Genomic DNA, 56,605 nt, shown 5'->3' with positions numbered 1-56,605 from the left:
GTACGAGAAGGTGCAGCCGTTCCTGCAGAATACCAGCCCGGCGCCGGCTATTGAGCGCCTGCAGACTCCAGAAGATCGTGCCAAGCTGGATGGCCTGTACGAGTGCATTCTGTGTGCCTGCTGCTCTACCAGCTGCCCGAGCTTCTGGTGGAACCCGGACAAGTTCCTGGGCCCGGCGGCCCTGTTGCAGAGCTACCGCTTCCTGGCGGACAGCCGCGATACGGCTACCGAAGAGCGACTGAGCAAGCTGGATGACCCCTTCAGCCTGTTCCGTTGCCACGGCATCATGAACTGTGTCAGCGTGTGTCCGAAAGGGCTCAACCCGACCCGGGCCATTGGCCATATCCGTTCCATGTTGCTGGAACGGGGCATCTGACCCGAACGAAGAAGGCGGCCATATGGCCGCCTTTTTTGTATCTGTTACCGTAGAAAGTGTCGTTGAATGGTGTCTATTCGACGTTTTGCCAGTGCCGTAATGGATAGAAAAAGTGTTAAGTTGTTTTATCAAATCGGCGTCTAACAAAACCGAAATAAAAGGGCTACACTAGACGGCGATTCGAGGTAATCCCTCGTCGAGACGTGACAGAACACTCACCCTCACCCCACCCGGTGACGATGAGTGGTTTTGTTTCATCTCATGGGTGGGGCAGGGCTTAAAAGGCGCTGTCCCGGACAATACAAAGCGTACGGGAACAGGGTCGCCCCCCTGTGGTCGCAGTGACACCACCTACCACAGAGTGTGACACCTCCCGCTGAAGGAACGAGCTGACATGCAAGACAGTTCCATGCAGCGCCAATGGCAGTCCTCCCATATCGGAGGAGCCAACGCCGCCTATGTCGACGAACTGTACGAATCCTATCTGACTGACCCCAATTCTGTGCCGGAAGACTGGCGCGTCTACTTCGAAAAACTCCCCAGTGTTGATGCCGCCGTCGAATCTGACGTTCCCCATGCGGCTGTTCGTGAATATTTCCTGTTGCAGGCCAAGAATCGTTCCCGGGTGCAAAAGTTCGGTGCCAGTGCTGTCAGCACCGAGCACGAGCGACGCCAGGTGCGAGTGCTGCACCTGATTGCGGCGTACCGCAACCGGGGTCATCAGGTGGCGAAGCTGGATCCACTGGGGATCATGGAGCGCGAAGCAGTACCGGATTTGGAGTTGTCTCACCACGGGTTAAGCCCCGCGGACCTGGATACCGTATTCCAGACCGGTAATCTGTTTATCGGCAAGCCCGAAGCCACTCTCCGTGAGATCGTTGACTGTTTGCAGGGCACCTATTGTTCCAGTGTGGGTGCCGAATACATGCATATCGTCAACACCGCGGAAAAACGCTGGCTCCAGCAGCGCATGGAAGGCGTGCGCAGCCATCCGGAGTACGGTGAAGACGTCAAAAAACATATTCTCGAGCGTCTGTCCGCCGCGGAAGGTCTGGAGAAATATCTGGGCAGCAAGTACCCGGGTACCAAGCGTTTCGGTCTGGAGGGGGGCGAATCCCTGATTCCGCTGATGGACGAGATCATTCAGCGGGTGGGCAGCTACGGGGCCAAGGAACTGGTCATCGGCATGGCCCACCGGGGTCGTCTGAATGTGCTGGTCAACACCCTGGGCAAGAGTCCCAAGGATCTGTTCGAGGAATTCGATGGCAAGAGCTTTATCGAAACCGGCTCCGGTGATGTGAAGTATCACCAGGGCTTTTCCTCCAATGTGCAGACCTCCGGCGGTGAAGTCCACCTGGCCATGGCGTTCAACCCATCGCATCTGGAAATCGTCTCCCCGGTTGTGGAGGGCTCGGTGCGGGCCCGCCAGGATCGCCGGGAAGACCATGAAGGCGAACAGGTCGTACCGATCCTGCTGCACGGCGATGCCGCCTTCGCCGGTCAGGGCGTGGTAATGGAAACCTTCCAGATGTCCCAGACCCGGGGCTTCTATACCGGTGGTACCCTGCACGTGATCATCAACAACCAGGTCGGCTTTACGACCAGCCGTCGTGATGATGCGCGCTCCACCGAGTACTGCACCGACGTGGCAAAAATGGTGCAGGCCCCCATTTTCCACGTCAATGCAGATGATCCGGAAGCGGTGTACTTCGTCACTCAGCTGGCGGTGGACTACCGCATGCAGTTCAAGAAGGATGTGGTGATTGACCTGATCTGCTATCGCCGCCTGGGTCATAACGAGGCGGATGAGCCATCTTCCACCCAGCCGCTGATGTACAAGAAGATCAAGTCCCACCCGACTACGCGAACGCTTTATGCGGAGCGTCTGGTCAGTGAGGGCGTGGTCAGTGAGCAGGCAGCACAGAAAACTGCTGACGATTACCGCAACATGCTGGATGCGGGCGACCACGTGGTGAAATCCCTGGTGCGTGAACCCAACAAGTCCCTGTTCGTGGACTGGTCACCCTACATCGGCCATCAGGTGGAAGATGACTGGGATACCAGCTATCCGCTGAAAAAGTTGCAGGATCTTGCCACTCGCCTGGAAACGCCGCCTGAAGGTCTTGTCGTTCAGCGTCAGGTGAAAAAGATTCTCGAAGATCGCCGCAAGATGACCGCCGGTGCCTTGCCGTTGAACTGGGGGTACGGTGAAACCCTGGCCTACGCCACCCTGATCGATCAAGGCTTCCATGTGCGTCTCACCGGGCAGGATTCCGGCCGCGGCACTTTCTCTCACCGTCATTCGGTGCTGCACAACCAGAAAGACGGTGAGCAGTATGTGCCGCTGCAGCATCTCTATGAGGGTCAGCCACGTTTCGATATTTATGATTCGTTGCTGTCCGAAGAGGCGGTGCTTGGCTACGAGTACGGTTACGCCACTACCACGCCCAAGACGCTGGTGATCTGGGAAGCGCAGTTCGGCGACTTTGCCAACGGCGCCCAGGTGGTGATCGATCAGTTCATTTCCTCCGGGGAGGCCAAGTGGGGTCGCCTGTGTGGGCTGACCATGCTGTTGCCCCATGGCTATGAAGGGCAGGGCCCGGAGCACTCCTCCGCCCGGCTGGAACGCTTCCTGCAATTGTGCGCCGAGCACAACATGCAGATCTGCGTTCCCAGCACCCCGGCCCAGATTTATCACCTGTTGCGCCGCCAGGCGGTTCGCCCGCTGCGCAAGCCATTGGTGATCATGAGTCCCAAGAGTTTGCTGCGGCATAAAAAAGCGATTTCCACCCTGGAAGATCTGGCTGACGGTATTTTCCGTACCGTGCTGGATGACCCGGCAGAGCTGGATCGCGACAAGGTGAAACGGGTAGTGATGTGCTCCGGCAAGGTGTACTACGACCTGCTCGAGAAGCGCGACAGCGATGAGTTGATCGACACCGCGCTGATTCGCGTCGAGCAGCTCTATCCGTTCCCGGAGCAGCGCTTGCAGGAAGTGCTGGAGGGTTACCCCAATCTGGAGAACCTGGTGTGGTGTCAGGAGGAGCCCATGAACCAGGGCGCCTGGTATTGCTCGCAGCACCATATGTACCGGGTGGCCCGCGAGGTCGGAGACCTGCGGGTGCATTACGCTGGCCGTGATATGGCTGCCGCGCCGGCAGCTGGCTCCATGGCCCTTCATGTGGAACAACAGCAGCGTCTGGTCCAGGACGCCTTCGAGATCAAGTAAATAAGGATTAGGCATGGCGACTGATATCAAAGCTCCGCAGTTTCCCGAATCAGTAGCGGACGGCACCGTAGCCACCTGGCACAAACAGGAAGGCGAAGCGGTCAAGCGTGATGAGCTGCTGGTGGACATCGAAACCGACAAGGTGGTGCTGGAAGTAGTGGCACCGGCTGACGGTGTAGTCAGCAAGATTCTCGCAGCTGAAGGCGATACCGTTGAGAGCCAGCAAGTGCTGGGTCATTTCGAAGAGGGCGCCAGCGGTTCGGCGTCATCTGGTGGTGACAAGGCCGATTCGGCTCCGGCGGAGCAGAAAGAAGAGGCTTCGACAGCAGAAAAGGCGCCCGCCAATGAGGCAGCCAGCGACGACGACAGCGCGTCGGACCAGGCCGGCCCGGCGGCGCGCAAGCTGATGACCGAACATGGCGTTGCCGCTGCCCAAGTGACCGGCACCGGCAAAGGCGGCCGCATCACCAAGGCGGACGTGGAAAAAACCATCAGCGACAAGGAAGAGAAGCGGGCCAGTCAACCGGCACCGCAGCAGCCGGCTACCCTGGATGTACCGGCAACGCCGGGTGAACGCGAAGAGCGTCGGGTTCCCATGACCCGTCTGCGCAAGCGTATCGCCGAGCGACTGGTGTCTGCCCAGCAGAACTCCGCCATGTTGACCACCTTCAACGAGGTCAACATGAAACCGATCATGGATATGCGCAAGCATTACCAGCCGGAATTTGAAAAGGCCCACAACGTGCGCCTGGGCTTCATGGGCTTCTTCACCCGTGCCTGTGTGGAAGCGTTGAAACGGTTCCCGGCAGTGAATGCGTCCATCGATGGCGAGGACATTGTCTACCACGGTTACTACGACGTGGGTGTGGCGGTGTCCACCGAGCGAGGTCTGGTGGTTCCGGTGATTCGTGATGCAGACCAGCGCGGTCTGGCGGAAGTGGAATCCCAGATCATCGAGTACGGCCAGAAAGCTCAGAAGGGCAAGCTCTCCATCGAGGAAATGACCGGTGGCACCTTCACCATTTCCAATGGCGGGGTATTTGGGTCACTGATTTCCACACCGATCCTCAACCCGCCGCAGACGGCCATCCTTGGCATGCACAAAATCCAGGAGCGCCCCATGGCGGTGGACGGCAAGGTGGAAATCCTGCCGATGATGTACCTGGCGCTGTCCTACGACCACCGTTTGATCGATGGCAAGGAAGCGGTGCAGTTCCTGGTGGCAGTGAAGAACTTTATCGAAGATCCGGCGCGTTTGCTGCTGGATATCTGAATGTATGCCTGCACGCATCACGTTGGCACGCAACCACGCTAAGGGCGTGCCAGCGTGTTGCGTGAAGCGTGCCAGCGATTGAAGGAATAGATCATGGCTGACAAGTACGACGTCATTGTCATCGGTGGTGGCCCCGGCGGTTATGTGGCTGCCATCCGTTGTGCGCAACTGGGTTTCAACACGGCCTGTATCGAGAAACGTATCAACAAGCAGGACGAGCCCGCACTGGGTGGTACCTGTCTGAATGTGGGCTGCATCCCCTCCAAGGCCCTGCTGGATTCTTCCTGGAAGTATCACGAAGCGCAGAGCTCCCTGGCGGACCATGGCATCAAGCTGGGCGACGTGAGCCTGGACCTGGATACCATGCACAAGCGCAAGGACACCATCGTCCGTAACCTGACCGGTGGCATCGCCCAGCTCTTCAAGGCCAATAAGGTCACGTGGCTGCAAGGCAGTGGGCAGTTGAAGAGTGGCAAACAGGTGGAATTTTCTCCCCTGGACGGTGATGCGCAGACCCTGCAGGCTGAGCACATCATTCTGGCCGCTGGCTCCGTGCCGGTAGAGATTCCACCGACCCCGGTTGATCAGAAGATTATCGTCGACTCTACCGGCGCCCTGGATCTTCCCGAAGTGCCCAAGCGTCTCGGTGTGATTGGTGCCGGTGTGATCGGGCTGGAACTGGGTAGTGTCTGGGCCCGTCTCGGCAGCGAAGTGGTGGTGCTGGAAGCAGTGGACACCTTCCTGCCGACGGTGGATCAGCAGATCGCCAAGGACGCCAAGAAGCAGTTCAGCAAACAAGGCATGGATATCCGCCTTGGCGCCCGGGTTACCGGCTCCGAGATGAAGAAGAACCAGGTCGTGGTGAACTTCACCGACAAGGACGGTGATCAGCAGGAGACCTTCGACCGACTGATCGTGGCCGTGGGCCGTCGCCCCTATACCGAAGGCCTGCTCAGTCAGGATGCCGGTGTCAGCCTGGATGAGCGTAATTTCGTTTACGTGGACAACCAGTGCCGTACCGATGTGCCCGGCGTCTACGCCATTGGTGATCTGGTGCGCGGCCCTGCACTGGCCCATAAGGCCATCGAGGAAGGCGTGATGGTGGCCGAGGTGATTGCTGGCGAGCACACCCAGGTTAACTACGATGCCGTCCCCGGGGTGATCTACACCCATCCGGAAGTGGCATGGGTGGGCAAGACCGAAGAAGAGGTCAAGGAATCCGGTGAAGCCTACAAGACCGGGGCTGTGCCTTTTGCGGCCAATGGTCGCGCCATGGCGGCCGGTGAGACCGGGGGCATGGTGAAGTTTGTGGCCGATGAGAAAACCGACCGCATTCTCGGTATGCATGTGGTGGGGCCTCAGGCCTCAGAACTGATCCAGCAAGGCGTGGTGGCGATGGAATTCGGCGCCACCATAGAAGATTTGCAACTGATGGTGTTCGGTCATCCGAGCCTGTCGGAAACCGTTCATGAAGCCGCCCTGGCCGTGGATTACAAGGCAATCCATGTGGCGCAGCGTCGGCGCAAGAAATAACGCCGCAGAACGGTCGCGAAGTGACGGCGTCCAGACGGGCGCCACTCATTCATTGATATGGAAGTATTGGCATGAATCTCCATGAATATCAGTCAAAGCAGCTTTTTGCTGATTATGGTCTGCCAGTTTCTACCGGTTTCGCCTGCGATACTCCGGAAGAGGTCGCAGCCAAAACCAAAGAAATTGGTGGTGAAAAGTGGGTGGTAAAAGCCCAGGTACACGCCGGTGGCCGGGGTAAGGCCGGTGGCGTGAAACTGGTGAACAGCCCGGAAGAAGCGGCGGAGTTTGCCAAAAAGTGGCTGGGTAAAAACCTGGTCACATTCCAGACCGATGAGCATGGTCAGCCGGTGTCCAAGATCCTGGTGGAAACCTGCACCGACATCGCCAAGGAACTGTACCTGAGTGCGGTGTTTGACCGTGCCTCCCGGCGCGTTGTGTTCATGGCCTCCACTGAAGGTGGCGTGGACATTGAAACCGTTGCCGAAGAAACCCCGGAAAAAATCCTGCGTGCGGAAATCGATCCGCTGGTCGGTGCGCAGCCCTATCAGGCCCGTGACATTGCTTTCAAGCTTGGCCTGGAAGGGAAACAGGTTGGGCAGTTCGCAAAGATCTTTGTTGGCCTGGCGAAATTGTTTGAGGACAAGGATCTGGCGCTGATCGAAGTCAATCCGCTGGTGATCACGGACCAGGGCGATCTGCATTGCCTGGACGCCAAGATCAACGTGGATGGCTCTGCGCTGTACCGCCACCCGGATATCAAGGCCCTGGAAGATCCCAGTCAGGAAGACGAGCGTGAGCGTCGTGCGGCCGAGTGGGATCTGAACTACGTGGCACTGGACGGCAACATCGGTTGCATGGTCAATGGTGCTGGCCTGGCCATGGGCACCATGGACCTGGTGAAGCTGAAAGGCGGTGCGCCGGCCAACTTCCTGGACGTGGGCGGCGGTGCCACCAAGGAGCGAGTTACCGAAGCCTTCAAGATCATTCTCTCCGATGATCAGGTGAAAGGCGTGCTGGTGAACATCTTCGGCGGTATTGTTCGTTGCGACCTGATTGCCGAGGGCATCATTGGTGCCGTGGAAGAGGTGGGTGTCACCGTGCCGGTGGTCGTTCGTCTGGAAGGTAACAACGCGGAGCTGGGCTCCCAGAAGCTGGCGGAAAGCGGCATGAACATTATCGCCGCGCAAAGTTTTGATGATGCTGCCGAGCAGGTAGTAAAAGCAGTGGGAGGTGCCGCATGAGCGTACTGATCGACAAGAACACCAAAGTGATCTGCCAGGGTTTCACCGGCAGCCAGGGCACCTTCCACTCCGAGCAGGCTATCGAATACGGCACCAAGATGGTGGGTGGTGTGACCCCGGGTAAGGGCGGCCAGACGCATTTGGGCCTGCCGGTGTTCAACACCGTGGCCGAGGCGGTTGCCGAAACCGGCGCCACTGCCAGTGTGATCTATGTGCCGGCACCGTTCTGCAAGGACTCCATTCTCGAAGCTGCCGATGCTGGCATCGAACTGATCGTCTGCATCACCGAGGGTGTCCCGGCGCTGGATATGTTGTACGTGAAGGAATACATCACCCGCAAGGGCGGTGTGCGTCTGATCGGCCCCAACTGTCCTGGCGTGATTACCCCGGGTGAGTGCAAGATCGGCATCATGCCGGGGCATATCCACCAGCCGGGCAAAGTGGGCATCGTATCGCGTTCAGGCACCCTGACCTATGAGGCGGTCAATCAGACCACCAAACTGGGTTTTGGCCAGTCTACCTGTATCGGTATTGGCGGCGATCCGATCCCCGGCACCACCTTTATTGATGCTCTGGAACTGTTCCAGAACGATCCGCAGACCGAAGCCATTGTCATGGTCGGCGAGATCGGTGGCACCGCGGAAGACGAAGCGGCTGCCTATATCAAGGAGCACGTGACCAAGCCGGTAGTGAGCTATATCGCCGGTGTGACCGCGCCTCCGGGCAAGCGTATGGGCCATGCCGGCGCTATCATTGCCGGCGGCAAAGGCACGGCGGACGAGAAGTTTGCCGCCCTGGAAGCGGCCGGTGTGAAAACCGTACGTAACCCTGCGGAAATTGGTAAGGCCGTGAAAGAAGCGACTGGCTGGTAATACAATCCTTCGCTGATACACAAAAAAGGCCGGCATTTCGCCGGCCTTTTTTGTGGGGTTTGCCCACACTATTTCTATAGTCTCTGGCAGTGGGAAAAGGGGTCAGCCTTTTCCTCCCGGTTTGAACCCTCCACAGGGGCCATAGAAATAGTGTGAGCAGCGCCCTTCAGTGGAGAATATCGTCGTCCAGATCGAAGAACTCGTACTCGTTGAGTTCCTTTTTCAGGCGACGGGCCTCCAGACGATCTTCGATGCGATGACGCATGTCCATGTTGAACGCACGGGAGCGCGCGCTGCGTTCCTCTTGTTCTTCATCGTCCACGTCGTCATCCAGGATATCGAAATCTTCGTTCATCAGCAGATCTTCCGAATCAAGGTCTTGCTCATTACGATGGTTACTCATGGTGGCCTCCTGTGTCTGACCTCCTCAAACAACCTGTTAATCGGCTAGTCAGGTCCGGGGCACCGGTTTCCTAACGTCCTCAGCGCCTGTATATCTCCAGATTTTCCCGCTTACAAGTTTTTTTTTATTTCCGATGATAAGTGGTGGTGGCTGGAGCACCTGACGGCGCAGCAAGCGGATCTGGCCGGCTGCCGCAGGGCGGAGTGTGATGGAGATCATGCCTGGCCACTGGATAGAAAAATCAGTCACTTAAGTGCTGGAATGCCCGGCCCCGGCTTTGTAAAGTGGAGGCATCGGGATGACCTTTCCGTCTGGAGCCTGCAGAGCCTGTTCCGGCGTGTCCCGCAGGGCGGCTTGTGCAGCCACCCGGTTACCTTGGCCGAGAATCTGCAGAGGCCATATGCGTATTGCTGGCTAGCAGGGCAAAAGCGCCAACAACGCTTCACGGAAGCGTATTCAACGCTCCGTTGAGAGAATCATCTGTTGAGAGAATAAGAAGATGGCAGAACTGCTGATCATTATTGGGGTAAGTGGCTTCATCATCAGCACCCTTGGCCTGATGCACGAGGCGGGTAGCCGGGGACACAGTGCCTTGTTTTTCCTGTTACCCCTGGCAAGCCTGGGTCAGGTGCAGCAGCACTGGGAAGAATATCGCTGGTGGGCGCTGGGGCGAGTAGCGTCTTTGCTGACGGCGGCGGTAGGGGTAGCGCTGTTTCTGGCAACCGGGCAGAGCCCGCTGGAACAGGCTCCCCGACAAAACCTGGCGGGGCAGGCGGGCCAGGTTTTGCGGGGCGATAATATGGCCACCAGTACTGCATTTGTGACTTCTGAGGAGGCCGCGCTGCTGGTTGTAGAAGGTCAGGGAAAAGCCCTGTCTGGCCGTTTGCATGGAAAAAAATTCCGTTATGACCGGGTGGCGCTGATAGACGGAGTCCTGACAGCCAGCCAGGGAAAAGGCTTCCTGCCGGAACTGGAAGTACGCGTTCTTCTGGGTTGGGACCCTGAAGCAATCACCGAGCGCCGTTCAATGCTGGTGAACCCATCCGATGAAGGGGCCCCGGTGGTGCATTTGTCCTGGAAACCGGAGGGGCAGGACTATCCGGAAACCCGCATTTTCTCCGGTGGCTACCGTCTGGAGCTGGCGTTGGCACCGCTGGATACTGATCAGCTTTCTGGTTCCATGGTGCTGGTCATGCCGGACAGCTTTAAAAGCTATCTGGTCGGTGACTTCACGGCGTATTCCAATCATCTTCGCTATCGTAATGGCAATGTGGATTTGCATTTTGACCACGATGACACCCTCGCCTATGTGGCAGAGGAGTATCTGGCGACCCAGTTCCCGGAAGGGATGCTGGAATCCGTGCAGGCGGAGCATGTGCAGCTGCGTCGCGCCGAGGCCACTGGGCAGGTAATGTCCCAGGTAGTCTTGACCAGCGGTGCGGTGGAACAACGGCATGTGCGCCTGGAGAAGAGCGAAGTGGGTTGGGCCGTGGTCCCGGGCTCAATGGAAACACGGGTGATTACTCCGCCGCGGGAGGGCAGCGCAACCCTGAGATCCCCCGTTTTCGAAACGTCGCCCTCAGAACAGGTACAGGCCGTGCCGCCCGTGGAGAAGACCTTTCCGGAGCTTGTTGCCTATATGGACAGAAAGGTACTGCTGGAAACTCGCAGTGGCCGTGAGCTGGAAGGGGTGCTGCGCCGTGTCAGCGGAGACCGCTTATGGCTGGTCATGAATGTGGGTAGCGGTAATGTGGAGCGCAGTGTGTCCGCAGAGGAGCTCAAATCACTGACGTTGTCCAATGGGCAACGGGTTGATCTGGTATCAGAAGGCGACGGCAACGGGGAGGCGGAGGTTGTCTACGACAATGACCCTCGGGTTGAACAACCGTCGCAGCAGGTCAGTAAGGCAGAGGAGCCTGTTGAGGAAATTTCTGCGAAACTGAAGGAGCTCCGTGCCCTGGTGGGTAAATCCGTCACTATCACCGCCAGTGGCGTCGCCACCCGTACAGGAATTTTGCAGGCGGTCACCGAGGATCATTTGACCTTGAGTGTGGCGATGGGAGCAGGCAACATCGAATACTTCTATGACATGAACAGCATTCAAAAGGTTGAGGCAGCACGTTGAAGATACTGATTACCGGAGGCAGTGGATTTATTGGCCAGCACCTATGCCGGAGACTGGCGGCCCATGGGCACGATCTTGTTGTGCTCAGTCGTCGTCCGAGACGGGTCGCCAAGCTGTTGCCGGAGGAAACCCGTATCGTGTCGTCCCTGGATGATATTGCCGATGATGATCCTATCGACGGCATTATCAACCTGGCCGGCGAAAGCCTGTTTGCCGGGCGCTGGACGGAGCGTCGCAAAAAGGTGCTGTTTGATTCCCGTATAGGTGTTACCCAGGGTCTGGTGGCACTGGTCTCCAGATTGCAACGCAAGCCGGCGGTGATGGTGTCCGGCTCTGCGGTGGGCTTCTACGGGGATGCCGGTAATGCGGAGCTGACGGAAGACAGCTCTGCCCGCAAGCGTGATTTCGGTTACTTGCTCTGCGATGCCTGGGAGCAATCGGCACGGCCAGTGTCCCGGCAGGGAGTGCGGTTGTGTCTGGTGCGCACCGGTATTGTGTTGGGCCGTGATGGCGGCATGCTTGGCAAGCTGCTACCGGTTTACCGGCTCGGGTTTGGTGCCATGCTCGGCGATGGTAGTCAGTGGTTGAGCTGGATCCACATCGACGACATGGTGGCGATTCTGGTCCGGGCTGTGGAAACCCCGGGGATTGATGGAGTGTTCAATGCCACGGCACCGGCACCTGTTACCCAGCGTGAGTTCCATCGATCCCTGGCAAGTGCGGTCAAGCGTCCGGCTTTTCTGCGAGTGCCCTCAGTGGCCCTGCGAGCCGGCCTGGGCGAGCAGTCAGAGATCCTGTTGGGCGGGCAGCGGGTCTACCCACGGCGCCTGGAACAACAGGGTTTCGTGTTCCGCTTTCCGGATCTGAGATCGGCCCTGGCTCATCAGATCAAGCGCTGATCCCTGTTCCCCCTTGAAAAAAACACGGCTGCCCCTATTACTCCCGGGTGATTAAACCCAGAGGAGTCAGCCGTGTCTGCAGAAAAACAAACCCATGGTTTTCAGGCGGAAGTATCCCGCCTGCTGCACCTGATGATTCATTCCCTGTATAGCAACCGGGAAATCTTTCTTCGTGAATTAATCTCCAACGCGTCCGATGCCTGCGACAAGCTGCGTTTCAAGGCACTGGATGAGCCGTCGTTACTGGAGTCAGGGAACGACCCGGCCATCAGCCTGCGGATAGACAAGGAAGCGGGCACCCTCACCATCGCCGATAACGGCATTGGCATGAACGAGGAAGAGGTGATCGAGAACCTGGGCACCATCGCCCGTTCCGGCACCGAAAAATTCCTCGCTTCGCTCAGTGGTGATCAGAAAAAGGACGCCCAGCTGATCGGTCAGTTTGGTGTGGGTTTCTATTCCGCATTCATTGTCGCGGATAGGGTAACTGTGGAAAGCCGCAAGGCCGGTACCGATGTCTCCGCCGGTGTACGCTGGGAAAGCGATGGCCAGGGTGAGTTTACCGTGGAGACCATTGACCGGACAGAGCAGGGCACGGCGGTGATTCTGCATCTGCGCAAGGATGCCGGGGAGTTTCTGGATGACTTCAAGGTGCGTCAGGTGGTGAACCAGTATTCGGATCACGTCGCCTTTCCGATCACGCTTGTCACCCCGGCAGACGGCGACGAGGAGGAAAAAACAGAAACCCTCAATTCCGCCACGGCCCTCTGGCAGCGGCCCCGTCAGGAGATCAGTGACGAGGAATATCAGAATTTCTACAAGCATATCAGCCACGATTTTCAGGATGCGCTGAGTTGGAGTCACAACAAGGTTGAGGGCAAGCTGGAATATACCAGCCTGCTTTACATACCGGCCCGGGCACCTTTTGATCTGTATCACCGTGAAGCCAATCGTGGTCTTAAGCTCTATGTGCAGCGTGTCTTTATCATGGACGATGCGCAGCAGTTTCTGCCCCAGTACCTGCGTTTTATCAAGGGTGTGATTGATGCCCCGAACTTGCCTCTGAACGTAAGCCGCGAGCTGTTGCAGGACTATGGCCCGGTACAGAAAATCCGTGCAGCGCTGACCAAACGGGTGCTGCAGATGCTCAAGAAATTGGGCAATGATGAGGAAAAATACGCCACCTTCTGGTCCCAGTTTGGTCAGGTGATCAAGGAAGGTATCGGCGAAGACCGGGACAATCAGGAAGCGGTTGCCGCCCTGTTGCGCTTTGCCAGTAGCAATCAGCCGGGGAAGGTGGCCACGTCGCTGGATCAGTACCTGGAGAACAAGCCGGCTGACCAGGACAAGATTTATTATCTGTTGGCTGACAGTCCGTCAGCGGCAGAGAACAGCCCCCATCTGGAAGTCTTCCGCAAGAAGGGCATCGAGGTGCTGTTGCTCAGCGATCCGGTGGACGAGTGGATGGTCAGCTACCTGGATAGCTACAAGGATGTGAAGCTGGTCAATGCGGCTCGTGGCGAGCTGGACCTGGGTGAAGAGACAGACAAGGCTGATAACGATAATCCGCTGATTGGCCGTCTTGGCAGCATACTGGCAGAACGGGTAGAAACTGTGCGGGCGACCTCCCGTCTGGTGGATTCCCCGGCGTGTCTGGTGTTGGCCGAAGATCAGTTGGGACCACAGATGCGCCGCATGCTGGAAGCGGCAGGGCAACCGGCGCCGGAGAATAAGCCGGTGCTGGAAGTGAATCTGAGCCACGGTTTGTTGCAGGCGTTGGCCGGGATGGAAGAGGGCGATCGGTTCGACGACCTGGCCGCGCTGCTGCTCGATCAGGCTATGTTGGCAGAAGGGCAGTTGCCTAAAGATCCGGCGGCCACCGCGCGACGCCTGCAGGAAATGCTGGTGAAGGCAGTGAACAGTTAACAGCGACCCGATCAGGGTAGCTTATTTCCAACCGCAAGAGGCCGCGCCCAGGATATGGGCGCGGCCTCTTGCGGTTCTGATATGACAATAATTCTCCGTGCAGCGGTTAACGATTCACGGTTCACTGTTAACTGCTCTGCCGCGTTGTATCCCTGACGGGGGGCGCTTATGATGCCTCAAAAGCTGCTATACAAGGCGTTCCGTATGGAGCAGGAAAGACATAACGCAACAATTCTGGGCGGTGGCAGTTTTGGCACCGCCATGGCCAGCATTTTGGCCGCCAATGGCCACCGGGTGAATATCTGGGTGCGTGACCCGGAAACAGCTGCGGCGATCAATCTGGATCGGGAAAACAGCCGCTATCTGCCCGGTGCTGAATTGCCTGCGGGAGTGAATGCCACAGACAGTCTGGAAGAGGCACTGGATCAGGCATCCCTGGTGTTTGTGGCGATTCCCAGCAAGGCGTTTGTGGACGTTCTTCGTCAGGCCAGGGAATGGGTGCCAGCTGGCACCATGGTGATCAGCTGTACCAAGGGGATTTATTCCGAAGGCTTTCTGCTGATGAGCGAAGTGTTGCAGCAGGAGTGGCCGCACGCCCGTATCGGTGCGCTCAGTGGCCCTAATCTGGCCAAGGAAATCGTCGAGCAGAAATTTAGCGGCACCGTGGTAGCCAGCCCCGATGAGGAGTTGTGCCAGGTGGTGCAGACGGCACTTAGCTGCGATTACTTCCGCGTCTATGACAACCCGGACGTCTACGGCGTGGAACTGGGCGGTGCCCTGAAAAATATTTACGCGGTGGCCTCCGGCATGGCCGCGGCCATCGGAGTGGGTGAAAACAGCCGCAGCTTCATGATTACCCGTTCCCTGGCGGAAATGAGCCGTTTTGCGGTGGAGTTGGGTGCCAACCCGATGACATTCCTGGGACTGTCCGGGGTGGGGGATCTGATCGCCACCTGTAGTTCGTCGTTGTCGCGCAACTATCAGGTGGGCTTCCAGCTAGGCCAGGGGAAGAGCCTTGAGGAGGCGGTGGAAAGCCTGGGGCAAACGGCTGAAGGTATCAACACTATCAAGCTGGTGGCGGACAAGGCCGCGGAGCTGGACGTCTATATGCCCCTGGCTACGGCCCTGTATCAGATCGTTTACCATGGCCAGCCGCTGGAGCTGGTTATCCAGCAGTTGATGAGCGGGGAATACAAGCACGATGTGGAATTCCAGCTCGCTGGAGCCAGTGCATGAAGCTTTATCTCAGCCGCCACGGTCAGGCTGTTTCCCGGGCTCCTACCGATGCGCAGCGCCCATTGACCGAGACGGGCAGGGCGGCGCTGCTTGCCCACTGGCAAGGCATGCGGGACAGCGGAATCGCCGTATCGGCGCTGATCGCAAGCCCTTTTGTGCGCGCCCAGCAGACCGCAGATTGTATCGATCAGGTCTATGGTGGCTTGCCCCGACAAACCTGCGAGCAACTAGTGCCGGATGCCAACCCGCAAGCGCTTTTTGACTGGTTGCTTGCCAACCCGCCCGCAGATAACGCCGTGCTGGTGAGTCATATGCCGTTGGTGGCCCAGTTGACCGCAAGCTGGACCGGTTCGGTCGAGCGTATTGGTTTCAATGTGGGGACCGTGGCCTGTCTGGATGTGGAGGTGGCCGCTGCAGCCGGTGCCCGCCTGTTGTGGTTACGCAGCCCTGGCGAGGCCGTTTCTGGCCGCTAATCCGGAAAACCCTACCCTTGATAACGCGTTGCGTACCTTTCGCCGATAGGCGCTGGTCAGGTTGTTTGCGATTGCCCTAACCTGACCTTGATGACACTGGAACGCATGGCAGACTCCTGAACGGTGTCATCGGTACCACCCTAAGGGGGGGAATGTGATGTCTCCTTGCATCACATCAACTTAGGCAGATCCTCGAGCACCAACCTATGTTGGTGCTTTTTTTATGTCTGTTATTCGGCGATCGCTATCCCGGCAGAAACCCTGTTTTCACAGTGAGTTCGCGAGGGGTAATGACACGGTTTTACTTTGTGAAATTGTGGATACTGGGTTTTAACTGGATTCAGAATCCGGTTCCCAGGCTAACCGTTCAATGGGCTGACCATCGGCGGCCACCAGGTTGAGCAGAATTGGCAGACCACCGAGAAATTCCAGCCCCTCTGACTGACGAAGCTCTTTGAGATACTGCTTTACCCGGCCACTGATCCACGGGTGCAGGGTCGCCTTGATGGTGACACCCTTGCAGCGCGAGCCCCTTTGCCGGTGCCAGTCCTGCAGAGCAGAGCGCAGTACCGGAAAGTGGGACTGGAACTGCTCGAAGTCGTCGGCCACCAGATAAATGTCGTACTGGTAGAGATTGCCTCGCCAGCTCATTCCTGCCTTGGTTTCCTTGAGCCGCAGCCGTGGTGCCAGGGTACCGTTGATGCCGGCTTCCCGTGGGCGGTAGCGGGCCCGTTCACGGGTGTAATGCTCCGGGGATTCCAGGTGGTCGAGGGCGTCAACCAGAGCGGCGCCGCTTTCCGGGCGATCTGCCGGGGCCTTGGCCAGCAACTGGCGCAGCAATGGCTGATAATGGCGGAGTGTGACAGGCAACAAGGGTATCGGCTCACGCAGGTGGGCCAAGGCCATAGTGCTGGCATCGTCGCCCTGATAGGGCGGCTGGCCAGTGAGCATTTCGTAGAACACACAGCCCAGGGAATAAAGGTCGGATTGTGGTGTCAGCGGCTGGGAGCGGTGCTGTTCCGGGCTCATGTATTTGGGGGTGCCCATGACGCTGTTAGTGCCGGTGACGCTGGTATCGCTCAGCATGTTGGCGGCGATGCCGAAGTCCATCAACAGCGCAGACCCGTCGGCACGGAACAACACATTGTCCGGCTTTACGTCCCGGTGGATGAAGCCATGCAAGCCGGCGTAGTCCAGGGCGCCGGCCAATTGCCGCAGCACGTTTTCTGCGTCCCTGGGCTCCATGCCATCGCGAATGCGTTGTTTCAGGCTGCCCCCGGTCACGTACTCCATACTCAGGTAATAGTAACCCTCGTGCTCGCCGACGTCGTACACCGGTACGATATGGGGATGATTGAGGCTGGCCACAGTGCGGGCTTCCTGCATAAAGCGTTCGGCAAAGCGTGGTTCCAGGGCGAGGGAGGGGGTGAGTATCTTGATCGCAACCTGACGCTCAAAGGAATGCTGGGTGGCGAGAAAGACATGCGCCATGCCGCCCTTGCCAAGGCGTTCGGTAATACGGTATCCGGGAAGTCTGATGGGCATGCTGTTATCGAGGTCGTCCTGACCGATTATTGTTGTCGGGCCCGGTGGGCATTTACTCGGGCGGTTCACCGTAAAGCGCCTTCATTTCGGCTTCTGAGCGACGGGCCTGGGCCAGTTTCGCTTCCAGTCGCTTCTTCTGTTGATCGAGGCTGAGGAAGAAGCTGACCTTGCTCTGCAACAGTTGCGGATCAATGGGCTTGAACAGATAGTCTACGGCACCACTGCGATAACCTTGTTGCACAAAGCGGGTTTCTTTCGAGATCGCAGTCACAAAAATGATAGGCACATTCTGGGTGCGCTGATGGGAGCGCATGATGCCGGCTACTTCGAAACCGTCCATTTCCGGCATTTGAACGTCCAGCAGGACCAGGGCGTAATCTTCCTTGAGGAGCTTGGCCAGGGCCGCATTGCCGCTGGTCACGCTGTCCAGATCACAGTCCATGTCTTCCAGTACCACCTCGAGTGCTACCAGATTCTGTGGCGTGTCATCCACCAGCAGGATACGGGAGCGAGGTAGCTGCAAATTGTCGTCACTGGAGTCGGCAGTGGTACTCATGATGTGATCCGGTTGGCGTAGTCGCTGAGACTTTAGTCTTACTCGATGTTATCAACTTTTTTCGGGGCCGTCTTGCTCTTCCAGCTTCCATTGTTGCACGGCCATCTGCGCTTTTACCTGTTCCAGCACATCCAGCAAGGTGTCGCGGATCAGCTGGTCGAGCTGCTCGCCTTCTCCCTTGGCGGCACCGATCAGATCGTGGAGAAGTTGCTCCAGCTGGGGTCGGTTGGCGGGTGACGCCAGGTCATCCACCAATTGATCCACGAAAGCGGTACCGGTCTCGCGCACGGCGTCGCCGAGCAGGGCGATAGCCCGTGGCCCGGCCACGGGGATGGCCGCCAGGCGTTTACCGGCCTGGGTGCGGGTGAGCGATTCGTCGGTCAGGTGGGCGAAATATTCCGCCAGTTGATCGCGATACTGGCCGTGGCTTTTCTGGGTGGCGTCGGCGATCCGGGTAGCGATAAAACTCACCAGCTTCTCCTGACGCGGTGCCAGTACCTGGGTTTCGATACGATGCAGTAGCGGGCTGCCGCCACCGATCTCTCGCTGGGCACCGCTTAATACATTGATCACCACCCGGTCGGAGACTTCCTCTACCACGATGCCGTAATACTTGAGGATAGTCTGGCCCAGCCAGGTTTGTGACAGGTCGATAATGCCCATGCGCTGCAGACGCATGACCAGGCCAACCACACGTAGAATCCGCAACCAGCGGAAACTGCCCACCGGAATACAGCCGAGCAGGTCATACCAGTGGGCAAAGGGGTAGAAGAACCACCGGTGGTAGGTGCTACGGGCAATGGCGACAATCCAGCGGATCACGAACTCGGTCAGGTAGACAGCGACGAAACAGAGGTCATAAAACAGAAAATTGCTGTGGATGGTATCCCGGTAGAAGGCATGGAATGCCGGCGTCATATCGGCCAGAAACCCTTGTACCGGCGGCACCTGGAAAAGCCAGTCGAACAGGATCAGGCCAAGGTTGAGGATGACCAGGGCAATCATCAACAGATCGATAACAAAACCGACCGTGTCCAGATTGAGCTTTAGCTTTTCCGGGTGCAGTTTGATCTTCATGGCTTAGCCGCGAAACCTGGCCCATACTGGGCAGTGGTCGGACGGTTTTTCCATGCCGCGCAGGTCATAGTCCACGCCGGTGGTATCGAGCTTTTCCAGCAGCGGGGCTGTGGCCAGTACGGTATCGATGCGCAGGCCCCGGCGTGGCTCGCGCTCGAAGCCACGGGAGCGGTAGTCAAACCAGGAAAAGATGTCATCAGTGTCTGGATTCTGGTGCCGGAAGGTATCGGTTAGCCCCCAGTCGATCAGGCGTTGCCACCATTCCCGTTCTTCCGGCAGAAAGCTGGTTTTGCCTTCGCGCAGCCAGCGTTTGCGATTGGCTTCGCCGATGCCGATGTCGAGATCGGTGGAGGAAATATTGAAATCTCCCATGACGGCCACCTGCTGGTCGGGTTGCTGGTGGTTATCCAGGTAGCTCTGCAGATCCTGATAAAACTTTTCCTTGGCAGGAAATTTCAGCGGGTGCTCGCGGTTTTCGCCCTGGGGAAAATAGCCGTTGAGAACGGTGATGGCAGAGCCATCGGTATGACGCAGGGTGCCGATGATCATGCGTCGCTGGGCGTCTTCATCATCGGTGGGAAAGCCGTACTGAACCGATTCCAGCGGTTCGCGGGTAATCAGTGCCACGCCATAGTGGCCTTTCTGGCCAAAATAGTAGGGGTGGTAGCCCATGTCACGAACCGCCTGCTCGGGAAACTCCGGGTCATGGACCTTGGTTTCCTGCAGGCCGATCAGAGCCGGCTGATATTTATCGATGACTGCCTGCAACTGGTGCAAACGGGCGCGAATACCATTGATGTTGAATGAAATCAGGGTCATGGAGCCTCCTTTGTGCGGGCATTGTACACCAACAAAAGATGACCTAGCGGTTCATCCGGAATGCTCTGTAACAGTTCGCGTCGCCAAAGTGCCCAGCTCTGTGTTGAGAAAGCTTGAATTAGCCCACTAGTCCTGCGCTTTCTCGCCTTGATCTGAACACTTTGGTTTTGCTCCTTTGTCACACAGCTTCCCGAATGAACCACTGGCAGACCACTCTGTGGCGTTATCGGACATGGTCCGGGGTGAACAGTTGCGGCTATCATGTCTCTTTTGTTTTCGTGCCCAATTCAGGGAGACACCATGTCAGCAATTTCTGCCGGTCGCCAGACGCTGGTCTTTGCCCACGCCAACGGCATTCCCGGCCATAGCTATGACACCTTTCTGGCGCCCCTGGCGGACGAGTTCGATGTCATCATCATTGACCGTCTGGGCCACAACCCGGCTTACCCGGTGGATGCGGACTGGCACAGCCTCAGCCTGGAGCTGGAAGCCAGGCTCGAATCCCTGCCCAAGCCGCTGGTTGGAGCCGGACATTCGCTGGGGTCGGTCGTCATGTACCTGGTGGCGCAACGGCGCCCGCAATGGTTTTCCGCGCTGATCATGCTGGACCCGCCAATGATGAATGGTTGGCACGGAGTGATGATGCACGCCGCGAAGCTGACCGGCATGATTGACCGCGTGACACCGGCGGGCAAGAGCAAGGGGCGGCTGGATTACTGGCCGAACTGGGACGCCGTGGAGAGCTACTTTTCCTCACGCGGCCTGTTCAGGGCCTTTGATCCACGTTGCCTGGCAGATTATCTGCGCGCGGGTCTGGAGCCCTGGGAGGGCGGCTGGCGATTGCGTTTTCGCCCGGAGGTGGAAGTGGATATTTTTCGGCATACGCCCACGGCCGCCACACGCATGCCCAGGCTGAAAGTGCCGGGGGCGATTATTACCGGCAAGGGGTCGCCGTCCCCGTTTCTCGATAGCGCACGCCGCCATGTGCGCCGCCACGGCATGCTTCACCGCCTTGCTGATGGGTCGCACATGTATCCACTGGAGAAGCCTGAACAGACCCTGGCCCTGTTCCGCGAAACCCTGCAAACGCTGCAACAGGGGGAGGCGAGTTAATGGCCGCAAAAGAGAAACAATTTCACGTTTTCGGACAGACCCTGGCCGCCCTCAGCTGGGACGGTGAGGGCGAGCCGGTGTTGGCTCTGCATGGCTGGCTGGACAATGCCGCTTCCTATATTCCGCTGGCAGCGCAATGGCAACGTCCCATGGTGGCGCTGGATTTTTCCGGCCATGGTCATTCCGATCATCGCCCGGACGGTGTGGTAACCCACCTGGTGGATCATGTGCGTGATGTGCTGGCGGTGGCAGATCAGCTCGGCTGGCAACGCTTTACACTGGTTGGCCACTCAATGGGGGCGGGGATTGCCTGCCTGTTTGCGGCAGCGTTTCCGGATCGGGTCTCCCGGCTGGTCCTGATTGAAGGATTGGGCCCGCCCAGCACGCCCGGTAAGGACGTGGCCAGCACCTTGCGCAAGGCGCTGGATGACATGATGGCGCTGGCAGACAAGCGTAAGCCGGTGTACGCGGACATTGCCGACGCGGTTGAGGCACGCACCCGCGGTTTCGGTGGCCTCAGCCGTGAGGCGTCTGCGTTGCTGAGTGAGCGTGGCCTGATGCCGGTGAACGATGGCTGGACCTGGCGGGCGGACAGCCGCCTGCGGCTGACCTCGTCGTTGCGGCTCACTGAAGAACAGGTGGAGGGCTTTGTTCGTGCCATTCAGGCACCGGTTTGCCTGATTCTCGGTGAGCAGGGCATGGGCGGCAACGGCATGTTCGATCACCGACTGGACTGGTTGCCGGACGCCACCGTGGTGCGGTTAGCGGGGCGGCATCATTTGCATATGGAAGCGCCGGAGGCCGTGGCAGAGGCAATGAATACCTTTCTTGATGGCAATAACCGCTGACTGACCAAAAGCACCAGACCTGCCCGGGCCAGTGCCTGAAAGGGTCATGTATTGCCTTGCTCAGGCTCGCTAAGCTTCAGAAAAAATGTATTCAAGGAGCGCGTTACGATGAAAGTGGTTGAGGTAGCCTCGCTGACCGATTACGTAGGCAAGGAACTGGGAGCCTCCGACTGGTTCCAGATAAATCAGGACAGGATTGACGCTTTTGCTGACGCGACCCTGGATCATCAGTTCATTCATGTGGATCCGGATCAGGCCAAGAACACCCCTTTCGGCACCACCATTGCACACGGTTATCTGACTCTGTCTCTGCTGCCTTATCTGCAAGCTTCCATTGATGGGTTCTTGATGCCCAAAGGCATGAAAATGGCCATGAATTACGGCTTCGACAAGCTGCGATTCATGGCGCCGGTAAAACAGGGAAAGCGGGTTCGAGCGGTGGCCACCTTGCTGGATGCCACAGAAAAGCGGGAAGGGCAGTGGTTGCTGAAATTCGCCTTTACTGTGGAAATCGAAGGAGAGGATAAGCCGGCACTGGTTGCCGAATGGTTGCTGATGTACTTCGTTTGAGACAAATAGCGCCATAAAGAGCCTGTTGAGAGAATCACAAGGTCTCCTGGTCAGGTCTGTCGTTTTGTGCACGGCAGGCCTGTTTTTTTATCGCACATCTTGCTCTTCAGAGATAACCGCCATGAGCCTTGAAAGTTCGGGTTCTACACAAGGTTGATCAAATAAGCTGCTGATTTGGCTCAAGTTGAGTTGTTGTGCTGGCCGTTATTGCTGCTGGCAAAATACCGCATTTCGACGTACTGTACGGGGGAACTTTCGTATTAGAGCGAATTTGTCATCACCCCGTATCAGGGCTTCCCAATGTTGCACCGTCCCCGACAATGGCTTCGCCGTCTGGTAGATAACCGTTCTGCCATCCGACGTGATCTTCGCCTTAGCCTGACCCATGCAGCGGATATTCCCCGCATGGTTCTGCCATTGGGCCGGGAGCCAGGTGTTCGCTCGGAACTGGCCTGGTCATCCTACTCCAGCCGTGGTGAGGCCCTGTTCTCGCTCTTGCAGTTGCTGGTGCCGGCCACCCGGGAATCCATCAGCCAGGGCACCCTGGTCTGCCATCCTCCGCGGGCCACCCATGAAGCGCGCTCTTCGCGCTGGTTCTTCATCAATGGCATGGGAACGGCCGGGCCAGTGGCACTGCTCAATGCCAGCGAGATCGCACGGATTTTTCGCCGCCCTGTGCACCTGATTCATACCCCTACCTGGGGACTGATCCGCGATCTGGCCGAGTCGATTACCGCACGCACCCTTCGCAAGGACGGCAAGCTGTCGCGCCCGGCGTTGAATATCCTGATGGAAGCGCTTGAAAATAATGATCAGGTGGTACTGGTCTGCCATTCCCAGGGCACCATTGTGGCCAGCTATATCGTGCGCAAGCTGTTACGTCACCCGAGCGCCCGGCAGCTGGTCAAAAAGCTGGAAATCTATTGTATCGGTGGGGTGGCTGATAGCCTGGAAATCGATCCGCAGCTTACGCTTGCGGCCGGTCACCCGGTGCCCTATGTGGAACACTTTGCCAACGGGCGTGATTATTTGGCGCAGATCGGCATCCTTTCCCATCTGGACAGCACCGCCGGCACCGTCTATTGCCTGGCCGACCGCCCCGGGCATCTTCTCAACGAACATTATTTACCTGCCATTGCGCGCGGGGATTTTTGTCAGCGTAGCTCCCGGCTTTACGGGTATGTGCGAGGGCGAGAGCCCGGCCCGAAAGGGGCGCTGTCCGTGGTAAAAAAGGGAATGAAGCCACATGGATAACAAAAACAAGCCGGTGTTGTTGTTTGTCGATGACTCGAAGGTGATGCGTCTTGCCGCAGACAAAATGCTGGGCAGGGAATTCCGTGTGGAAGTCGCGGAAAACGGCGTCGAAGCCTGGGAAATGATCTGCCACAACCCGACCATCAGCGTGGTCTTTTCCGACCTGGCCATGCCGGAAATGGATGGCTTTACGTTACTGAAAAAAATACGCACCAGTGAGGATGACGGCATTGCCGGCCTGCCGGTGATCATCGTTACCGGTGCCGAGAACGATGAGGAAACACGCAGCGAAGCCCTGCGTCTGGGCGGCACCGACTTCATCAGCAAACCGTTCAATTCCACCGATCTTCTGGCCCGTGCTCGTGCCCATGCCCACTACCAGCGTGAGCGCAAGGAGCTGGCTCGCCAGGCCATGATCGATCCGCTCACCCGACTGGGTAACCGTCGTTATCTGCAGCATCGCCTGCGCCAGGAGCTGGCGCTGGCCAGTCGTCAGCAGATCCCGTTATCGGTTGTGCAACTGGAGATTTACCAATTCAATCAACTTTTCGTACAGCTCGGTAAACGCAGAACCGATATGGTGCTGATGAAAATGGCGCAATTGATGCGGGGAGTGGTACGCAAGGAGGATTCGCTGGCAAGAAGCAGCGTAGCCCAATTTACCATTCTGCTGCCCAGTGCCGGTGCCAATGGCGCCCAGCGTTTTGTCGAGCGGGCGTTGAAGGTCAGCGAAAAGCTGGCGTTTCAATTTCGCGGCCAGGCACAGCAATTGCCGCTGTCGGTGGTCATTCATACGCCCACCGCGCATACCGGCCTGATGCCCCGCCAGGTACAGGCGGTATTGGATGAACAGATGAGCAAGGCGCGGCTGGCCGGGCCAGGGGCGGTGGTCAGAGATGGCCCCGATGAGCCTCTGGCCACCGCCCAGGCGGCGCCCTCGATAACCATAGAGCAGGCACTCACCCTGTTGCGGGCAGGCAAGCCCCGTGTGGTGGTGAATGCATTGCCGGAATTGAAACGCCAGCTGGCGCCCCTGTTGAAATTGATTAAGCAGACGCCGGCGGGTCAGGAGACAGCATGAAGGTAATGGTTGACCGGGAATTTCCCGTCGGCGTGGACCGGCTTTATGAGATTCTCACCAGCAAGGCTTATTTCGAACAACGGTTCGAATGGGGCAAAGTAAATGACTACAGTTTCCAGGCCTTCCAGGAGACGGGAGAAGGTCTGCTGATACAGATCGTGCAGCCGATACAGATTCGCACCGACAAGGTGCCGTCATTTGCGCGGCGTTTGCTGCCCAGTCAGGCTGACCTGTTGACGGAATTCCTGTGGCAAGCCACCGGCCGGGCGGGTTGCTATCAGGCCCGCTATCGCTTTCAACTTGGCAATGTGCCGATGAAAATCAGTGGCACCATGCGGCTCGAGGCCGACGGTGAGTCCCAGTCCATCCAGCAAACCCAGGTGGAAATTACCTCATCGGTTCCCCTGGTGGGCAGGAAACTGGTGGATCTGGTAGCGCCGAAAATCGACGATGCTCTGGCAGGCGATTACCGGCATACGCTGCGTTACGTAGAGCAGTTTGCCTGATGTGGCTGTAATAGTTTTTACCACAGAGGGCACAGGGAACACTGAGTGAAAATCGAGCTATGACTGCGATGTTATCGCGGGCAAAGTGGAAAGCGGCGAGGGACGGGCAGGGCTGTTGATCTTTCTCAGTGCCCCCTGTGCCCTCTGTGGTGAAACCAGTCTTTCGCTCTTAACGCCGATACCTCGCCCCTAACTCCCGCAAGGCTCGCTCCCAGCGCTTTCTGAACCAGCGTTTGCGGCGCCATTTGGCCCGGGTATAGCCGGAGGCGATGTGCAGAGCGTTATCACTGTCCAGGGCATTCAGGATTTGCTGGCTGAGCTCCTCTCGGCTGACCGGGCTGCGAGCAATCTTGCGCTGGAAGCGGGCGTCGCTAAGCGGGTCGGTGGCGCACAGGCTGCTGGCCTGCTCCTGATACAGGGGGATCACCAGGGTGGTCACCCTGATACAACTACTGTGCAACTCACTGTGCAGGCTTTCTCCCAGGGCCACGATGGCGGCGCTGGCAGCGCTCTGGGCGCTAGCCAAAGGCCCTGGCAGGATGCCGTATTCCGGCACCACATTGAGAATCCGGCCCCCTTGTTCCTGGCGGTGCATGGCGCTGATCGCGCTCTGGCACAAGTTCACCGTATCCATTAGTTGCTCGTCCAGCACCCGCTGCCAGTGTGCTGTCTGGGTCGCCTCGAAAGGGCCGAGGGTCAGTGGTGCGGGCAAGCTGATCACGGTATCCAACTGTTGCCAGCGACGTAGCACTCGTTCTACACCCCGTTGACGGTCGCGGGCACTGCCGGGAAGACAATCCAGAAAAAGGGCTTCTCGACCAGCGCCGTGCAGGTTGGCACACAGCTGGTTTCCGAGCTGCCCATCAGCGTCTGCCAGGGCCACCCGAAAATGCTCGGCAGCGTCACTGACCAGGGCCTGACCAAGTTCGGAGCAGGCATTGCTGATAAGCAGGGTAGGCTGATGTTTCAAGGGATCTCCGGGAAATAATCACTGAAAGTGAACAGGTGTTGACTTTCTATTCTTGTGAGTTAACATGTGTTCACTAAAACAATTTAAGAGGAGCGTTTCCCATGACTACTATCTCTCGTATCAGTAAAGACATTTTCGCTCTGGTTGTGGCTGTTCTGTTCACCGTGCTGATGGTAGCCGGTCTGGCCGATCAGGGGAAAAATCTGTTCCCGGCCATGCTGGCGTTTGCCGCCATGGTGCCGGTCGTTGGCAGTGCGGCGGTGGCCATCAAGCGTGACTGGGACAACCGCGACCATCACCTGTCAGTTTGACCTTGCCCGGCGTGGGCGCTTGCCGCCTGCGCCATTCTCTCTGCGTCGGCTACCGGCCTCTGCAACACCTGTTCTTCCCCTTCGCTGCGTGCCAGCACCACGGTGACCACACTGTCGCCCCAGACGTTGACCGCGGTGCGGAACATGTCCAGTAGCCGGTCGGTGACCAGAATCAGGCCGATGGCTTCCGCCGGTAGACCGATGGCGGCCAGTATTACGGTGATTGCCACCAGGGAAGCGGCCGGAATACTGGCCACGCCGATGGAGGTGAGCACTGCGGTTATCACGATCATGAATTGTGTTGCCAGGGACAGGTCCATGCCATAGGCCTGGGCGATAAACATGGCTGCCACGCACTCATAGAGAGCGGTGCCGTCCATGTTGACGGTAGCCCCCAGTGGCAGCACGAAGCTGCTGCTCCGTTGTGATACCCCGGCACGGTTCTGCACGCATTCCATGGTCAACGGCAGGGTAGCTGCGGAGCTGGCCGAGGAAAAAGCGGTGAGCAGGGCCGGTGTCATGGCCTGGATGTGCCGAAACGGTGAGCGTCGGGCCAGGAAAAACACCAGTGCCGGCATAAAAACAAAGGCATGCAGGGTGAGTGCGACGACCACCGAAACGAAAAACCAGGCCAGCGGCTCAATGGCATCAAGGCCGGTGCGGGTCACCGTGGCGGCAATCAGGGCGAACACCCCCAACGGTGTGAAGCGAATAACCAGCATGGTGATTTTCATCACCACCTGATAAATCCCCTCAATCAGATCACGCAGACTGCGGCCGGCATCATTACGCTCGGTACGTAGAAAATAGCCGAACAACAGGGCGAACACGATAAGGCCAAGCATTTGCCCATCGGCAGCGGCAGCAATCAGGTTGGGAGGCAGCATCTGCATCAGGATCTGGGTGAAATCCCCGGCGCCTCGCCCTTCGATGCCGGCCAGCACGGCCTCGGTATCACTGGCCAGGCCCAGTAGGTCTCGGGCCGGTTGGCCGTCGATCACTCCGGGGCTGAACAGATTGACGACAATCAGCCCGATGGTCACCGCGACCACGGTGGTGGTCATGTACAGAGCCACCGTCTTCAGTCCCATGCGCCCCAGGTTCTTGCCATCCCCGACGCTGGTCATGCCGTTGATGATGGCGGTGACAATCAGGGGCACGACCACCATTTTCAAGCCATTGATGAACAGACTGCCCACCAGGTCGTAACCGGCCAATACCGGTACTCCGAACAAGGTGCTGGTCTCAGCGGTCAGACTGCCGACAAGGGCGCCGGCCAACATGGCAATAAAGATCTGGTGATGCAGTTTCATGGTCGTCCCTATCGGCTGTTGTTATGACTCAACGCGCGAACAGGGTTACAAGACTACCTGATCCTCTCTGGTGTCACATGGCTGAAATGGCAGGAAAATGTCACAGCAGCTGGCGCAGGGCGGCCGGATTAGGCGCCGTGCGCAGACTTTCCTGGTAAGCCGCTTTCAGGTGCTGGTCCGCTTCCACCGGGCCAAGGCGTTCGCAGAGGAGTACATAGGTCCGATTCAGTTGATCGCGCAGGGCGTTCAGGGCCAGCGGTGCCAGGGGGCGTTCCGGAGCTTGCAACCAGTATTCCATGGTCAGGCGAATTTCCGCGCCGATCTCGTTGCTGCGAAGCTGGGCCGCCAGGTCCAGGCGTAACTGGCTGGCGGCCCGGGCACCGATGCCTTGCCACAGCGCGCGCATGATCAGCTCGAAAGCCTGGCTGCAGGGGTGTTCCCGGGCGGGATTGTCATCGCTTTCGGCCAGCGGATCGTCGGCCAGTTCCTGTTCCGACAGAGTCATGGCCTGCACCAGGCTCATATGGATCTGATGCCGGCGCTCACCCAGGTCGAACAACTGGCACAGCTCACTGACAAAACCCTGCAGGGAAAAACGAGGGCGTTCGGCATAGGTTTGTTGCCAGAGGCTGATTGCCTCCAGCAGCAGAGGTTCGTTCATGTAGGGCGTTAGCCCGGTGGCGATGGCACGCCGACGACGTTGAAGTTCCTGGCTCATGGACGAGACTCCGCCGAGCGGGTCAGTTCACTGTTGTAGAGCGTGTTCTGGGGGAACTCCGGATAGCCGCTTTCCGCATGTTCGCTCAGGTCCAGGCCACGTTGTTCATGCAGGGCCGGTGCCCGCAGGCCAGTGAGTAGCGACACCAGCATGTACATCACCAGGGCAGTGAAGAAGGCCCAGCCAAATGCCACCACGATGCCCAGCAGCTGCACGGTAATCCGTTCCGGGTTGAACAGGTCGCCATCATAGAACAGGCCAGCGGCCAGGGTGCCCCAGGCACCGGCGAAGGCATGTACCGGCACCGCGCCGACCACATCATCGAGACGCAACGCCAGCAACATTCTCGCCCCGAAAGCTGCCAGCGCGCCGGCGACCAGGCCGGTGAGGACAGCAAAGCCAGGGGTCATCACGGCGCAGCCGGCGGTGACTGCCACCAGACCAGCCAGGCTGCCGTTAACGGTTTCCGTCAACAGAATCGGTCGGCGGCTGACCATGCGGTAGATCACGCTGCCCACCGCGCCGGCGGCGGCGGCAAGTTGGGTATTCAGGTTCACCTTGGCAATATCCACGCTGGCAGCCAGGGTGGAGCCGCCATTGAAACCGAACCAGCCGAACCAGAGGATAAAACCACCCAGGGCCACGTAGGACAGGTTATGCCCCGGGATGGTACGGGGCTGGCCGTGACGGTCAAAGCGGCCCAGTCGTGGGCCAACCACCAACACGCCGGCCAGGGCGCACCAGCCGCCGATGCTGTGCACCACCGTAGAACCGGCAAAATCAATAAAGCCGAGTTTGGCCAGCCAACCCTCACTGTTCCAGGCCCAGTGGCCGTAGAGCGGATAGATCAGCCCGGTAATGACAATGGCCCCGCACAGGTAGCCAACGTAACGGGTGCGTTCTGCCATGGCGCCGGAGGCGATGGTAGCGGCGGTGGCAGCAAACATGATCTGGAACAGCAGCATGGCCCAGGTGCTGCCGTCGGCGTGGCTGAGCATGAACTGGTCTTCACCAAACCAGCCGGTGCTACTGGTGCCGAACATCACGCCAAACCCCACAGCCCAGAACACCAGGGTGCCCACGCACAAGTCCATGTAGTTTTTCATCACCACGTTAAGTGCATTCTTGGCGCGGCTCATGCCACTTTCCAGCAGGGCGAAGCCCGCTTGCATGAAGAACACCAGGGCGGCAGCCACGGCAATCCAGACCGTATCAACGGCACTGAGCGAATCCGCCCTGGCCAGGCCGGGGAGAAGCAGTAAGGCAAACCAGGGTAAGCGGCGCTGTGGCATGGTATGAACCCCATTCGTGAGTAGTGACGAAGAGGCAATTGCAACCGTTGTGCCAAGCCGGTGAGAGAGGGTATCCGCGGTGATGTCGTGCTTTTTTCGTATCTGCCTGCGCGGTTTTGGGGCGAAGTCTTGCAATGGTGCGGCACTGTGCACCGCACTGGTTCGCTTGCCTGTCAGGCGCTGATGTTTTCCGGCATACAGAGCTGCTGGACTCGCTGAAACTGACGTTCGGTGACTTTCTGTACCGACAGGCGAGGGCGAACAACCAGTTCCATATCAGCAAATTCAGCGTACTGACGAAGGGTTTTCAGCGACAGGGGTTGCGGATAGGTACACAGATAACGGATATCCACCTGATACCAGCGTGGTTGTTCGCGGCTGCTGCGCTTGTCGAACCCGGCTGAGTCTTCTTCAAACTGGCTGGGGTCCGGGTAGGGGGCACTGACCACGCAGGCTTCGCCGACAATGGCCGGTTGCGCGCAACTGGAGTGATAGATCAGCACGCAATCACCTTCGTGCATCTCGTCGCGCAGACGATTGCGCGCCTGGTAATTGCGCACGCCGTCCCAGCCGCTGGTGCCGTCAGTGCAGGCACGCAGGTCATCAATGGAAAAGGTGTCGGGTTCGGTTTTCAGTAACCAGATCGCGCTCACTGTTCCTCCCGGGGGTGATTTTCCTGCAGGCATGCCTTGGCCTGTGCCAGGCTGCCACACACGTAGACCGGGAATTGTGGTTTGTTCAGGGACAGCATCATGTTGGCAAAGGTACGGTTGAGGACACTTTCCAGCACCAATACCTTGGCCTCAGTAATCTGCTCGAAGTCTTCACCGCAGGCGTACCGGGCAGCGGTAAAGTCCAGCCCGCAGATGCGACCTACATAGATCGCAAGCTGTTTGCGCTGACGATTCATGTTGAACAGGGTCAGTCGCTGGCGATAGATCGACAATTCCACACGCATGTCCACCAGGGTGCCGTTTTTCAGATCCACCAGGGTGAAGGGGCCGTCTTGTGACACCGTAGCTGCAGTCATGCTTAACCTTTCATCTCGGGCTGTTGGCAAGCCTCTTGTGTTCTCAGCGTGCGCTGCAGGCTGCGCCTTTATGCTCTGTGAGTGCTGCCGGGGCATTCAGGGTAGCCCGCAGTTTATACGCAATCCTGTTGTCGCTGAAATGATGGCACTTGATTCTGTCATGTCGATATTGCGGCTAACTGACACCATTTCCAGGATAACGAGCATACCTGTCTCCTGGCCAACAAGTTACCGTCTGGCAGGCTTTCATGGCGGATTCTATGCTAATCTTCGCCGCCTGCTCGAGGAGGATGCCGTGATTAGCCCGCAACAACATAAAGAAGCCGTTATTGCCCTGCAGACAGTCAGGGATTGCCTGCGTTTTGGTGAGAGTGCCCTGCGTGCCGGCGAGGTTTTCTTTGGCCACGGCAATGATGATCCCTGGGACGAGGCGCTGGCCTTGTTGATGCACACCTTGTCACTACCGCTGAATAGCGATCCCCGCATTCTCGATGCCCGTTTGTTGCCCTCTGAAGTCAGTGACTACCTGGACCTGCTGTGTCGGCGGGTGAACGATCGGGTGCCAGTGCCTTATCTGACCCATGAAGCCTGGTTCTGCGGGCTACCTTTTTACGTGGACGAGCGCGTCCTGATTCCACGCTCGCCGTTGGCGGAGCTGATCGAGCAATCCTTCACGCCCTGGGTGGAGCCTGAGCAGGTCCATGCGGTACTGGATCTGTGTACTGGCAGCGGCTGTATTGCCATTGCCTGTGCCTACGCGTTTGAGCAGGCGAGGGTGGACGGCAGCGATATCAGTGAAGAGGCGCTGGCGGTATGCGAAGACAATATTCGCCGCCATGGCCTGGAAGGGCAGGTGAGAGCTCTGCATTCTGATGGCCTGGCCCAGGTGGATGGCCCCTACGACCTGATCGTCTCCAATCCGCCCTATGTGGACGCACAGGATATGGCCAGCCTGCCGGATGAATACCGCCACGAACCGGAACTGGCGCTGGCCTCCGGCGATGACGGCCTGGACTTTACCCGCCGCCTGCTGCGTGAGGCCCCGGATAAGCTTACCGAACACGGGGTATTGATCGTGGAGGTGGGCAATAGCTGGGAAGCCATGGTCAACCAGTGGCCGCAGGTGCCCTTCTTCTGGTTCGAATTCGAGCGCGGTGGTCACGGGGTATTCATGCTTACCCGCCAACAGCTGCTAGAATACCGCGAACAGTTTTCTTCCTGAGCCGCTGATGCCTCCTTTTACCGGGCAGGTGAAGGGGGGAAGCACTGGCCCAATGCTTTTTTGAGGATCCGCATGTCCGGCAACAGTTTTGGTGAACGTTTTCGCATCACCACCTTTGGTGAGAGTCATGGCCTGGCACTGGGGGCCATCGTTGATGGCTGCCCGCCGGGGCTGGAAATCAGCGAGGAGGACCTGCAGATAGAGCTGGACCGGCGCAAGCCCGGCACCAGCCGCTACACCACCCAGCGTCGCGAGCCGGATCAGGTGAAGATCCTCTCGGGGGTGTTCGAGGGCAAGACCACCGGCACCTCCATCGGCCTGCTGATCGAAAACACGGATCAGAAGTCCAAGGACTATTCCGATATCGCTACCACCTTCCGGCCCGGGCATGCGGACTATACCTACACCCAGAAATACGGCTTTCGCGATTACCGGGGTGGCGGTCGCTCCTCCGCCCGGGAAACCGCCATGCGCGTGGCGGCCGGCGCCATTGCCCGCAAGTATCTGGAGCAGACCTTGGGTATTCGTATCTATGGCGGCTGTACCCAGATCGGTGAGGTAAAAGCGGAGCAGCTCGACTGGAGCACGGTGAACAGCAACCCCTTCTTCTTCCCGGATGCGGCGAAGGTGCCGGAGCTGGAAGCGCTCATTAATGCCCTGCGCAAGGATGGTTCTTCCATTGGCGCGCGGGTGGAAGTGTTTGCCGACGGCGTACCGCCGGGCTGGGGCGAGCCGGTATTTGATCGTATCGACGCGGACCTGGCCAAGGCGATGATGTCCATCAATGCGGTCAAGGGCGTGGAAGTGGGTGACGGCTTTGCGGTGGTCAACCAGCGCGGTGAGCAACACCGGGATGAGATGACTCCGGAAGGGTTTCTCAGCAACCACGCCGGCGGCGTGCTCGGCGGTATCAGCTCTGGTCAGACCATCCGTGTGGCCATGGCACTCAAGCCCACCTCCAGCATTCTGATTCCCGGCAAGAGTATTGATCTGCAAGGCAATCCGCTGGAAGTGGTTACCAAGGGGCGCCATGATCCCTGCGTGGGTGTGCGTGCCACCCCCATCGCCGAAGCCATGCTGGCGCTGGTGCTGATGGATCACTGCCTGCGTCACCGGGCCCAGAATGGTGATGTGAAACCGCCTTTCCCGCCGATTCCCGGGTAAGTAAGCAGACAATGGAGGATACCAACGCCAGCCTGTGCAGGTTACAGGGTGTTGTTCGTATCCTTCTGGCTCTCCATGTACCGGTTTTGGCAAAGGACTGTGTTTTCTGATGCCCTATTACTGGCGACTGTCAGGCTTCTATTTCCTCTATTTCGGACTACTGGGCACCCTGGTGCCTTACTGGTCCCTGTACCTGAAGGACCTGGGTTTCAGCGCTGCTGCTATCGGCCTGCTGATGGCCATTCCGCAGCTGACCAAGATTGGTGCGCCTAACCTGTGGGGCTGGCTGGCGGATCGTAGTGGCCAGCGGCTACGTATCATTCGTACTGGCAACCTGCTGGCGGCGATCGTGTTCTTGCCGGTGTTCTGGGTCGATCAGTTTTGGTCCATGGCGGCACTGCTGGTGTCGTTCAGTTTCTTCTGGAATGCGGTACTGGCCCAGTTTGAAGTGCTGACCCTGCAGTCTCTGGGGCGTCAGTCTCACCGTTACAGTCTGGTGCGCCTGTGGGGGTCGGTGGGGTTTATCCTGGCGGTGCTGGTGCTTGGCGAGGCGCTGGACCGGCTCGGCACTGACCTGCTGCCCTGGGTGTTAAGCGCGCTGCTGTGGCTGCTGTGGCTGGGTACGCTGACCTTGCCGGCGGGTGACGGGCGGGCGCGTCACCGGGAAGAGGGTGGCCCATCGGTGTGGCGTGTGTTGCGCCGCCCGGCCGTTTCCCTGTTTCTGGTGTCGGCCTTTCTGATGCAGCTCTCTCACGGGCCTTACTACACCTTCTACAGTATCTATCTGCAGGATCTGGGCTTCAGCAAGTTTGTGGTGGGTAGCCTGTGGGCGCTGGGGGTTCTGGCAGAAGTGGGGCTGTTTCTGGTTATGCATCGGTTGATGCGGCGTTTCTCCATTCCCTGGATTCTGGTCGCCAGTCTGCTGTTGGCGGCCCTGCGTTGGCTGCTGATTGGGGTGGTGGCCGATTCGTTGTTATGGCTGGCACTTGCCCAGCTGCTCCACGCCGCCAGTTTTGGCAGCTTTCACGCGGCCAGTATTGCCTGGGTGCACAAGCAGTTCGGGGCGTCACTGGGGGGTCAGGGGCAGGCCCTGTATTCCAGCCTGGGCTTTGGCGCAGGTTGGGCGGCGGGGGCCGGGTTGTCCGGGTTGCTGTGGCAGCAGTGGGGGGCGAATCTGTTTTTCGGTGCCGCGCTGGCCGCCGTGCTGGCGGCCATCTTGCTGGTCGTTGGCGGGGTTACCCGTTCCCGGGATGCAGCCGCTTAAACAACTATAGACCGGATGCTTCCAGCGCTTGCAAAAACGCCCTGGCGGCATTGGAGCGAGTGCGTGCAGGGTGGATTACCACGCCCAACTCCCGCTCCGGCAACGGCACATCCACGGCCAATTCCACCACTGATCCATCCACCATGGTGGCGGGGAGTACGCTCCACCCCAGGCCGATGGAGACCATCATGTGAATGGTTTCCAGATAGTTGGTGGACATGGCGATATTGAGCTTCAGATTGTGCTCGTCAAATAGCCGCTCCACGATGCCACGGGTAAAGGTAACCGGTGACGGCAGGATAGCGCTGTAGCCGGTGAGGGTTTCCAGGGTGATATTGTCCACCTTGGCCAGCGGGTGCTCCGGTGCGCACATGAACACCAGCGGATCGCGCCAGATCACATCACTTTGCAAGCGCTCATCCGGCTGCGGGGGCAGGGTGACTACACCCATTTCCAACTCCCCGTGCAGCACCCCCTCCCAGGCTTCTTCCGAATCGATAAAATGGATGTCCAGTTCCACTTGCGGGTAGTCCCGTGAGAACTGACGCAGCACCGGTGGCAGACGATGCAGGCCGATATGGTGGCTGGTGCCGATGCGCAATTTGCCGGTGACAGAGCCGGACAGGTCGTGGATGGCCCGAGCCATGTCTTCCACGTCCATCAACACCTGTCGGGCCCGGGGCAGCAGGGAGCGGCCCGCTTCGGTAAGCTGAATCTGGCGACCCACCCGGTCAAACAGACGGGCGCCAAGCTGCTGTTCTAGCAAGGCGATGCGTTTGCTGATGGCGGGCTGCGTGATGTAGAGGCGCTCTGCGGCGGCAGAAAACGAGCCGGTTTCAGCCACTCCCATGAAGGCGCTCAGGGTCGGTGTGTCTATCATTACCGGGGCATCCAGTTGTTCGGTTGCGAGATAATAATTGGTTATCTTAAAAATGAAAAATATGAATTGGATTTATTGGTGGGTGAACCCTACATTAATCGTTATTGACAAACCAGTCGCAATGATGAAGTTGCTGCAGTGCGACGCAGGGAGAGAAACATGGCCGGCAAGACCCTCTATGACAAATTGTGGGACGCCCATCTCGTCACCGAACGTGAGGATGGCTCCGCGCTGATCTATATTGATCGTCAGATCATCCATGAGGTGACCTCGCCCCAGGCGTTTGAAGGCCTGCGCCTGGCTGGCCGCAAGCCCTGGCGCACCGGGGCCAGCGTGGCCACCATCGACCACAACGTCCCGACCACGCCATTCAAGTCTGCCGCTGAAATTGTGGATCAGACCTCGCGGATCCAGGTGCAGACTCTGCAGGATAACACCCGTGAATTTGGTATTACCGAATTCGGCATCGGCGATGTGCGCCAGGGCATCGTCCACGTGATGGCCCCTGAGCAGGGCGCCGTGCTGCCCGGCATGACCGTGGTCTGTGGTGATTCCCATACGTCCACCAATGGCGCGCTGGCCTGTCTGGCCCATGGTATCGGCACCAGTGAGGTGGAGCATGTGTTGGCCACCCAGACTCTGGTGGCCAAGAAGATGCAGAACATGCGCGTGGCCGTGGAAGGAGATCTGGGCCCCGGTGTCACCGCCAAGGATGTGGTGTTGCATATCATCGGCATCATCGGCACCGCTGGCGGTACCGGCTACGCCATCGAATTTGCTGGCAGCGCCATTCGCGGTTTGTCACTGGAAGGGCGTATGACCATTTGCAACATGGCCATTGAGGCTGGCGCCCGTGCTGGCATGGTGGCCGTGGATCAGACCACTATTGATTACGTGGAAGGCCGACCCTTCGCGCCGAAAGGCGAGGATTGGGATAAGGCGGTTGATTATTGGCGTACCCTGGTGTCCGACGCAGATGCCGAGTTCGACGCGCAAGTGAATATTGATGCGGCGGATATCCGCCCGCAGGTGTCCTGGGGCACCAGCCCCGAGATGGTGGTGCCGGTGGATGCCATGTTGCCGGACCCGCAGGCCGAGAGCGATGAGGTGAAGCGCTCTGGCATGCAGCGCGCCTACGAGTACATGGGGCTGAAACCGGGTATTCCGGTCACGGATATCCAGGTGGACCGGGTCTTCATCGGCTCCTGCACCAATTCCCGTATTGAAGACCTGCGAGCCGCCGCCGAGGTGGCAAAGGGTCGCCGCAAAGCGGATTCCGTCAAGCAAGTGCTGGTGGTGCCCGGCTCTGGCCTGGTCAAGCAGCAAGCTGAGAAGGAAGGTCTGGACAAGGTCTTTATTGCCGCAGGTTTTGAATGGCGGGAGCCGGGTTGCTCCATGTGTCTGGCCATGAATCCTGACCGCCTGGAAGCCGGTGAGCACTGTGCGTCCACCTCCAACCGTAATTTCGAGGGGCGTCAGGGCAATGGCGGTCGCACGCATCTGGTGAGTCCGGCTATGGCCGCGGCCGCTGCGGTGGCGGGCCATTTTGTGGATATTCGCGAACTCGACCAGGCCTGAGGAGCACATCATGGAAAAGTTTATTCGTCAGGAAGGGCTGGTCGCGCCGTTGGATCGTGCCAATGTGGACACCGACCAGATCATTCCCAAGCAATTTCTCAAGTCCATCAAGCGTACCGGTTTCGGGCCGAATCTGTTTGATGAGTGGCGCTATCTGGATGAAGGGTTTCCTGGCCAGGACAGTAGCCAGCGCCCGAAAAACGAGGGCTTTGTGCTGAACCAGCCCCGTTATCAGGGTGCCAGCATTTTGCTTACCCGTCGTAACTTCGGGTGCGGCTCCAGCCGTGAGCATGCGCCCTGGGCACTGATGGATTTTGGTTTCAAGGCCATCATCGCACCGAGTTTTGCGGATATCTTCTACAACAACTGCTTCAAAAACGGGTTATTGCCCATTGTGTTGTCTGAGGATAACGTGGAAGCCCTGTTCAGAGCGGTGGAAGGGAAGGAAGGTTTGCGAATCACCATTGATCTGGAGCAACAGCAGGTGATCCCGGAAAGCGGGGAGCCGCTGGCGTTTGAGATTGATGAATTTCGCAAGCATTGTCTGCTCAATGGTCTGGATGAAATCGGCCTCACGCTCAACGAGGCAGATACCATTCGTGCCTATGAAGCACGCCGCGCCGAGCGGGAACCCTGGATTTTCCAGTAACAGAGTCCGGGACCATTAAAAGAAAAAACAAGGAGGCGACACATGTTGCGAATTTTATCTTTGCTGTCAGTACTGACTCTGGCCGGGTGTGCGACCGGCATGTACAACGAACCGGACGCGGGTGGTGCGGCCAAACTGAGCATGGACAACCAGCTTTCCGTAGCCGCAAAAGGTGATGGCGGTGGTGGCTGGCAGATGCCCACCAGCAGCTCAGCCAAGGCGGAAATTTTCAAGGTCGACGGTGACCGGATTTCCGAGCAGGGCGGTGTGGAGTCGGTATTCATTGATGCCGGCGAGCGTTCCGTGGAAGTGTTTGCCGACCAGGGCGGCATCCTGCGGTTCGGCAAATTCCGCCATACCTTTGAAGAAAAGGGTATTTACCAGGTGCGGGTGAAGCCGTCGTCCGGCAACAAGGGTGACTACACTCTGGAGCTGGTCAAGGCCTCGGCACCTGACGATGTGCTGGTAAGCAAAAACTTTTAATCAACCGATCAAACACTTGGATCAAGTAGTAACAGGAAGCAGGTAATGAACAAGGTACTGGTGTTGCCCGGTGACGGTATTGGCCCGGAAATCGTGGATGAAGCGGTGAAGGTGCTGAATGTCGCCAAACAGAAGTTTGGCCTCGATGTAGAGCTGGACGAGGCCCTTGTGGGCGGCGCGGCGGTGGATGCGGAAGGTGATCCGCTGCCGGAAGGTACTTTGGAGAAGGCTCGCGCTGCGGATGCGATCCTGTTCGGCTCCATTGGTGGCCCCAAGTGGGACACCATCGAGCGGGACAAGCGCCCGGAGCGCGGCCTGCTGCGCCTGCGTTCCTCGCTGGGGCTGTTTGCCAATCTGCGCCCGGCGATCCTGTTTCCGCAGCTGGCGGATGCCTCAAGCCTGAAACCCGAAGTGGTTTCCGGCCTTGATATCCTGATTGTGCGTGAGCTGACCGGCGGCATCTACTTCGGTCAGCCCCGCGGTATCAAGGAAGAGAACGGCGAGCGCGTGGGTTTCAATACCTACGTGTACACCGAATCGGAAATGCGCCGTATCGCCAAGGTCGCTTTCGAGCTTGCCATGAAACGTGACAAGCGCGTTTGTTCGGTGGACAAGGCCAACGTGCTGGAAGTCACCGAACTCTGGAAAGAAGTGGTCACCGAGGAGGCCAAAGCCTACCCGGAGATCGAGTTGTCTCATATGTATGTGGACAACGCGGCCATGCAGTTAGTGCGTGCGCCGAAACAGTTTGATGTGATTGTCACCGGTAACCTGTTCGGTGACATTCTCTCCGATGAAGCCGCCATGCTCACCGGCTCCATCGGAATGCTGCCCTCCGCGTCCCTGGACGAGAACCGCAAGGGCTTGTACGAACCCTGCCACGGCTCGGCACCGGATATTGCCGGCCAGGGTATTGCCAACCCGCTGGCGACCATCATGTCGCTGGCCATGCTGATGCGTTACAGCCTGGAGCGCGGCGATGTGGCTGATGCCATTGAAGCTGCGGTAGAGCGGGTACTGGATCAGGGGTTGCGTACTGCGGACATCTACACCGAGGGCACTCGCAAAGTGGGCACTGAAGAGATGGGTAACGCCGTGGCTGAAGCTCTGGCCCAGGCGTAATAGCGCGTTCACCTGTTTATTCACAGATAGAAAGGGCAATCCTTTCAGGAGACAGTTTTCCAATGAAGAAAGTCGGTTTTGTCGGCTGGCGTGGCATGGTGGGTTCCGTTCTGATGGAGCGCATGATTGCCGAAAATGATTTTGCAGATATCGAACCGGTCTTTTTCTCGACCTCCCAGGTCGGACAGGCGGGCCCCGATGTGGGCAAGGATATTCCTGCCCTGGGCGATGCCAAGAGCATTGATGAGCTGAAAAGCCTGGATGTGATCGTGACCTGTCAGGGTGGCGATTACACCAATGAGGTGTATCCCAAGCTGCGTGAAGCTGGCTGGGACGGTTACTGGATTGATGCTGCTTCTGCGCTGCGCATGGCGGACAACAGCGTTATCGTGCTGGACCCGGTCAACCGCAATGTGATCGACAATGCCCTGGATAAGGGTGTGAAGGATTATGTGGGTGGCAACTGCACCGTCAGCCTGATGCTGATGGCCTTGGGTGGCCTGTTCAATGAAGGTTTGGTCGAATGGGCCAGTGCCCAGACTTACCAGGCAGCCTCCGGCGCCGGTGCCCAGAACATGCGCGAGCTGATCGCCCAGATGGGCAAGATTCATGGCGATGTGGCAGACAAGCTGGCTGACCCGGGCAGTGCGATTCTGGATATTGATAGCCAGGTAGCCGCGACCATGCGCAGTAGCGATCTGCCCACGGACCATTTCGGTCATTCCCTGGCGGGCTCTCTGCTGCCCTGGATCGACAAGGAAATGGAAAACGGTCAGAGCAAGGAAGAGTGGAAGGCTCAGGCCGAAACCAACAAGATCCTGGGCCGAGGCGCGGATCCCATTGCTCTGGATGGCACCTGTGTGCGTATCGGTGCCATGCGTTGCCACGCCCAGGCGCTGACTGTGAAGCTCACCCGCGATGTGCCGCTGGATGAAATCTACGACATCATCGGCAAGGCCAATGACTGGGTGAAAGTGGTGCCCAACGAGAAAGAGGCCACCCTGCGGGATCTGACCCCCACGGCGGTGACCGGCACCCTGAGTGTCCCGGTCGGTCGCTTGCGCAAGCTCAACATGGGCGGCGAGTACCTGAACGCCTTTACCGTGGGCGACCAGCTGTTGTGGGGCGCGGCGGAGCCGCTGCGTCGCATGCTGCGTATCCTTATGGAGCGCTGATAAGCCGCTAACAGTTGGGAAGTGTAAAAAACGCGGGCAGGGCCGAGGGATATCAAGGCCGTGCCCGCGTTCGTATTTGTGGGGGCGTGATCCGTGCTCCCGCCGCATCGTTGTAGCGAGGTTTCTATGCGTTCAATCAATCTTGCCATTGTCGGTGCAACCGGACTGGTCGGCGAGGCTATTATCAAGCTGCTGGCAGATCGGCAATTCCCGGTCGGCGAGCTTTTTGTGTTGGCATCTGAAAACGGCGCCGGGGGCAAGGTGTCCTTCGGCGGCAAATCGTTGACCGTCAAGAAAGCTGAGGACTTCGACTTTTCGCAAGTGGAGGTGGCGTTGTTTGCTGCCGGTGCCACTGTGAGTCAGCAATTGGCGCCCCGTGCCGCCGAGGCAGGTGCAGTGGCGGTGGATTTGTCACCGGCGTTTCGTTACGACTCTGGTGTGCCGCTGCTGGTGGCCGATGTTAATGATGAGCTGCTTGGTCAGGCCCGGGAAAACAATCTGGTGGCCTGCGCGGATGCCGCCACCGTGCAGCTGGTGCGGGCGCTCAAGCCTCTTGCTGATATGGCCCCGCTGCAGGAAGTGGTGGTGACACAGTTTCAGGCGGTGTCTGCAACAGGCAGGAGCGGGGTAGATCAACTGGCCCAGCAGAGCGTGCGCTTGCTCAATGGCTTGTCGCCCAGTGAGGCGGCCCAGGCCCAGATTGCCTTTAATGTACTGCCGGTCAGCGGACAAGCTCAGGAAAACGGTTTTACCAGCGAAGAGCTCAAGCTGATGCTGGAAACCCGCAGAGTGCTGGCCGACCAACCCCTGTCGGTCCAGGTCACCACGGTGCGGGTGCCGGTGTTCTACGGCCACGGCCAGAGTGTGTCGGTTCGTAGCATTCAGCCCCTGGCAATGGCGCAGGCGCTGTCGGTCTGGGAGGGGCAGAATGATCTGGATGTACTGGAAAATGACGACCCCCAGGCAATGTCCCCGGTGGCATCGGTGGAAGGGGAGCCGCGCCTGCGGATTTCCCGAACCCGGGAAGACATGGAAGGCAGCGGCGGTTTGAGCTATTTTAGCGTCGCCGACAATGTCCGTTGGGGGGCCGCTCTTAACGCGGTGAAGGTGGTCGAGAAGTTGCTAAAAGACTATCTGTAATGGATACTTACTGACATTATGTGACGCGGTTTCTAGGTTTTGACTCCAGCCTGGGGCAGAATGTGTGATCAGCGTCATAGGACTGCTTGCCGCCTCGGGTTCGTCCGGTAGCGCCCGCGGGATCGGGCTGAGCGCGGGAAACATAATAAATAAAGGGTTCGACCATGCTTCGAAAACTTGGGTTTGGCTTAACCGCACTGGTAATCATGTCACCAGGCGTTGCGGCGGCTTTAGGGGTTGGGGAATACGAGCTGAATTCCTACCTGAATCAACCCCTGGATATGGAAATTTCCCTGCATGAGGTTGGGGATCTGACCGCAGAGGAAATCCTCGTAAACCTGGCGTCGCAGGCCGAATTCGACGCAGCTGGGGTGGATCGTGCCTATTTCCTCAACCGTATGGATTTTGCGGTTGAGCTGCAGGCCGGTGACAAGGCGCTGCTGCATATCACCACGGATCAACCGGTTCGCGAACCTTATCTGAATTTTCTGGTGGAGTTTCTCTGGCCCACCGGTCGTCTGATGCGTGAGTACACGGTGCTGCTGGACCCGCCCAGCTATGCCGACAGTGTTTCTACAGCTGCACCCACCATCAGCCGGGCACCACAGCCGGTAACCCGCAGTGAGCCGGAATTTGAGCCGCAGGCTGCACCGAGTCGTCCGGCCGCCCTGTCATCCCCGTCAGAATCTGTAAGCTCGGCTCCCGCTGCCAGCCAGCCTGTGGCGGATAGCGGCCAGCGCAACACCTACACGGTAAAAGCCTCCGATACCATGTGGCGTATCGCTCTGGACAACCGTCCTGCAGAAAGCGTTTCTGTGCAGCAGATGCTGGTTGCTATCCAGACCATGAATTCTGACGCCTTTATCAACAATAACGTCAACCTGGTTCGGGAAGGCACGGTGCTACGCATTCCTAACGAACAGGAAGTGCGCAATATCTCTACCCGTAACGCCATCGTGGAAGTCGCTGACCAGAATCGTAAATGGCGCGAGATGCTGGAGGCCCGTGGCATTGCGGCTCCTCAGCAGCGTGCCCAGCTTGATGGTAGCCGCCAGGTTGCCGGCAGTGATGACGATGAGCAGGGTCCGACCACCGGGCAGGTGAAGCTGGTTTCTCCGGAATCCACCGCTGGTGTGGATGATGGCGATAGCACCGGCTCGGCCCGTGATGGCAGCGCCAATACCGCCGTGCTTGAGAATGAGCTGGCAATTCGTGACGAGAATCTGGACCGTCTTGACCGGGAAAATTCCGAGCTCAAATCACGCCTGGATGATCTTGAGAGCCAAACCCGCACCAGCGAGCAATTGCTGAAGCTGCGTAACGACCAGATTGCGCAATTGCAGGACGAACTCCGCAAGTTGCGGGAAGAGCAGGGTGTCGCCGTGGAAGGCGATGATCCGCTAATGGAAGAGCCGGCTGAACCAGTGGTGGCTGCGGATGATGAAACGGATGTCACCGCCAGCGGCGACGATGGATTAGCGGCAAGCGCTGATGACGCCTCCGGGCCGACTGCTGGCGACGACGCTGACAGCACTGCTGTTGCGCAAACCGATTCCGGCGTCACCGAGGATGGCACTGCAGCGGCTGGCGATGGCGACGGTGTTGACGCTGAAGCGCCGGAAAATACTGATGCAGCCGTTACTGCGGCTGAGCCTGCAGTGGAAAAAGCGCCAGAAGTGGCCAAGCCAAAGCCGGTGGCACCTGCGCAGCCTCCAGTCCAGGAGCAGGGCGGTATTGTCGCTTTGTTACTCGATAACCTGATGTATATCGGCCTGGGGCTGGTTGCCATCCTGCTGTTGGTCTTCCTGCTGCTGCGCGGCAAGAAGAAGGATGGCGGCGATGAAGAGTCCGATGGCGCGCTGTTTGAAGACCTGGATGATGAAGGCCAGGACGAATTCGGCCTCAACCTGGACGATGACAATGTCGCCACAGGTGCTGTCGCTGACCACGATGAAGATGCCGAGGTTCCGCAGCAGACTAGCAGCCAGGATCCGCTGGAAGACGTGGAAGTCTATGTGGCCTACGGCCGCTACCCGCAGGCGGTGGATTTCCTGCGCAACGAAATCAACAAGCATCCTCAGCGGGCGGACCTGAAAGTTCGCTTGTTGGAACTGCTCAAGGAAATGAATGACGAGGCTGCCTTCCAGCAGCAGACCAGCATTTTTGCCGGCACGTCCCCCGAGGTTGATGAAGCCATTGCCCGTCTGGGGGGGAGCGGCCCATCCCAGACAGCAGACAGTGATGACGACGCGCTGTCCCTGGATGATCTGGAAATGGGTCTGTCCTCGGGTCTGGATGACGATGTTCCCACCATGCAGGCCGATGAGCCGGAATCGTCTGCTGCCACCTCTGGTGACCTGGCGAAAGGGGATCAGGGCGATGAGCTGGCTGATTTTGATTTCGAGCTGGATGCAGATGAGGACAGCGACAGTGAAGATCACACCCTGATGCTGGATCCTTCCGAGGATACGGCCTCTCTGGATGATGATTTCAGTCTGGATTTTGAAGACGACAGCAAGACGGAAGCTGAGCAGGAAGCGCCGCTTTCCGATGCCGACAAGCAGTCCCTGGGTGCCAGCCCTGTTCTGGAGCTGGACGATGTCAGCAGTTCGTCGATGGGCGACGGTGATGCCGAGTACGGGGATCTGAATCTGGACGATATGAGCCTTGAGTTCGATGAGTCCGGTGACAGTGAAGACAGTAAGGAAGAGCTGGATCTTTCCCTGGATGACCTGGACCTGGATGGCGACTCTGGTGAACGTGCCGATGACACCCTGACGGATCTGGACCTGGAACTGGACGCGGCGGAGAAATCCCTGGCCGGTTCTGCGGACAGTGACGACAAGGATGATCTCGCCGATCTGGATCTGGAGATGCCAGCTGACGAGCCGACCCCGTCGCCGGATCAGGCCGCATCCCTCGAAGACTTGCTGGGCGACGATGATCTGCAGCTGGACGACCAGGACGACAGCCTGTCTCTGGATGAGGAGCCAGTTGAGGAAGAGTCACAGCCTGAGCCGCAAGCCCCGGTTGCTGCCGCTGAGCCGGAAGACGACATTGAGCCGTCTGTTGCACCCCAGGCCTCCGGCGATGTGCTGGGTGACGAGGACGATTTCGACTTCCTCGGTGAGACCGACGAAAACGCTACCAAGCTGGATCTGGCCAAGGCCTATATCGACATGGGTGATAGCGAAGGTGCCCGTGATATCCTCAACGAGGTGATCTCTGAAGGTAGCGATCAGCAACAGGCGGAAGCCCGTGAGCTGATGGGGCAGGTTGGTTAATCCTCTGCCGCTAGGAAAAAAGGGGGCGATGCCTTAAGGTATCGCCCCCTTTTTGTTTTAGTTGCGAGTTGAACGTTCGGCGTTGAAACAGCGTGTGGTGGTGGGGCGTTGAACGTTGATCGCCCTGCCCGTGAAGCAGGCCTCCACATGCGGGTTTATCTTGTCGGCTGGTTAGCACTTCGGTTCGCGATTTAACTTTCAGCTTTGACCTTTCAACTGAGGTTGTCATGGCCCGGATCGCCCTTGGAATTGAATACGACGGTACCGACTTTCGTGGCTGGCAGACCCAGCAAGCCGGTGTAAGAACCGTGCAGGAATGCCTTGAGAAAGCGCTATCGAAAGTAGCGGACCATCCTGTCTCTGTGGTCTGTGCCGGTCGCACCGATGCGGGCGTGCATGGCACCGGCCAGGTGGTGCATTTTGACTCCAATGCCCCCCGGGAAATGAAAAGCTGGATCATGGGAGGCAATACCAACCTGCCTCGGGATGTGACTGTGCGCTGGGCCACCCCGGTAAGCGAAGATTTCCACGCGCGGTTTTCTGCTGTCAGTCGCCGCTATCGTTACGTGATCTACAACCACTCACGCCCACCGGCCTTGTATCGCAATCAGGTGACTTGGAATTATCGGCCGCTCGATCTCAACGCCATGCGTGAAGCGGCTGGCCACCTGGTTGGCAGCCACGATTTTACCGCTTACCGCAGTGTGCACTGTCAGGCGAAGTCACCGCACAAGACCCTGCACAGTCTGAAACTGCATGAAATTGGCAAGGTGATCGTGCTGGAAGCTCATGCTAACGCCTTCTTGATGCATATGGTGCGTAATATGGCAGGTGTGCTGATGACGATCGGTGCGGGCAAGCGACCAGCCCATTGGGCTCGTGAGGTGCTGGAATCCGGGGATCGTCGCAAGGGGGCAGCAACAGCACCACCCTTTGGCTTGTACCTCGTGGACATCGAATACCCGGACCATTTCGATTTACCCAGAGAGCCGCTTGGCCCCCTGTGGTTGCCGCATTCTCTTGAGGCATAATGAGCAACGGGGCAGTGGTGAATGATTTATGGCTAATGCCCCGAAACATCCCTAATCCGCCGGGCTTTTGATACACTGGAGAACCCATGACCATACCCCGGGTCAAAATCTGTGGCATCACCCGCATCGAAGATGGACTGGCGGCGGCAAACGCCGGTGCCGATGCCATTGGTCTGGTGTTTTACGAGCCCAGCCCCCGTTACGTGACGGTCGCCAGGGCGGCGGCAATATGTGCCAGTTTGCCACCGTTTGTGACCACGGTTGGTTTGTTCGTGAATGCGTCGCAAGCCGCCATTGACCATGTGTTGGCTCAGGTGCCGCTGGATCTGCTGCAATTTCATGGTGATGAGCCCGCGCAGTTCTGCTCCCGTTTTTCGCGTCCCTGGATCAAGGCGGTGCGAATGAAAGATGATGTGGATCTGTATCGTTACGCGATGGAATATCGGGAAGCGGCTGGGCTTTTGGTGGATAGCTATGTGCCCGGTGTCCCTGGTGGTACCGGTGAGACGTTTAACTGGGGCAGATTACCCAAGGATCTGCCCCTTCCCGTGGTGCTGGCCGGTGGCCTGCATCCGGGCAATGTGGCCGATGCCGTAGCACAGGTGCGGCCTTGGGCGGTGGATGTCAGTGGCGGCGTTGAGCAGAAGACTGTTCAGGGCGGCCGCAGTGGAGGGGTCAAGGACCCATCCGCCATCCGCGCCTTTATCAAAAGTGCGAAAATACGAGGAGTAGCTGGTGTCTGAACGCCCTGATTTTTCTGCTTTTCCTGACGCCCGAGGCCATTTCGGCCAGTTTGGCGGCTGTTTTGTTTCCGAGACCCTGATGGGGGCTCTGGACGATCTGGCCGCTATGTATGAGCGTCTCAAGGATGATCCGCAGTTCCGTGCGGATTTCGACTATGACCTGGCCCACTATGTTGGCCGTCCGTCCCCGCTGTACCTGGCGGAGCGATGGTCGAAGCAGCTCGGCGGTGCAAAGATCTGGCTCAAGCGTGAAGACCTGAACCATACCGGTGCCCACAAGGTGAACAACACCATTGGCCAGGCGCTGTTGGCCAAACATATGGGCAAGCCGCGGGTGATTGCGGAAACCGGGGCAGGGCAGCACGGTGTGGCAACGGCCACTGTGGCGGCTCGGCTGGGTCTCAAGTGTCAGGTGTATATGGGCGCTGAAGACGTGGAGCGGCAAAAGCTCAACGTCTACCGTATGAAGCTGCTGGGCGCTGAGGTGATTCCGGTGACGTCCGGTTCAAAAACCCTCAAAGACGCCATGAACGAGGCAATGCGTGACTGGGTAACCAACGTAGATGATACCTTCTACATCATCGGTACCGTGGCCGGCCCGCATCCGTATCCGCTTCTGGTGCGTGACTTCCAGTGCGTGATCGGTCGTGAAGCCCGCGAGCAGAGCCTCAAGCAGGCGGGCAAGTTGCCTGATGCGCTGGTGGCATGTGTCGGAGGTGGTTCCAATGCCATTGGCCTGTTCCATCCTTTCCTCAATGATGATGGTGTGGCCATGTATGGCGTGGAAGCTGCGGGTGACGGTATCGAAACCGGCCGCCATGCAGCGCCGTTGAGTGCCGGTCGTCCGGGTGTATTGCACGGTAACCGTACCTACCTGATGGAAGATGATAACGGCCAGATCATCGAAACCCATTCCGTGTCTGCTGGCCTGGATTATCCCGGTGTGGGCCCCGAGCATTCCTGGCTGAAGGACCTGGGTCGGGTAAATTATGTGTCGGCGGATGACAAGGAAGCCCTCTCGGCGTTCCGTGAGCTGACCCAGGTAGAGGGCATCATGCCGGCTCTGGAATCGGCTCATGCGCTGGCCTATGCTCGCAAACTGGCTCCGACCATGTCTCCGGATCAGGACATCGTTATCAACCTGTCCGGTCGTGGAGACAAGGATATTCTGACTGTCGCCGCCATCGATGGCATTGAATTTTAAGGAGCAGTAATGCGTCGTATTGAAAGCTGTTTTCAGCGGTTGGCCGAGCAGAAGCGCAAGGCCTTGATTCCCTTTGTGACCGCCGGTGATTCCAGTAAGGAAGTGACAGTGCCGTTGATGCACGCCATGGTGGAAGCGGGTGCCGACATCATTGAGCTGGGCGTGCCTTTCTCGGACCCCATGGCCGATGGCCCGGTGATCCAGAAGGCCTGTGAGCGGGCCCTGGCCCATGGTACCTCCACCCATGATGTGCTGGCCATGGTCAAGGAGTTCCGCGAGCGCGATACCCAGACCCCGGTCGTACTGATGGGCTATCTGAACCCGGTGGAGGCGCTTGGCTACGAAAATTTTGCCAAGGCCGCCTCGCAAGCCGGCGTGGATGGCATCTTGCTGGTGGACCTGCCGCCGGAAGAAGCCCTGGAAATCAAGCCGGTGATGGATGCCCACGAGCTGGACATGATTTTCCTGGTGGCGCCCACTACGTCGGATGCCCGTATCAAGCTGATTGGCAAGGCCGGCTCCGGCTACTTGTATTACGTTTCCTTGAAGGGCGTGACCGGCTCCGCATCACTGAATGTGGACGAGGTAGCCGGACGGGTTGAAACAATTCGCAACCTTGCTCAATTGCCCATTGGTGTCGGCTTTGGTATCAAAGACGCTGAATCTGCACAGGCGGTGAGCCGGGTGTCCGATGGTGTGGTCGTTGGTAGTGCTCTGGTGAACCAGATTGCTGCCAATCCGGATAACCCGGAGGCGATCAACAAGGCCATCAGTGACATCCTGGCCGCCATGCGCAACGCTATGGATCAGTAACGGGACCTTTGCATGAGCAACAGCAACTGGCTGGAGAAAATCCTGCCTGCAGTACGTCGCCCCCAGGAAAACCGGCGCAACAACATTCCCGAGGGGCTGTGGCGTAAATGCCCGCGCTGCGACGGGGTGGTGTACCGGCCCGAACTGGACCGCAACATGGATGTTTGCCCGAAGTGTGAGCATCACCTGCGAATCAATGCCCGGCGGCGGCTCAAGCTGTTTCTGGACGAGGGGCCGCAGACGGAAATCGGTGCCGAACTGGCGCCAGTAGACCGTCTCAAGTTCAAGGACTCCAAAAAGTACAAGGACAGACTGGTGGCTGCCCAGAAAGCCACCGAAGAGAACGATGCCCTGATTGTCCTGAAAGGCGCCCTGCACGGTGAGCCCCTAGTGGCCTGTGCCTTCGAGTTCAACTTCATGGGTGGTTCCATGGGCTCGGTGGTCGGCGAGCGTTTTGTTCGCGCGGTGGATGTGTGCCTGGAGCAGAAGCTTCCGCTGGTGTGTTTCTCGGCAAGTGGCGGCGCGCGCATGCAGGAGGCGCTTTTCTCCCTCATGCAGATGGCCAAGACCAGCGCGGCGCTGGAAAAGATGCGCCAGGCGGGGTTGCCGTTCATCTCTGTGCTGACCGATCCAGTGTATGGCGGTGTGTCTGCGTCCCTGGCCATGCTGGGTGATGTGAATGTGGCTGAGCCCAATGCCCTGATCGGCTTTGCCGGACCCCGGGTGATTGAACAGACCGTGCGACAGAAATTACCCGAGGGGTTCCAGCGCAGTGAATTCCTGGTTGATCACGGTGCCATCGACATGATCGTGTCTCGCCACGATATGCGCGATACCCTCCATCGCCTGCTGGCGAACATGATGGGCTGGCCCCTCCAGACTGTTGATGACTGAAGACTCTGCCGCTTCCGTTCTGGCCGCCTGGCTGGAGCGGATCGAGGCCATGCATCCCACCGAAATCGAACTGGGTCTGGAGCGCATCCGCCAAGTGGCACGTCGTCTTGGGGTGGATTCCATGCCGGTGCCGGTGATCACCGTGGCTGGTACCAATGGAAAAGGCTCCACCCTGCGCCTGATGCAGGTTCTGGCTGAGCGCCATGGCCGTCGAGTCTGTCTCTACACCTCTCCTCATCTGCATCGTTTCAATGAGCGTGTGTGTCTGCCCGACGGTTTAGCCTCGGATCAGCAGCTCTGTGAGGCGTTTTCGCAGGTGGAACAGGCTCGTCAGGGTATCTCGCTGACCTATTTCGAGTTCAGTACCCTGGCGGCACTGTGGCTCTTCCGGCGCAGCGAGGCGGATCTGGTGCTACTGGAAGTCGGTCTGGGTGGCCGGCTTGATGCGGTGAATATCGTCGACCCGAATGTGGCGGTGGTCACCTCTGTAGGACTGGATCACCAGGACTGGCTGGGTGACACCCGCGAGGCCATTGCCGGGGAAAAATGCGGCATTGCTCGTTCCGGCAGACCGCTGGTTTTCGGTGAGGCAGACTGGCCGAACAATCTGTCGGCCCTGGCAGAGCGCTATGGGGTTGAGCCGGTGTTCGCCGGGCGGGAGTTTCGCCTCAATGAGCAGGGAGTCACGCTCGGTGATGGTGGTGAGTTGGGCTTTCCCGGCAGGGTGACCCTGGGTCGGGATAACCTGGCGACCGCGTGTCAGGCGCTTGTTCTGGCTGGGGTCCCGGTTACTACACAGGACTGCATGGCGGTGGCCGATGTGCCGCTGTTCGGGCGTTGTGAATTTCGCCAGTTGCAGGGACACCCCTGCTGGTTTGATGTGGGGCATAATCTGGCGGCGGTGACCCGCTTCCTGCAACTGTTGCCACCCTGCGAAGGTCGGCGGCATCTGGTGTTCGGAATGATGGCGGACAAGCCCATTGAGGATGTGGTGGCGTTATTCGCCGACCAGCCGGTGAGCTGGCACCTCGCTGCCCCGGCCATGGCTCGGGCAGCATCGCCATCCAGGCTGGCAGCTGCGTTGCCGGCGCAGGCGCCATCCAGTCAGTATGAGAGTATCTCCGAGGCACTGAGGGGAGCCCTGGGCGCTGCACAGAGCAGCGATCAGGTGCTAATCTTTGGGTCTTTCTATACCGTTGCGGAAGCGAGGGGAGAGCAAGGTGGATAAACGAACCCGCCAGCGCATTATCGGCATTGTCCTGTTGTTGGTTCTGGCGGCTGTCCTGGCGCCCTTTGTGTTCCGGTCTCCGGAGCAGATTCGCAATGCGCTGGATATGCAAATTCCGGATCAGCCAGAGATGACCGCGGTGAATGTGGAGCCGGTGGTCTCAGAAGAGATGGAAAGCGCTGCAGCGGAGCGTATCCAGTCCGAGCGTGACGCTGTCAAAGAGGCGGCCCAAGAGCAGTTGCGGGCCGAGACGGACAGCGCCGATGAATCTCCTGCTGATGCCCGTGAAGACAGCCAGGCAGCGCCGATTATCGACGACGCGCCCGTGCCACCGCCGGTCAAACCGGATGATAGCCCGGTTCTGGCCGGTTTCGTGGTCCAGGTGGGCAGTTATTCCAGTGCTGATAATGCTGCAGGTGTGGTGGACAAGCTGAAAGCCGCTGGCTACCGGGCCTATAGCGAAACCGACAGCCACCAGGGCAAGGTCGTTCATCGCGTCATGGTGGGCCCGGAAATCCACAAGAAGGATGCCGAGCGAACCCGCCAGCAGCTGGCGGATGACAGTCGTTTTGGCTTCAAGGGGCTGGTGCGGATTTATGCACCCTGATTGCCAGCGCCCATCGGGCGTATCCATGGGCAAGTGCTCCTGCCTCTGTTAAACTTCGCCCTCTGAATTTTCCGGGCAGCCGGGTGCGGACAAGCGCGCCGGGTTGCCTCAGGAATCAAGCCGGTGAGAGCACGCTTTACATGAATCTGGCAGACGCCATCATTCTGATCGTCATCGCAATTTCCGCTTTGCTGAGCGTGCGCCGTGGCTTCACCCGCGAAGCCTTTTCATTGCTCACCTGGGTGGCTGCCTTTATCATCGCGCGCCTGTTCAGCCCGGCCCTGGATCTCCTTATTCAAGATCAGATTGCCACCCCCAGCCTGCGAGCCGCCGTTGCTTTCGGTTTGCTGTTTGTGCTGACGCTGGTGGTGGGCGCCCTGATTAACCATCTGCTCGGTGAATTGATCCGTGTTACCGGGCTGAGCAGCACTGATCGCTTACTGGGGATGGTCTTCGGCGCCTTGCGAGGAGTGCTGCTGATGGTCGTGCTGGTAGCCTTGGGTCGGCATATGTTTGGCGCTGACCCGTGGTGGCAAGAATCCACTCTGGTTCCGCATCTGGTCATGATGGAAGCGTGGACTCGGGACATGGGTGAGAAGCTGCTCGCCCTGGTCATGAACGTATAAGCAACGAGGGTGTGTATGACATCATTGATATCGATGGTGTTAGCAGGCCCTAACGAGAGGAAAGTACCATGTGCGGCATTGTGGGCATTGTCGGCCATCGCTATGTGAACCAGGGCATCTATGATGCGCTGACAGTCCTTCAGCATCGGGGGCAGGATGCAGCCGGTATCGTTACCTGTGACGGGGATCGTCTCTATCTGCGCAAGGACAATGGCATGGTGCGCGACGTGTTTCGCACCCGCCATATGCGCCGTCTGGTGGGGAACATGGGCATTGGCCATGTGCGCTATCCCACAGCCGGCAGCTCCAGTTCGGCCGAAGCCCAGCCGTTCTATGTGAATTCGCCCTACGGCATCACCCTGGCTCACAACGGCAACCTCACTAACGCTGAGGCACTGGCGGAGCACATTTTCCGGGCTGATCTGCGCCATATCAATACCACCTCCGATTCCGAGGTGCTGTTGAATGTGTTCGCTCACGAATTGCAGAGCATTGGCAAGCTGCAGCCAGAACCAAACGATATTTTTGATGCCGTGGCCGCGGTTCACAAGCGGGTCGAAGGCGCCTATGCAGTGGTGGCCATGATCACCGGTTACGGCATTCTGGCATTCCGCGACCCCCACGGTATTCGTCCGGTCTGCTTTGGGCGCAAGGATACGCCCAGCGGCCCCGAGTACATGGTGGCTTCCGAGTCTGTGGCTTTGTCTTCCCTGGGCTTTCATATCGAACGAGACCTGGAGCCGGGTGAAGCCATTTATATTACTGCCGAAGGGGAAATGCACACCCGTCAATGTGCCGATAAACCCAGCCTTCACCCATGCATTTTCGAACAGGTTTACCTGGCTCGTCCTGACTCGATCATCGACGGTATCTCGGTGTACAAGGCGCGTTTGCGCATGGGTGAGAAACTGGCGGAGAAAGTGGAGCGAGAGTGGCCGGATCACGATATTGACGTGGTGATTCCAATTCCGGATACCAGCCGTACTTCGGCCCTGCAGATGGCCAATCACCTTGGCGTCAAATACCGCGAAGGTTTTATCAAGAACCGTTATATTGGCCGCACCTTCATCATGCCCGGCCAACAGCAGCGCAAGAAGTCGGTACGCCAGAAACTCAATGCCATCGAGCTGGAATTCAAGGGCAAAAATGTGCTGCTGGTGGATGATTCCATTGTGCGCGGCACCACCTGTAACGAGATCATCCAGATGGCGCGCGAAGCCGGCGCCAAGAAGGTGTATTTTGCCTCCGCGGCGCCAGCAGTACAGTTCCCCAATGTCTATGGCATCGATATGCCGGCTGCCCAGGAGCTGATTGCCCACGGTCGTACCACCGAGGAAATCGGCAAACTGATTGGTGCGGACAAATTGATCTATCAAGATCTGGAAGATCTGGTGGAAACGTGCAAGGAAGGCAATCCCGGAGTGGAGTCCTTTGACTGTTCCGTGTTCAATGGAATCTATCTGGCAGGAAACATCACACCGGAATACCTGGCCAGCCTGGAAGCACGGCGCAATGATATGGCCAAAGGCAGTAATGAAAAAACCCAGGCACTGGCGGATAACGAGATTATCGACCTGCACAACACAAACTGAGTAAGACCCAAGGGAAAATTGAGGCTATCAATGAACGATCTTGATCCGACACAACTCGATGTGGAAACGCTGGCAATCCGCACTGCACAGTTGCGTACGGACGAGATGGCGCACTCGGATCCGATTTTCCTGACCTCCAGTTTTGTCTATGAAAGCGCCGCCCAGGCGGCAGCGCGATTTGGCGGGCAGGAACCGGGCAATATCTATTCCCGTTTCACCAACCCGACCGTACGTGCTTTTGAACAGCGCCTGGCTGCGCTGGAAGGAGGGGAGGCCTGTGTGGCCTTTGCCTCCGGTATGGCCGCCATCAGTGGCACTTTCTTTTCCTTGTTGGCACCAGGCGATCATATCGTCAGCTCCCGCAGTGTGTTCGGTACCACCAATGTGGTATTTGACAAATATCTGTCCAAATTCGGCATCGAGACGTCGCTGGTGGACCTTAGCGACCTGAAGGACTGGGAAGCGGCAATCCGCCCGGAAACCCGTATCTTGTATCTGGAAACGCCGTCCAATCCGCTATCGGAAATTGGTGATATACGTGCCTTGGCCAAACTGGCCCATGACAACGGTGCCTTGCTGGTGGTGGATAACTGTTTCTGCACACCGGCCTTGCAGAAACCGCTGGAGCTGGGCGCGGATATCATTATTCACAGTGCCACCAAATACCTGGATGGTCAGGGTCGCTGTCTTGGTGGCGCGGTGGTCGGGCGTAAAACGGAAATGGAAGAAGTGCTGGGTTTTGTCCGCTCCGCGGGTGCCTGCATGAGCCCATTCAACGCCTGGGTATTCCTGAAGGGGTTGGAAACACTGTCGTTGCGAATGGAAGCACAGAGTGCGCGCACTCAGGCGTTGGCCGAGTGGCTGGAAAGCCAGCCGGGCATCGTGCGGGTGCACTATGCGGGTCTTAAGAATCATCCCCAGCATGCACTGGCCGGTAAGCAGCAGTCCGGTTACGGTGCGGTCATGTCCATTGAAGTAGAAGATGCCGCGGGTAACCGGGATAGACAGGCAGCCTGGCGCTTTATTGATGCCACCCGACTGATTTCCATTACCGCAAACCTGGGGGATGTTAAAACGACGATTACGCATCCGGCGTCAACCACCCATGGGCGCGTGAAAGAGGAAGAAAAACAACGGGCCGGGGTTACCGAAAACCTTATCCGTCTGGCCATTGGCCTGGAATCGGTCAAGGATCTCAAGGCAGATTTGAGCCGCGGGTTACAGGCGCTCGGTAGCGCATAAAACGAGACGTTGCATACATAGCAACCTGTGAACAGAAAACGCTTTGGCATGCCGCGTGAAGCGTGCAGCCTGTTGCGTTTGAAAGGGGAACCATGCAGGCACTGGATAAAGCCCTGGCCCAGGTGGGCCGTGTGGTACTGGGCAAAGAAGAACAACTGAAGCTCGCGCTTACCTGCATGCTGGCCAATGGCCATCTGCTTATCGAAGACCTGCCCGGCATGGGCAAAACCACCCTTGCTCATGCCCTGGCCAGGGTGTTCAAGCTTGAGTACCGGCGAGTGCAATTCACCAGTGACATGTTGCCGGCGGATATTCTCGGCGTCTCCGTATTCGACCCCAACACCCAGCAATTCTCCCTTCGCGAAGGGCCGGTGTTCACCCAGTTGCTGCTGGCCGATGAGATCAACCGGGCCACACCGAAAACCCAGAGCGCTTTGCTGGAAGCCATGGAAGAGCGACAGGTGACCCTGGATGGGGTAACCCGTCCCTTGCCTCAACCGTTCTTTGTTGTCGCCACCCAGAACCCGGTGGACCAGGCGGGCACGTTTGTGTTGCCTGAATCCCAGCTTGACCGTTTTCTGATGCGGATTTCTCTGGGTTACCCAGCTCCGGAAGTGGAGTTGCAGTTGCTGGCCGGTGGCGACCTGCGCGAGCAGGTTCGCGAACTGCAGGCTGTGATTAACAGTGAAGGACTGATCAAATTGTCACGGGTAGTGGGCAAGGTCCGCGCCAGCCATGAGCTGCTGGACTATGTACAGCGTTTGCTGGATGCCACTCGTTCTGATGATCGTTTCGTTGCTGGCCTCTCTCCCCGTGCCGGGCTGGGTTTGCTAAAGGCAGCCCGGGCATGGGCCCTGGTCAGTGGCCGGGATTATGTGCTGCCGGAAGATGTGCAAGCGGTATGGCCATCCGTGGCGGAGCACCGTCTCAGTGCTCGTCAGGGGGGGAGTGTGGCGGCCATTACCCAGTCCCTGCTGCAGTCCGTACCCGTCATCCGCCGCTAGCCCATGCAGCTGCCGGCGCCGATACGAAACCTTTACGAACGCTGGCTGGCCCGGCGTTTGCCGCCGGCCAGACAGATCGTGCTGGATCAACGACGCATCTTTATCTTCCCCACCGGTTACGGTTTCTTTTATCTGCTGGTCGCGGCGTTGTTGTTCATCGGTGGCATCAATTATGAAAATAACCTGATCCTGGCCTTGTCCTTCCTGCTCGCCAGCCTGTTTATGGTGGCAATTCTGCATACCTTCCGGAATCTGTCTGCTCTGGGTATACGTAACGGTGGCAGCGAATCCGGTTTTGCCGGAGAAGAAGGGGCGCTGGAAATCGTATTGTTTGCCCAGCGACGAGAGCATCATTGCGTCTGGCTACGCTGGCGTGGCCAGGACGATCAGCAGATCAGCATCCGCCGAGGCGAAGAAGAAAGTTTGTGGCTGAACCTGCCTCTGGCAAAGCGGGGCAGGGTGATGGCGCCACGTCTCAAGGTGGAAAGCCGTTTTCCGCTCGGGCTGCTGCGTACCTGGTCCTATGTATCGCTGGATCATTATTGCCTAGCCTGGCCGCGACCTGAGGAAAGCCTGGATTGCCCGGCAGATGGCGGTAAGGAAAATCAGCAGGCGTTCAGTAGTGGCCAGTCAGGGAATGACGAATTTCAGGGACTGCGCAGCTACATCCCCGGGGACTCCCTTCGCCGGGTAGACTGGAAAGGTTATGCACGGGGCCGCGGGCTGAATACCAAGCAGTTCGAAGAGCCGGTGGGTGGCCGCCTTTGGTTGCGTTGGGATCGTTTGCAGGGGCTTGGCGAGGAGCAGCGTCTGTCAGTGCTGAGCTACTGGATTTTGCAACTGGATCCACAGCGTCAACCCTATGGTTTGAAGTTGCCGGGCCTGACACTTGCGCCGGATACCGGTGACGTGCATCGCTGGCGGCTGCTGGACGCCCTGGCCAGTTATCCGGATTTTTGAGGTTCTTCATGGCGCGCATTTATCAGGTTCCGTCCCATACCCGACTCTGGCTCGCTCTGGCGGTCTTGCTGTGCTCCATACCGCAACTGGTCAAAGGACCTCTCTGGCAGG

53 protein-coding genes (2 of these 53 only partly in view) are annotated in these 56,605 nt (G+C 58.5%); 41 read left to right on the top strand and 12 right to left on the bottom strand.

Translation table 11 applies throughout. The annotated features are described in order from the left end of the window. The 6 genes from Q0Y02_RS03295 to sucD form a co-directional block, all read left to right on the top strand. A protein-coding gene (locus Q0Y02_RS03295) for a succinate dehydrogenase iron-sulfur subunit (protein WP_273009610.1) crosses the window boundary here: on the top strand, positions 1-376 show its 3' portion. It extends 341 nt beyond the left edge of the window; the window shows 376 of its 717 coding nt (coding positions 342-717); its start codon lies beyond the left edge, outside the window; its stop codon occupies positions 374-376. 394 nt (positions 377-770) lie between these two features. Continuing rightward, complete coding sequence (locus tag Q0Y02_RS03290) at positions 771-3,605, top strand: 2-oxoglutarate dehydrogenase E1 component (RefSeq protein WP_286827250.1); 2,835 nt, start codon at positions 771-773, stop codon at positions 3,603-3,605. A gap of 13 nt (positions 3,606-3,618) precedes the next feature. Further along, on the top strand, positions 3,619-4,878 hold the full coding sequence (odhB, locus tag Q0Y02_RS03285; RefSeq protein ID WP_297764358.1) for a 2-oxoglutarate dehydrogenase complex dihydrolipoyllysine-residue succinyltransferase: 1,260 nt from the start codon (positions 3,619-3,621) through the stop codon (positions 4,876-4,878). A gap of 93 nt (positions 4,879-4,971) precedes the next feature. Further along, positions 4,972-6,411 carry a dihydrolipoyl dehydrogenase gene (gene lpdA, locus Q0Y02_RS03280; RefSeq protein ID WP_297764355.1) on the top strand — a complete coding sequence of 480 codons (1,440 nt, stop codon included), beginning with the start codon at positions 4,972-4,974 and terminating at the stop codon, positions 6,409-6,411. A 71-nt stretch (positions 6,412-6,482) separates the two neighbouring features. Next, entirely contained in the window at positions 6,483-7,652 is a 1,170-nt protein-coding gene (sucC, locus tag Q0Y02_RS03275; protein WP_286827256.1) for an ADP-forming succinate--CoA ligase subunit beta, read from the top strand. Then, a complete protein-coding gene (gene sucD, locus Q0Y02_RS03270) occupies positions 7,649-8,524 on the top strand; it encodes a succinate--CoA ligase subunit alpha (RefSeq protein ID WP_272962660.1) in 876 nt (291 codons plus the stop codon). Before sucC ends, sucD begins: the two co-directional genes overlap by 4 nt. A gap of 166 nt (positions 8,525-8,690) precedes the next feature. Here sucD and Q0Y02_RS03265 read toward each other — a convergent pair whose 3' ends face one another. Next, entirely contained in the window at positions 8,691-8,927 is a 237-nt protein-coding gene (locus Q0Y02_RS03265) for a PA3496 family putative envelope integrity protein (RefSeq protein ID WP_035244089.1), read from the bottom strand. 499 nt (positions 8,928-9,426) lie between these two features. Between Q0Y02_RS03265 and Q0Y02_RS03260 the strand changes: the two genes are divergently transcribed. The 5 genes from Q0Y02_RS03260 (at position 9,427) to sixA (ending at position 15,586) form a co-directional block, all read left to right on the top strand. Continuing rightward, positions 9,427-11,052 carry a hypothetical protein gene (locus Q0Y02_RS03260; RefSeq protein WP_297764346.1) on the top strand — a complete coding sequence of 542 codons (1,626 nt, stop codon included), beginning with the start codon at positions 9,427-9,429 and terminating at the stop codon, positions 11,050-11,052. Further along, positions 11,049-11,951: a TIGR01777 family oxidoreductase gene (locus Q0Y02_RS03255; protein WP_297764343.1), complete on the top strand. Its 903-nt coding sequence runs from the start codon at positions 11,049-11,051 to the stop codon at positions 11,949-11,951. The genes Q0Y02_RS03260 and Q0Y02_RS03255 overlap by 4 nt, the downstream gene beginning before the upstream one ends. A gap of 72 nt (positions 11,952-12,023) precedes the next feature. Then, complete coding sequence (gene htpG, locus Q0Y02_RS03250; protein WP_297764341.1) at positions 12,024-13,877, top strand: molecular chaperone HtpG; 1,854 nt, start codon at positions 12,024-12,026, stop codon at positions 13,875-13,877. A gap of 204 nt (positions 13,878-14,081) precedes the next feature. Then, on the top strand, positions 14,082-15,113 hold the full coding sequence (locus Q0Y02_RS03245) for an NAD(P)H-dependent glycerol-3-phosphate dehydrogenase (RefSeq protein ID WP_297764432.1): 1,032 nt from the start codon (positions 14,082-14,084) through the stop codon (positions 15,111-15,113). Continuing rightward, entirely contained in the window at positions 15,110-15,586 is a 477-nt protein-coding gene (gene sixA, locus Q0Y02_RS03240; RefSeq protein ID WP_035244101.1) for a phosphohistidine phosphatase SixA, read from the top strand. The genes Q0Y02_RS03245 and sixA overlap by 4 nt, the downstream gene beginning before the upstream one ends. A 330-nt stretch (positions 15,587-15,916) precedes the next feature. Here the strand turns inward: sixA and Q0Y02_RS03235 are convergent, their stop codons facing one another. From Q0Y02_RS03235 to xthA, 4 genes are read right to left on the bottom strand one after another with little or no spacing between them, the layout of a single operon-like run. Beyond that, positions 15,917-17,131 carry a serine/threonine-protein kinase gene (locus Q0Y02_RS03235; RefSeq protein ID WP_297764338.1) on the bottom strand — a complete coding sequence of 405 codons (1,215 nt, stop codon included), beginning with the start codon at positions 17,129-17,131 and terminating at the stop codon, positions 15,917-15,919. A 52-nt stretch (positions 17,132-17,183) separates the two neighbouring features. Beyond that, entirely contained in the window at positions 17,184-17,687 is a 504-nt protein-coding gene (locus Q0Y02_RS03230) for a response regulator (RefSeq protein ID WP_035244105.1), read from the bottom strand. Between the two features lie 51 nt (positions 17,688-17,738). Next, a complete protein-coding gene (locus Q0Y02_RS03225; RefSeq protein ID WP_297764334.1) occupies positions 17,739-18,764 on the bottom strand; it encodes an ion transporter in 1,026 nt (341 codons plus the stop codon). A 3-nt stretch (positions 18,765-18,767) separates the two neighbouring features. Beyond that, a complete protein-coding gene (xthA, locus tag Q0Y02_RS03220) occupies positions 18,768-19,583 on the bottom strand; it encodes an exodeoxyribonuclease III (RefSeq protein ID WP_297764332.1) in 816 nt (271 codons plus the stop codon). 300 nt (positions 19,584-19,883) lie between these two features. On the opposite strand from xthA, the gene Q0Y02_RS03215 reads away from it, so the two are divergent. The 6 genes from Q0Y02_RS03215 to Q0Y02_RS03190 all read left to right on the top strand — a co-directional run bounded on the left by Q0Y02_RS03215 (position 19,884) and on the right by Q0Y02_RS03190 (position 24,955). Then, positions 19,884-20,696 carry an alpha/beta hydrolase gene (locus tag Q0Y02_RS03215; protein ID WP_297764330.1) on the top strand — a complete coding sequence of 271 codons (813 nt, stop codon included), beginning with the start codon at positions 19,884-19,886 and terminating at the stop codon, positions 20,694-20,696. Continuing rightward, positions 20,696-21,544 carry an alpha/beta hydrolase gene (locus tag Q0Y02_RS03210; protein ID WP_297764328.1) on the top strand — a complete coding sequence of 283 codons (849 nt, stop codon included), beginning with the start codon at positions 20,696-20,698 and terminating at the stop codon, positions 21,542-21,544. The genes Q0Y02_RS03215 and Q0Y02_RS03210 overlap by 1 nt, the downstream gene beginning before the upstream one ends. A 108-nt stretch (positions 21,545-21,652) precedes the next feature. Then, positions 21,653-22,114 (top strand): MaoC family dehydratase, encoded by a 462-nt coding sequence (locus Q0Y02_RS03205; RefSeq protein WP_297764325.1) that lies wholly within the window; start codon positions 21,653-21,655, stop codon positions 22,112-22,114. 300 nt (positions 22,115-22,414) lie between these two features. Then, complete coding sequence (locus Q0Y02_RS03200) at positions 22,415-23,368, top strand: hypothetical protein (protein WP_297764322.1); 954 nt, start codon at positions 22,415-22,417, stop codon at positions 23,366-23,368. Further along, positions 23,361-24,449, top strand: coding sequence for a diguanylate cyclase (locus tag Q0Y02_RS03195; protein ID WP_297764319.1), 1,089 nt, complete (start codon positions 23,361-23,363; stop codon positions 24,447-24,449). The genes Q0Y02_RS03200 and Q0Y02_RS03195 overlap by 8 nt, the downstream gene beginning before the upstream one ends. Further along, positions 24,446-24,955, top strand: coding sequence for a DUF2505 domain-containing protein (locus tag Q0Y02_RS03190; RefSeq protein WP_297764316.1), 510 nt, complete (start codon positions 24,446-24,448; stop codon positions 24,953-24,955). The genes Q0Y02_RS03195 and Q0Y02_RS03190 overlap by 4 nt, the downstream gene beginning before the upstream one ends. A gap of 169 nt (positions 24,956-25,124) precedes the next feature. On the opposite strand, the gene Q0Y02_RS03185 is transcribed toward Q0Y02_RS03190, so the two are convergent. Continuing rightward, the gene (locus Q0Y02_RS03185; RefSeq protein ID WP_297764313.1) at positions 25,125-25,925 is read right to left on the bottom strand and encodes an SDR family NAD(P)-dependent oxidoreductase; all 801 of its coding nucleotides are present in this window, start codon (positions 25,923-25,925) and stop codon (positions 25,125-25,127) included. A gap of 101 nt (positions 25,926-26,026) precedes the next feature. Here Q0Y02_RS03185 and Q0Y02_RS03180 point away from each other — a divergent pair, with 101 nt between their 5' ends. Further along, the gene (locus Q0Y02_RS03180) at positions 26,027-26,236 is read left to right on the top strand and encodes a hypothetical protein (RefSeq protein WP_297764310.1); all 210 of its coding nucleotides are present in this window, start codon (positions 26,027-26,029) and stop codon (positions 26,234-26,236) included. On the opposite strand, the gene Q0Y02_RS03175 is transcribed toward Q0Y02_RS03180, so the two are convergent. From Q0Y02_RS03175 to Q0Y02_RS03155, 5 genes are all read right to left on the bottom strand, one after another. Further along, entirely contained in the window at positions 26,221-27,549 is a 1,329-nt protein-coding gene (locus Q0Y02_RS03175) for a dicarboxylate/amino acid:cation symporter (protein WP_297764307.1), read from the bottom strand. The genes Q0Y02_RS03180 and Q0Y02_RS03175 overlap by 16 nt on opposite strands. 100 nt (positions 27,550-27,649) lie before the next feature. Next, positions 27,650-28,267, bottom strand: a complete 618-nt coding sequence (locus Q0Y02_RS03170; RefSeq protein WP_297764304.1) for a hypothetical protein — start codon at positions 28,265-28,267, stop codon at positions 27,650-27,652. Next, entirely contained in the window at positions 28,264-29,559 is a 1,296-nt protein-coding gene (locus Q0Y02_RS03165) for an ammonium transporter (protein ID WP_272974625.1), read from the bottom strand. Before Q0Y02_RS03165 ends, Q0Y02_RS03170 begins: the two co-directional genes overlap by 4 nt. Positions 29,560-29,732: 173 nt before the next feature. Continuing rightward, positions 29,733-30,212 (bottom strand): EVE domain-containing protein, encoded by a 480-nt coding sequence (locus Q0Y02_RS03160; RefSeq protein WP_297764298.1) that lies wholly within the window; start codon positions 30,210-30,212, stop codon positions 29,733-29,735. Beyond that, positions 30,209-30,589, bottom strand: a complete 381-nt coding sequence (locus tag Q0Y02_RS03155; RefSeq protein ID WP_297764296.1) for a hypothetical protein — start codon at positions 30,587-30,589, stop codon at positions 30,209-30,211. The genes Q0Y02_RS03160 and Q0Y02_RS03155 overlap by 4 nt, the downstream gene beginning before the upstream one ends. Positions 30,590-30,884: 295 nt before the next feature. On the opposite strand from Q0Y02_RS03155, the gene prmB reads away from it, so the two are divergent. From prmB to Q0Y02_RS03140, 3 genes are all read left to right on the top strand, one after another. After that, positions 30,885-31,811, top strand: a complete 927-nt coding sequence (gene prmB, locus Q0Y02_RS03150; protein WP_297764293.1) for a 50S ribosomal protein L3 N(5)-glutamine methyltransferase — start codon at positions 30,885-30,887, stop codon at positions 31,809-31,811. A 72-nt stretch (positions 31,812-31,883) separates the two neighbouring features. Next, the gene (aroC, locus tag Q0Y02_RS03145) at positions 31,884-32,975 is read left to right on the top strand and encodes a chorismate synthase (protein ID WP_297764290.1); all 1,092 of its coding nucleotides are present in this window, start codon (positions 31,884-31,886) and stop codon (positions 32,973-32,975) included. A gap of 109 nt (positions 32,976-33,084) precedes the next feature. Beyond that, positions 33,085-34,239 carry an MFS transporter gene (locus tag Q0Y02_RS03140; RefSeq protein WP_297764287.1) on the top strand — a complete coding sequence of 385 codons (1,155 nt, stop codon included), beginning with the start codon at positions 33,085-33,087 and terminating at the stop codon, positions 34,237-34,239. Positions 34,240-34,243: 4 nt separating this feature from the next. On the opposite strand, the gene Q0Y02_RS03135 is transcribed toward Q0Y02_RS03140, so the two are convergent. Continuing rightward, positions 34,244-35,119, bottom strand: a complete 876-nt coding sequence (locus tag Q0Y02_RS03135) for a LysR family transcriptional regulator (RefSeq protein WP_084573342.1) — start codon at positions 35,117-35,119, stop codon at positions 34,244-34,246. A gap of 159 nt (positions 35,120-35,278) precedes the next feature. On the opposite strand from Q0Y02_RS03135, the gene leuC reads away from it, so the two are divergent. The 20 genes from leuC to Q0Y02_RS03035 form a co-directional block, all read left to right on the top strand. After that, entirely contained in the window at positions 35,279-36,697 is a 1,419-nt protein-coding gene (gene leuC, locus Q0Y02_RS03130; RefSeq protein WP_297764285.1) for a 3-isopropylmalate dehydratase large subunit, read from the top strand. A gap of 10 nt (positions 36,698-36,707) precedes the next feature. Next, positions 36,708-37,346 (top strand): 3-isopropylmalate dehydratase small subunit, encoded by a 639-nt coding sequence (gene leuD, locus Q0Y02_RS03125; RefSeq protein WP_297764282.1) that lies wholly within the window; start codon positions 36,708-36,710, stop codon positions 37,344-37,346. Positions 37,347-37,388: 42 nt separating this feature from the next. Further along, positions 37,389-37,829, top strand: coding sequence for a hypothetical protein (locus Q0Y02_RS03120; protein ID WP_297764279.1), 441 nt, complete (start codon positions 37,389-37,391; stop codon positions 37,827-37,829). A gap of 45 nt (positions 37,830-37,874) precedes the next feature. After that, positions 37,875-38,951 carry a 3-isopropylmalate dehydrogenase gene (gene leuB, locus Q0Y02_RS03115; RefSeq protein WP_297764276.1) on the top strand — a complete coding sequence of 359 codons (1,077 nt, stop codon included), beginning with the start codon at positions 37,875-37,877 and terminating at the stop codon, positions 38,949-38,951. Positions 38,952-39,013: 62 nt separating this feature from the next. Next, positions 39,014-40,126, top strand: a complete 1,113-nt coding sequence (asd, locus tag Q0Y02_RS03110) for an aspartate-semialdehyde dehydrogenase (RefSeq protein WP_297764272.1) — start codon at positions 39,014-39,016, stop codon at positions 40,124-40,126. A 126-nt stretch (positions 40,127-40,252) separates the two neighbouring features. Then, entirely contained in the window at positions 40,253-41,266 is a 1,014-nt protein-coding gene (locus Q0Y02_RS03105; protein WP_297764269.1) for an aspartate-semialdehyde dehydrogenase, read from the top strand. A 206-nt stretch (positions 41,267-41,472) separates the two neighbouring features. Then, complete coding sequence (locus Q0Y02_RS03100) at positions 41,473-44,550, top strand: FimV/HubP family polar landmark protein (protein WP_297764266.1); 3,078 nt, start codon at positions 41,473-41,475, stop codon at positions 44,548-44,550. Positions 44,551-44,777: 227 nt separating this feature from the next. Beyond that, positions 44,778-45,581, top strand: coding sequence for a tRNA pseudouridine(38-40) synthase TruA (truA, locus tag Q0Y02_RS03095; protein ID WP_297764264.1), 804 nt, complete (start codon positions 44,778-44,780; stop codon positions 45,579-45,581). Positions 45,582-45,667: 86 nt separating this feature from the next. Continuing rightward, a complete protein-coding gene (locus Q0Y02_RS03090) occupies positions 45,668-46,324 on the top strand; it encodes a phosphoribosylanthranilate isomerase (RefSeq protein ID WP_297764261.1) in 657 nt (218 codons plus the stop codon). After that, positions 46,317-47,528, top strand: a complete 1,212-nt coding sequence (gene trpB, locus Q0Y02_RS03085) for a tryptophan synthase subunit beta (RefSeq protein ID WP_297764259.1) — start codon at positions 46,317-46,319, stop codon at positions 47,526-47,528. Before Q0Y02_RS03090 ends, trpB begins: the two co-directional genes overlap by 8 nt. Positions 47,529-47,537: 9 nt before the next feature. Further along, entirely contained in the window at positions 47,538-48,341 is an 804-nt protein-coding gene (trpA, locus tag Q0Y02_RS03080) for a tryptophan synthase subunit alpha (RefSeq protein WP_297764257.1), read from the top strand. A gap of 12 nt (positions 48,342-48,353) precedes the next feature. Beyond that, positions 48,354-49,235, top strand: a complete 882-nt coding sequence (gene accD, locus Q0Y02_RS03075) for an acetyl-CoA carboxylase, carboxyltransferase subunit beta (protein ID WP_035244153.1) — start codon at positions 48,354-48,356, stop codon at positions 49,233-49,235. After that, positions 49,228-50,463 carry a folylpolyglutamate synthase/dihydrofolate synthase family protein gene (locus Q0Y02_RS03070; protein WP_297764252.1) on the top strand — a complete coding sequence of 412 codons (1,236 nt, stop codon included), beginning with the start codon at positions 49,228-49,230 and terminating at the stop codon, positions 50,461-50,463. The genes accD and Q0Y02_RS03070 overlap by 8 nt, the downstream gene beginning before the upstream one ends. Further along, positions 50,456-51,070, top strand: a complete 615-nt coding sequence (locus Q0Y02_RS03065; RefSeq protein WP_297764249.1) for an SPOR domain-containing protein — start codon at positions 50,456-50,458, stop codon at positions 51,068-51,070. The genes Q0Y02_RS03070 and Q0Y02_RS03065 overlap by 8 nt, the downstream gene beginning before the upstream one ends. 140 nt (positions 51,071-51,210) lie before the next feature. Continuing rightward, positions 51,211-51,696: a CvpA family protein gene (locus Q0Y02_RS03060; RefSeq protein WP_297764246.1), complete on the top strand. Its 486-nt coding sequence runs from the start codon at positions 51,211-51,213 to the stop codon at positions 51,694-51,696. Positions 51,697-51,764: 68 nt separating this feature from the next. Continuing rightward, a complete protein-coding gene (purF, locus tag Q0Y02_RS03055) occupies positions 51,765-53,288 on the top strand; it encodes an amidophosphoribosyltransferase (RefSeq protein ID WP_297764244.1) in 1,524 nt (507 codons plus the stop codon). Between the two features lie 30 nt (positions 53,289-53,318). Further along, on the top strand, positions 53,319-54,530 hold the full coding sequence (locus Q0Y02_RS03050) for an O-succinylhomoserine sulfhydrylase (protein WP_297764242.1): 1,212 nt from the start codon (positions 53,319-53,321) through the stop codon (positions 54,528-54,530). A gap of 92 nt (positions 54,531-54,622) precedes the next feature. Beyond that, positions 54,623-55,534, top strand: coding sequence for a MoxR family ATPase (locus Q0Y02_RS03045; protein WP_297764238.1), 912 nt, complete (start codon positions 54,623-54,625; stop codon positions 55,532-55,534). 3 nt (positions 55,535-55,537) lie between these two features. Beyond that, positions 55,538-56,494: a DUF58 domain-containing protein gene (locus tag Q0Y02_RS03040; protein ID WP_297764235.1), complete on the top strand. Its 957-nt coding sequence runs from the start codon at positions 55,538-55,540 to the stop codon at positions 56,492-56,494. A gap of 8 nt (positions 56,495-56,502) precedes the next feature. Next, on the top strand, positions 56,503-56,605 hold the 5' portion of the coding sequence (locus tag Q0Y02_RS03035; RefSeq protein ID WP_297764232.1) for a DUF3488 and transglutaminase-like domain-containing protein. 1,940 nt of this gene lie beyond the right edge of the window; 103 of the gene's 2,043 nt are visible here — the first part of the coding sequence; the start codon lies at positions 56,503-56,505; its stop codon lies off the right edge, out of view.

The sequence above is a fragment of the uncultured Alcanivorax sp. genome (assembly GCF_947258575.1).
Classification (GTDB): domain Bacteria; phylum Pseudomonadota; class Gammaproteobacteria; order Pseudomonadales; family Alcanivoracaceae; genus Alcanivorax.
This window is presented reverse-complemented; position numbering and strand designations above follow the sequence as displayed.

What these genes read in the sequence shown, in the direction of transcription:
- Q0Y02_RS03290 (WP_286827250.1), top strand. Translation starts at nt 771, where the DNA reads ATGCAAGACAGTTCCATGCAGCGCCAATGGCAGTCCTCCCATATCGGA.
- odhB (WP_297764358.1), top strand. Translation starts at nt 3,619, where the DNA reads ATGGCGACTGATATCAAAGCTCCGCAGTTTCCCGAATCAGTAGCGGAC.
- lpdA (WP_297764355.1), top strand. Translation starts at nt 4,972, where the DNA reads ATGGCTGACAAGTACGACGTCATTGTCATCGGTGGTGGCCCCGGCGGT.
- sucC (WP_286827256.1), top strand. Translation starts at nt 6,483, where the DNA reads ATGAATCTCCATGAATATCAGTCAAAGCAGCTTTTTGCTGATTATGGT.
- sucD (WP_272962660.1), top strand. Translation starts at nt 7,649, where the DNA reads ATGAGCGTACTGATCGACAAGAACACCAAAGTGATCTGCCAGGGTTTC.
- Q0Y02_RS03265 (WP_035244089.1), bottom strand. Translation starts at nt 8,927, where the DNA reads ATGAGTAACCATCGTAATGAGCAAGACCTTGATTCGGAAGATCTGCTG.
- Q0Y02_RS03260 (WP_297764346.1), top strand. Translation starts at nt 9,427, where the DNA reads ATGGCAGAACTGCTGATCATTATTGGGGTAAGTGGCTTCATCATCAGC.
- Q0Y02_RS03245 (WP_297764432.1), top strand. Translation starts at nt 14,082, where the DNA reads ATGGAGCAGGAAAGACATAACGCAACAATTCTGGGCGGTGGCAGTTTT.
- sixA (WP_035244101.1), top strand. Translation starts at nt 15,110, where the DNA reads ATGAAGCTTTATCTCAGCCGCCACGGTCAGGCTGTTTCCCGGGCTCCT.
- Q0Y02_RS03235 (WP_297764338.1), bottom strand. Translation starts at nt 17,131, where the DNA reads ATGCCCATCAGACTTCCCGGATACCGTATTACCGAACGCCTTGGCAAG.
- Q0Y02_RS03230 (WP_035244105.1), bottom strand. Translation starts at nt 17,687, where the DNA reads ATGAGTACCACTGCCGACTCCAGTGACGACAATTTGCAGCTACCTCGC.
- Q0Y02_RS03225 (WP_297764334.1), bottom strand. Translation starts at nt 18,764, where the DNA reads ATGAAGATCAAACTGCACCCGGAAAAGCTAAAGCTCAATCTGGACACG.
- xthA (WP_297764332.1), bottom strand. Translation starts at nt 19,583, where the DNA reads ATGACCCTGATTTCATTCAACATCAATGGTATTCGCGCCCGTTTGCAC.
- Q0Y02_RS03215 (WP_297764330.1), top strand. Translation starts at nt 19,884, where the DNA reads ATGTCAGCAATTTCTGCCGGTCGCCAGACGCTGGTCTTTGCCCACGCC.
- Q0Y02_RS03210 (WP_297764328.1), top strand. Translation starts at nt 20,696, where the DNA reads ATGGCCGCAAAAGAGAAACAATTTCACGTTTTCGGACAGACCCTGGCC.
- Q0Y02_RS03205 (WP_297764325.1), top strand. Translation starts at nt 21,653, where the DNA reads ATGAAAGTGGTTGAGGTAGCCTCGCTGACCGATTACGTAGGCAAGGAA.
- Q0Y02_RS03200 (WP_297764322.1), top strand. Translation starts at nt 22,415, where the DNA reads ATGTTGCACCGTCCCCGACAATGGCTTCGCCGTCTGGTAGATAACCGT.
- Q0Y02_RS03195 (WP_297764319.1), top strand. Translation starts at nt 23,361, where the DNA reads ATGGATAACAAAAACAAGCCGGTGTTGTTGTTTGTCGATGACTCGAAG.
- Q0Y02_RS03190 (WP_297764316.1), top strand. Translation starts at nt 24,446, where the DNA reads ATGAAGGTAATGGTTGACCGGGAATTTCCCGTCGGCGTGGACCGGCTT.
- Q0Y02_RS03180 (WP_297764310.1), top strand. Translation starts at nt 26,027, where the DNA reads ATGACTACTATCTCTCGTATCAGTAAAGACATTTTCGCTCTGGTTGTG.
- Q0Y02_RS03175 (WP_297764307.1), bottom strand. Translation starts at nt 27,549, where the DNA reads ATGAAACTGCATCACCAGATCTTTATTGCCATGTTGGCCGGCGCCCTT.
- Q0Y02_RS03170 (WP_297764304.1), bottom strand. Translation starts at nt 28,267, where the DNA reads ATGAGCCAGGAACTTCAACGTCGTCGGCGTGCCATCGCCACCGGGCTA.
- Q0Y02_RS03165 (WP_272974625.1), bottom strand. Translation starts at nt 29,559, where the DNA reads ATGCCACAGCGCCGCTTACCCTGGTTTGCCTTACTGCTTCTCCCCGGC.
- Q0Y02_RS03155 (WP_297764296.1), bottom strand. Translation starts at nt 30,589, where the DNA reads ATGACTGCAGCTACGGTGTCACAAGACGGCCCCTTCACCCTGGTGGAT.
- aroC (WP_297764290.1), top strand. Translation starts at nt 31,884, where the DNA reads ATGTCCGGCAACAGTTTTGGTGAACGTTTTCGCATCACCACCTTTGGT.
- Q0Y02_RS03140 (WP_297764287.1), top strand. Translation starts at nt 33,085, where the DNA reads ATGCCCTATTACTGGCGACTGTCAGGCTTCTATTTCCTCTATTTCGGA.
- Q0Y02_RS03135 (WP_084573342.1), bottom strand. Translation starts at nt 35,119, where the DNA reads ATGATAGACACACCGACCCTGAGCGCCTTCATGGGAGTGGCTGAAACC.
- leuC (WP_297764285.1), top strand. Translation starts at nt 35,279, where the DNA reads ATGGCCGGCAAGACCCTCTATGACAAATTGTGGGACGCCCATCTCGTC.
- leuD (WP_297764282.1), top strand. Translation starts at nt 36,708, where the DNA reads ATGGAAAAGTTTATTCGTCAGGAAGGGCTGGTCGCGCCGTTGGATCGT.
- Q0Y02_RS03120 (WP_297764279.1), top strand. Translation starts at nt 37,389, where the DNA reads ATGTTGCGAATTTTATCTTTGCTGTCAGTACTGACTCTGGCCGGGTGT.
- leuB (WP_297764276.1), top strand. Translation starts at nt 37,875, where the DNA reads ATGAACAAGGTACTGGTGTTGCCCGGTGACGGTATTGGCCCGGAAATC.
- asd (WP_297764272.1), top strand. Translation starts at nt 39,014, where the DNA reads ATGAAGAAAGTCGGTTTTGTCGGCTGGCGTGGCATGGTGGGTTCCGTT.
- Q0Y02_RS03105 (WP_297764269.1), top strand. Translation starts at nt 40,253, where the DNA reads ATGCGTTCAATCAATCTTGCCATTGTCGGTGCAACCGGACTGGTCGGC.
- Q0Y02_RS03100 (WP_297764266.1), top strand. Translation starts at nt 41,473, where the DNA reads ATGTCACCAGGCGTTGCGGCGGCTTTAGGGGTTGGGGAATACGAGCTG.
- truA (WP_297764264.1), top strand. Translation starts at nt 44,778, where the DNA reads ATGGCCCGGATCGCCCTTGGAATTGAATACGACGGTACCGACTTTCGT.
- Q0Y02_RS03090 (WP_297764261.1), top strand. Translation starts at nt 45,668, where the DNA reads ATGACCATACCCCGGGTCAAAATCTGTGGCATCACCCGCATCGAAGAT.
- trpA (WP_297764257.1), top strand. Translation starts at nt 47,538, where the DNA reads ATGCGTCGTATTGAAAGCTGTTTTCAGCGGTTGGCCGAGCAGAAGCGC.
- accD (WP_035244153.1), top strand. Translation starts at nt 48,354, where the DNA reads ATGAGCAACAGCAACTGGCTGGAGAAAATCCTGCCTGCAGTACGTCGC.
- Q0Y02_RS03070 (WP_297764252.1), top strand. Translation starts at nt 49,228, where the DNA reads ATGACTGAAGACTCTGCCGCTTCCGTTCTGGCCGCCTGGCTGGAGCGG.
- Q0Y02_RS03060 (WP_297764246.1), top strand. Translation starts at nt 51,211, where the DNA reads ATGAATCTGGCAGACGCCATCATTCTGATCGTCATCGCAATTTCCGCT.
- purF (WP_297764244.1), top strand. Translation starts at nt 51,765, where the DNA reads ATGTGCGGCATTGTGGGCATTGTCGGCCATCGCTATGTGAACCAGGGC.
- Q0Y02_RS03050 (WP_297764242.1), top strand. Translation starts at nt 53,319, where the DNA reads ATGAACGATCTTGATCCGACACAACTCGATGTGGAAACGCTGGCAATC.
- Q0Y02_RS03045 (WP_297764238.1), top strand. Translation starts at nt 54,623, where the DNA reads ATGCAGGCACTGGATAAAGCCCTGGCCCAGGTGGGCCGTGTGGTACTG.
- Q0Y02_RS03040 (WP_297764235.1), top strand. Translation starts at nt 55,538, where the DNA reads ATGCAGCTGCCGGCGCCGATACGAAACCTTTACGAACGCTGGCTGGCC.